Here is a 57,671-nt window from a genome sequence, read left to right on the forward strand (position 1 = left end):
TCCAGCAAGCCACAGGCGGTAATCGCCGCCGCCGAGCTATCACGCACCGCATCGGTTCCCAGCAATGCCAGATCCCAATGACAGACATCATCTTCCGGCAAGCGGTTGATAAAGTAATGTGCCAGGCTGCGGGTGAGATCCACCATGCTGGTGTCACCGGTGTACAGGTAAGTGAGCAAGAAACCATAGATGCCCCAAGCCTGCCCACGCGACCAACACGAAGTGTCACTGAAGCCCTGATGCGTATTACCAAATCGTGGCTCGCCCGTTTCCACATCCATATAGAAAGTATGGAAAGTGGAAGAATCCGGACGCACGATATATTTTGCCGCCTGCTGTGCGTGTGCTGTTGCCGCTTGCGCGTAACGCGCATCACCCGTTTGTTCACTTGCCCAATAAAGCAGCGGAAGGTTCATATTGCAGTCAATAATCATCCGCCCCTGTTGTTCCGGGTCATTCAAATCGCCCCACGCCTGGATGATTTTGGCGACCGGGTTGTAACGTTCCATCAAAATGTCAGCCGCTTGCAGCGCAGTCTGACGAGCCGTTTCATTACCCGTTAACCGCCAGGCATTGATGCATGACAAGGTATAAAGAAAGCCCAGGTCATGAGTGGCGGTTTCAATACGCTGGTCTAAACGTTCCGCGAAAGAGGGCAAGTAGCGCTCGGCGGCTTGACGATATTTGTCATCGCCGGTCAACTCCCACATCAGCCACAACTGGCCAGTCCAAAAACTGGTTGTCCATTCGACGTTGCCTGTTGGTGCCCATTTTCCGCCTTCACAGGCTTCATTTGGGAACTTGTCACCCAGGGCAATGATGTTTTTGTCCAGTTTTTTGGTCACGCTTTTTAACGCGGCATCCAGTTTGCGATTCAGTGCCAGACGGTCAACCTGATGTAATTCAATCGGGCGCAGCGGCTCGGTCACGACTTTTTCAGTGGCAACAGTACGGGTCATAACGTCTCCTAAAATTAATGTTTTACCGGCTCGGCCGGTGCGGTATTTAAAGCGGGTGCGAAATTGCGGGACTCATCGCGCTTTGACTGGCAGCGCGAGAGTGTGAAAGCAGAAACCAGGGTGAACAGCAGCGCACAACTTCCCATGATTAAGTAGGTCTGCCCGAAGCCAATTTTGTCGTACAGATATCCGGCTGGCGGTGCCACAACCACGGAACCGACGTAGATCATGGCCTGATAACCCAGTAGATACATGGTGGCGTTAATTTTTTTGTCGAAGTGCTCCGCGATGTATTTGAATACCGAAATCAGCAGTAGCGAGATCTCAACACCGTAGAACGGTTTGATGATCGAGATGATCAGCGGGTCGCTGGTCAGGCCGGATGCAATCAGACGGGCTCCGACTACGCAGCCACAGAACAGCAACCCTTTTTTGGCACCGTAGTGATTTACCAGCAACGGGATGAACATCATCATCACGAATTCCATGCCGGACTGGACGGTGCTCAGGTAGCCGTACCACGCATTGCCCTGCTCTTTGGTGTCGAAGAACGAAACGAAGTAGCGCGGGAACTGCTGTTCAGCAACAAACATCATCCATGCCACACCGGCGACATAGAGGCTAAACATCCAGAATTTGCGGTTTTTCAGTAACATCAGCACATCGGCAAAGACGATTTTGTTTGCGGAAATCACGTTGTTACTCCGCAGTTGCTCGTCGCCAATTTTCAGGCTGACCAACATCAGGAGCATCAGCACTGACGTGGCGCTGCTGACAAGGAAGTTGGCCAGCGGCGTGTAGTTGAACAGCAAACCGGAAACCGAAGCGGCCATTGCCCAGCCCAGTGAACCCCACATACGAATGCGCCCAAACTCCAGACCATACATGCGGCTAAAGCGGTCAGCATAGGATTCGGAAGCGGCCACACCGGCATACCAGCCCAGGCTCAGGTACAGCGCACCAATCACAATCCCCACCATGGTGTGCGTCAGTAGTAAAGGTTGGTAGATGAAAACAAAGAACGGGGCCATCAGTGCGGAAACGGCGCAGACAAAATAGAGCAGCCATTTACTCATGCCGATCTTATCCATGATGTAGCCATAGACCGGTTTCATCACTACGGCAAAGACTCCGTTGATAGCAAAAACACTACCGATCGTGATGCTGTCTAAACCGACTTTTTGACTCAGCCACAAGGCATATAGCCCGAAGCTTGAGGACCAGGTGAAAAAGTAGAGAAAAATGAAACTGCTCATTTTTATTTGCGCGGTACGCGTTATTGTCGACATGTTCATTGGTGTTTCTCCAGAATCATCACGGCAGTTTATTCAACATGATTTGTGTTTCGAGCTTACCCATTACCAGGCGCACAACACCCTCGCTGACCATGGCTTGCGGGCGAGTGTTCGCATCGAATACCGCTGAATCCCCTGCCCAAACAGCACTGATTAACAGATGCGTGCCTTTACTCAACTCCCCTTTCAACAGCGGAACCGCAGCCCGTTCAGCAAAGAGCAGGTTACTGTTTGGCGGCGTTAACACCTGGTCGCCATTGCGCGGTTGCTGGCTCAAACAGTAAATGGCACTGGTATCCGTGACGGAGGTCAGTTGGCAGCAAGCTTTCGCCATTTGCGCTTCGGGAAGCGGACGGTTTGGCAGGCTGAAACCGCCTTCAGCACAATCCAGTTCACGTTCGGTTTTGAGGGAATGCACACGCACCTGCCAGTCGCCCAGCGGCAGTAACCAGGTGTCGATAGTCACGTCATTCCATGGCAGCCAACGGCTGTAAATCATGCCATCCGCGGTTGTGACGTTCTGGCAATCGCGACGCCCACGCCAGTAATCGTCTTTTTCAGATAACAGCAACATCGAATCTGGAGCCGCGTGATTTAAGCCATAACGCCCACGTTCAATGGTGAAACCGTAGCGTGTGGAATAAGCAAATTTGCAGTATTTAGCTTCGGTATTAACGAAGTTATTCAGCTCAAGCTGGCCGGAAGTTAGCATCCATAAATGATTAGGCTGATGAACCAGAATTTGCGCAGCATGAGGAATGCTATGGTGTGCGTCACCAGGTGGCAGCGGCAACTCTTGCGCCTGCCAGAAGGCATCGTCCTGGCCTAACGCCAGCACCAATACGGTTTTTAGTCCCCAGTACGGAGAGCCCGGTGCGTTGTAATCTTCCGCCATGACAAGATTTGGGTAGCTGTAACCGACGCTCAGCACACCATCGCGGTCGAACAGCGGTTGTTGCAGCCACCAGCGTAAATGGCGCAGAACAATGCCCTTTACCACGCCTGGTTCAAAGACTTCCAGCCCGGCAAACGCCGCAGCACTCCAGAACGCGCCCTGTGCGAAGCGATAAGTCAGGCTGCGGCCAAAGGGAATAGCAGCGCCGTCGTCCGCAAAGAAATGGATAAAGTCGGCAGCGAACAGGGCCGCCCGCTCGCGCAGTTTATTGCAACGTTCAGGATCAACATCCGCCATTAATTTGGCGTAAATCAGCCCGTAGAAATGGAAGCCCATCGAAATATAGTAATCACGCGGGCGTCCTGGGCCGTCTGAATACCAGCCATCGCCGAGATAATATTGTTCCATGGCAGCAAAATGCGTTTCCAGCGCATCAGTATTGTTCGGCATTCCACAACGATGGAAACCTACCTGCACCAGAATTGGGAAGAAATGCCAGTTGTTATCTGGAATATCCTGGTTTTCACTTTGCCTGAGCCACTGCCAAAGATGCTGTTTTTCTTGTTCATTGAAATGCGCCAGCAGCGGCTTATGCGCTATCGCCAGCATTAATCCGTAGGCTGCCATTTCCACAATGCGCTGATCGAAAGGTGCAACCTCCCCCCAATAATCTGCGTGCTCCGGGTTAGTACCGTTTTTTATCGCCTGGATATAAAAAGAGAATTGCTCTGGTTCACTTCCGCCCGCCAGCAATGGAGTCACACCCCACAGCAAACGCGAGAAAGTTTCCATATTGGCAATCTGCTGGCCGTAATGTGCAGTGAAATTAGCAAGGTCGACCCGACTGGCATTTTTTTTAAAGAATGGCGAAACGGCATTCAATAATTCGTTAACCAGTTTTTGTAGATCGTCCCTGCTTTCAAGGCGGTTGTTTATTGTAATGTTTTTAGGTTGCAAGATGTCCTCCCGTTAAACACGAGAATAGAGTAAGTTATTGTTATAGCTATTTTTCAGTGCGCTAATACTTCGCGTTGATGAACAGATTAGTCGCTTTTATTCAAGGCTCAGAGTGAGCCGCATCACAAAAATAAACCGCCATTTCAATTTCGCTGGATTTTTGTATTCGCAAGGTGAATAAATTACAAATGATGGCGTAAAAACTTAAATTTGTTGTCCTGGAGGGGAAATGAGCGAAGCACAATTGATGGAGCGCATCACACTTGATAGCCAGGTTATCTCATTCCACCGTTTACGCGCCTCAAGTGCTCAGTACTATCACTGGCATCAATGTGTTGAATTTCTCTATATTTCAAAAGGCTATGGCATTGTTGTCGTGGATAATCAACATTACACCGCGCGGCCTGGCCGGTTATTTATTTTCCCACCGTTCCGTTTGCACAAAGTGCATGTCGAAGCCAGTGACAAAAACCAGTATCACCGCACCACTATGCACATTGAGCACTCTTCAGTGATCGGCTCTTTGCAGGCATTTGCGCGCCAACAGGCTCAATTTTCAGCCCTGGCCGCCAGCAACGTGCCCGCGCAGGTGTACGATTTGAGTGAACAGGCAGAATTTATGGAAGTGATTCTTGGCGGGTTCGATAAGCTGGATCCGACAGCGCACTCAACGGCCAGTGATGTTGCGTTTATGGTGATGCAGATTATGGCGTTTCTCCCCGCGCAGCCGCAGGCATTTATCCCGCAACAGCCTACGGTTGCCTCGCGCATCATGCAGTGGGTCGAGAATAATTACAGCACCAAGTTTTCACTGGATGAACTTGCACAATCTATTGGATTATCGCGCAGCTACACTTCACGTATTTTTCGCCAGCAGACCGGCGGCAGTATTCATGAGTACTTACTGACGCGGCGCATCAAGAAAAGCTGCGACCTGTTGCGCACTTCGCCGTTAAGCATTGACGCCATCGCTCAGGAAGTGGGGTTTATCGAGGACACTTATTTCATTACTTGTTTTAAGAAGATGATGAATCAAACTCCGTTGCAGTACCGGAAACAGTCACGAGCGCAATTATCCGATGGGCAGAAAATATGATCTAACACAATAAACAAGCACTAGCCTATTCCAGTACTCAGCTGTGAATCACAATTTAGCTCATTATATTTAGAGAATATAAAAACAAAGTCGCGCATTAATAATCATTTCATTTTTAGCCTTTGCTATTTATTAGTACTCCAGGCTGAAAATAGTGATAAAACGACATAATTAATAGTTCTCCGAATACCCCTAAAGAGGTATGGTTTAAACATCCCCATGAATTTTTATTGTTTACCCCATCTTCACCGATGTTCCGATTCAATAAAGGAATGATTATGGCAACTTCCGGCATGGTTCAAAGACTTAACTTACAGATAAACCGCGACTTCTACTCCTCCAACCTTTATTTGCGCTTAAGTCACTGGTGCTCCGAAAAGAGTTTAACGGGCACAGCGATCTTTTTAAGAAATCAGGCACAATGCAGCGTCACGCAAATGATGCGTATTTTTACTTTTATGAAGCAAGCCGGTGGTAATCCTATTGTGGCGACGATTGAAGAACCGCCACGCGAATGCGATTCATTAGAAACGTTGTTCGAGCAAACGGTGGCCGATTATGACCAACGTTGCGCGACATTAACCACACTGACCGCAGAAGCTACCGCATTAAATGATTTCTCGACGCTCACTTTCCTGAAAACCATGGATCGGGAGCAGCAAGACGAAGGTGTGTTGCTCAATACCATTCTCGATGAAGTCCGTAATGCACATAAAGCCGGAATGTGCATGAGCCAGACCGATGAGCATTTGACGAATTTGGTGAATCATCAGCAGCATTGAGGCCTTTTGGTCGGGTCAATGACTAAGGCCCTGCCAGGTCACCCCCTTCCCTAAGCGCACCACATCAGTTGTTCATGCAGACCCAGGGTATCTTCAGGGAAGCTGCCCAACACGGTTTTATAACGCGCAGCCTCTTTGGGATACCCGCGCATCGATTGCAATATGATGCGCAAGGCGCTATCCCAGACAATGCCTTGTAAATCACTGTACGGCCATAAATCCGGGTCGGCGATAAACGGCATCAAATAATCGATACCGAGCTTCACACTTCGGCCATCCTGCACGGCATTCCAGCGGTCAAACTCGACATGCTCAGCGTAACGGTTCAACAACAAATGCGCTTCAAGGTTAAACAAGGAATAGTGGAACGGCACCGGACGCTCCAGTTCCATTGTCTGTTTACCTTCCTGGTCGATTTGCGCCGCCATACGTTGGGTTATCCCCTGCTGAATGATGCGAGCCACTAGCCCTTTATCACCATAGAACAGTGCATTAGCCGCACGCTGTGCGTCATACCAGGTGCCGTGGTTGTTATGCCAGACATATTCAGAGTGACCCACATCGCTGTAAAACATCCAGTGATTAAAGTCCCTGAACCATTGGTGCAAACCGATAATGTCGTCGGTATCCAACACTCCCGCTGGGCTAATCAGGCCAATGGCATCAATCACCATCCATAACAAGCGCGTATCGATAAGCCCGGTACCACGGCCAGAAACAATCCCTGGGATCGCCTGACCGTAGTTCAAATGCGGATTCATCCGCGTTTGTTCGTCAAGGAACCAGCATTTGATTTGTTCCGCCGCCGCCTGCGCGTACTTGCGCTGTCCAGTGAAGTACCACGCCAGCCCAAGCGTCAGGCTGCGTTCACACATACGGATTATACGCGTGGTATCCGTGTCGTTATTCTGACATTGCGGGTTGGTGTGCCCATCGCGACGAATATACGGCAGGCCGTTAGGCCTGCGCGGATTGGGCCACCAGTATGTCCCCAGGCTGTAGTAATCATGTGGATCGCCACTCACCGGACGCAATTTTTTATGCACCACGCTTTCCAGCGGTTGACCACGGAGTTTATCCGCCTCTCTGACCAGCTGACCCAGTGCCAGCTGTAACGGAGAAAAAGGCTGCTGTAAGCCACGGCGAGCATTCTCAAGACACGTCACATCCAGGGTATACAACTTCATTTACTGCTCCTTAATGACAGGCTATTCGCTGCCCACTTTCGGCATCAAAAATGTGGATACCGGTCAGTCGAGGCTGCAACCATACCGTTTCCCCCTCCCGAACATTTAAGCGTTGCTTAAACACCGAAGTAAATGCACCGCCTCCTGTGTTACAGAATAACTGCATATCAGAACCGGTATTTTCGATGGCTGTGATGGTCGCTTTCAGCGCCCCGCTCTGTTCTGCTTCGCTCACTACATTGACCTGTTCCGGGCGAATCGCATACACCACTTTTTGCTGCGGCTTGACTTGTACGCCCGGCGGCAAGCTTAACAAAGAGTCATCATTGAGGCGTAACATCATCTCGCCGTTTTGTAGTGTCACTTCACCTTTTAACTGATTGATTTCAGGCGAACCGATAAATCCGGCAACGAACAAATTAGCCGGACGGTCGTATAACTCCAGCGGGCTACCCACCTGCTCAATACGCCCTTCCCGCAGTACCACGATCATCTGCCCCATGGTCATGGCTTCAATTTGGTCATGCGTCACGTACACCGAGGTGGTTTTCAGGCGGCGATGCAGTTCGCGGATTTCACCACGTACCTGAGTACGCAATTTTGCATCAAGGTTAGAGAGCGGTTCATCGAACAAAAACACCTGAGGATTACGTACAATGGCGCGCCCCATCGCTACGCGCTGACGCTGGCCGCCGGAAAGATCTTTTGGCAAACGATCCAGCAGGACGCCTAGTCCGAGCAGATCAGCGGCCGCTTCCACTTTTTGGCTGATTTCCGCTTTAGGCAGTTTTGCCATTTTGAGCGCAAAACCCATGTTTTCGCGCACTGTCATTTGCGGATACAGTGCGTAACTCTGGAACACCATCGCGATATCACGCAGCTTTGGCTCAACGTCAGTGACATCCTTCTCATTGATCGCAACCTGACCGCCAGTTATCTCCTCTAGCCCGGCGATCATGCGCAACAGCGTTGATTTCCCACAGCCACTTGGGCCAACCAACACACAGAACTCTCCATCTGGAATAGTCAAAGAGACATCTTTGATGACATGCACATCACCATATGATTTACAGACATTTTTCAGTACCACGGAACCCATGTGTCGCTCCTTATCCTTTGACCGCGCCGGACATAATCCCGCGATTGAAATGTTTTTGCAGACCGAGATAAACAATGATGCTTGGCAACATCGCCAGTAAGGTGATGGCAATGAAAATGTTTGGTGTAATACTTTCGTCCGTACGCAGACGGCCAAGAATAACCGGGATGGTATTCAGGCTGTCATGGTTCACCACAATTAGCGGCAGCAGGTACTGGTCCCAAATCATGATGAAGCCAAACGTCACAACGGTGCCGAGTGCCGGTTTCACCAGCGGTAAAATGACGTGGAAGAATATTTGCCACTCATTTGCCCCATCGATACGCGCCGCCTCTTCCAGCTCTTTAGGGATCGCCGCCATAAATTCGCTTAAGACGAAGATCGAAAACGCCCAACCCACAACCGGCATAATCATGCCCAGATAGGTGTTGTAGAGTGACGAATCAATCAGCGGCAGTTGCCAGTTGATAATCATGTACAGCGGAATGGCGATCACTTCCTCCGGCAGCATCATGGTGGAAAGAATGACCAGACTAACCAATGAAACGCCGATGAACTTCTTGCGTGCCAACGCATAGGCGGCAAGCGCACTAACGGCAACCTGCAAAATGGTGCCAAAGAACACCACCACCATTGAGTTCAGCAAATATTGCCAGACGCCAATGTCTTGCCAGGCAAAGATAAAGTTCTCCATGGAAAACTCATTTGGCCATGCCAGCAGTTCACCCGGTTTAACCGGTGCTCCGCTAAAGGCCGTGGCGACAATGCCCCAGAATGGCCCGACAAATACAATTAACAGCAAGCCATAAATCATCCAGCGGCCTACGGTATCCCAACGTTTACCTAACATGGGCGGCTCCTTAATAGCGGGCGATGCGCTTTTTCAAAGTGAGATGACAAATCGTCAACACGACGGTGAAAGCGAATAACAGGAACGACACCGCCGAAGCATAGCCGTAGTCAAATTGCTCAAAACCGAGTTTGTAGATATGAGTCATGATCATTTCAGTGGCGCCGGATGGCCCACCCCCCGTAGTGGCATACACTTCTGCAAACACACGGAAGCCACGAATAAATGACAACATCAGCACCACAGAAATCGCCGGGATCATGCCAGGCAACGTGACGTAACGCAGTCGGTTCCACCAGTTCGCACCATCCACGTTTGAAGCGTCGTACAAGTCACGGCTAATTCCCGCCAACCCAGCAATAAAGATCACCATGTTGTACGGTACTGCTTTCCAGATATGCAGCAGCATGATCACCCAAAGCGACTGATCGGCACTGGCCAGGAACCCCTGGTCGGCAATACCGAACCAGCTCAAGATGTGGTTCACAACACCATTAGGCGTTGGGTTGAACAAGATACGCCACATTTCGGCGACGATTGCTGCACTGGTGACCGCGGGTAAGAAAATCGCCGTACGGATGAAACGCAAATGGCGAGCAGGCCCTTCAAGCAACATGGCAAGGAAGAATGCCAAAACCGCCCCGACCACCATTGTCACCACCACATACAGGAAGGTGTTAAAAACTGCCGAATGCAGTTCTATGTCGGCGAACGCGCGTGCAAAGTTGGCAAATCCAACCCATTCATCTGGTTGATTGAAGTTCACTTTGTAAAAACTCATCACCAGGCCTTGCAGCATCGGGATGAATTTAAACCAGGTGAAAATGACCAGTGCCGGAGCGAGGAAAAGCCATGGCACCAGATTTCGTTTCTGGCGAGGAGTCAACATCGTTATTTTCACTCATTTTTTACGGTTTTCGTTATTACCCCTCACTCTTGCCATCTCCCCTAAGGAGAGCGAAAGTTCTTTCCCCCTCTCCCGATGGAAGAGGGATGGGGTGAGGGTTACGTTATAACTACCCTTACTTCGCCAGTACCTGCTGTTTGGCAAGTTCAGCGTTGACCTTCTCGTTGGTGGTTTTGAGTTCAGCGGCAATATCGCTATTGCAGTCCGCCAGAATGCGGTTAAAGCCATCGGCGGTTATTTGGCGAATTGGCGTCCAGTTTGGAACTTGCGGCACGTAACGGCCTTGTTCAGCGTAAAGTTTGGCGAAAGTTGCCCAGCGTTCATCGTTGTAAACCGCCTGGGTATCGACCAATTTATTGACAGGCAAACGGACCACAGGCATGTGTTTACTGCCTTTACCCATGCCAATTTCTTGCCCCTCCTGGGAAATCATAAATTCAATAAATTTGCGCGCCGCCTCTTTGTTTTTACTGCTTTTCATCATGAAGACCGTGGTGCCTTCCGCAAGCGTCGCACTCCCTTTTGGTCCAGTTAGGGTCACCACTTCGAAGTTGTCCTTACCCGGGTCTTTATCAAATAAAGCGATGTGATAAGGGCCGGTGAAGAACATCCCGGTTTGGCCGGATCGGAAGGACGGAATGATGTCGGCGGTCGTGGCGTTAATAGCTCCAGGTTGCACGACTTTTTCGCACAACATGCCGCGCATAAATTGCAACGTTTCGCGGGCCTCAGGTTCGTCTAGCGAAGCTTTAAACTCCCCCTTCGCACCTTCACGAATAAAATCGCCACCGGCTTGCCACAAGAAGGCACTCATAAACCAGCTAGCGTAGCCGCGTGTGGTTGAGCCCGGGAGCAAAAAGCCGTAGGTGTCGTTTTTGCCGTTGCCGTCAGGGTCCTGGGTGGTAAAGGCCTTGGCTAATTTTTCGACGTCACTCCATGTTTTTGGCGCAGGCATCCCTAATTTTTCACGCCAGTCTTTACGCACGAAGAGCGCGAAGGTTTGGGCCGAAGTGGGGACGCCGTAGAATTTACCGTCGGTATAGCGGGTACTTTCCCAGGCGGTCGGGTAAAGGTTTTCACCACCGGCAATAGTTTTCGGGTCAATTTCTTCCGCGATACCGAGCTGGATGAATTGTCCGATGGCGACCGCATCGTTAAAAATCAGGTCAGGTAGTGCATTACCGGCTGCCGCGCGCGCCAGTCGCTGTTCGAAGTCGGTGGTAGCATTAAAGTACTCGATTTTAATGCCGGTCTTTTGCTCAAAGGTTTCGGCCTCTTGTTTGTAAATATTTTTGGAGTCGTTACTTGCACGAATCCAGACGTTCAAAGTTTCTGCTGCAAAGGTTTGCGATGCACTTAAACCAAGAGCAGAGATCAGTAATGCGGATTTTAATTTTGTAGGGAACATTTATATTCACATCCTTATTTTAAGAGATTTAATTGTTGAAACAAAAATGGAGTGAAGCAGGTTATTTCGCTAATGAAAAGGCTGCCCAGCAATTAAATAGAATGCCCTTATTAAACACAACGCCATAAAACAGAAATACTGTTTCACAATGCAAAAACGTGTTTGAAGTCACACTAAAAAACATATCAAAAATCACATAAACATTTTTAACCTTTAAAATCATAAAGATAAAAAATTAAACAAAACCTGCACAATATAAACAAGTATTTAAAAGCACTCATTTTCGTGATGCAAATCTCATTACAAGGCGTTATTTTACATCTCTGATATTAATTTGAAGTTAATCACACAAATAATTATTCCGCCTCTTACACTGCGCACTCAATCCAAAAAAATTTATTTCTAGCCTCATATTTAACGAAAATTAATAACACCATTAACGGTATCAACACATTGATACTAATAAGGCGAACATTCTTAGCACCCTGAATTCATTCCATCGATGGACGGAGAAAATATGTGCCCGACAAAACCCAGTTTATTATCTTGCCTGTCATTGCTTTCGTTGGCGGTGGCGGGTTCATTACTGGCCTCACCGTTATATGCCGCCGATGCACATCCACTGCAAATTAAGCTCGATGATCTACGCTATAGCCAGCAGCAGATAGAGGCACAAAATCCACAATTTACCGGGGCTTATCAAAAACTGATTGCCAACGCAGACAAGGCGCTGAACAAACCACTGTATTCAGTGATGGATAAAACGCTAATCGCCGCCAGCGGCGATAAACATGATTACTACAGTTTTCCACCGTACTGGTGGCCCGATCCGAACAAAAAAGATGGCCTGCCCTACCTTCGCAAAGATGGCCAAACCAACCCTGATGCCAATAGTGATGCCACGGACAAAAAACGTCTGGTGAACATGAGCAATGACGTTTGGACACTGGCGCTGGCGTGGCAATTTTCCCACAACCCGGCATACGCCGAAAAAGCACGTGACCAATTGCTGAACTGGTTTGTGAAACCAGAAACGCGCATGAATCCTAACCTGCAACATGCGCAGGCTATTCCAGGGATTAACGATGGCCGAGGGATTGGCCTGATTGACAGTCGCGCACTGGTAGAAGTGATTGATGCCGTTGAATTATTACGCCCAGCGAATGTGGTCAGCGATGAAGATTATCAGAAGATAAAACAATGGTATGGCGATTTTTACCATTGGATGAGCACCAGCCAAAACGGATTTGAAGAAGACAATTGGCATAACAATCACGGCACCTATTTTGATTTACAGGCAGCGTCATTTGCCCTGTTTAGTGGCGATATAGCCGCCGCTAAAAAACGACTACAAATCACCCAACTACGACGTATTCCCTCCCATTTTGATAAAGAAGGCCGCCAGATGGCGGAAATTGAGCGCACTCGCCCGTGGCATTACAGCAATTTCCATCTTGAGGCTTACAACAAGTTGGGGCGTTTAGGGGACATTGCTGGGGTTGATGTCTGGAATTTCACTCTTGATGACCATAGCTTGCGCCAGGGCTATCGCTACCTCGCGCACTACATAAATAGCACTGAAACCTGGCCCTGGAAGGATATTGATAAAATGGATGATCAAAAAGCACTGGTGAATATGGTCAGTGCCGCACGAGCCTGGCCTGACGACAAACTGTTTGTTGAAAAAGCCGAATGGCTGATGGCGAAGTATCCAGATGATATCTCGCATCTGATTACCCCATTAAAGCAACAGTGATAGAGAATAAGGATCGAGCGATGAAGCAGTTCACCACGCAACAACTTATTCTTCTTCAGCAACGAGTTTGCGCTCAACCCGCCATTATTGAGCAGTTGATTGCCGACAACAGTGTGGTTCTCAACAATCCAGTCGTTGTGCCAGAAACCGCCCTGGCAACCTGGAATCTCTATTATTTCTGCCCCGACCACGGCGTCAGGTTGGTGTGGGATCGCGCCTCACCAACCTGCCATTGCTGCCCGATAGACGGCCAAAACTTTAGCGGTGAACCCTATGATGGTGCGTGGTGGCGTGAGCTCAACGGCCTGAATGCCAAAGCCTGCCACCAGTTGGGTTTATTGTGGCAACTTACTGGCGAGCAGATCTATCTGGATAAAGTCAGTGAATTGCTGATGCGTTACGCTAAGTTCTATCCGGATTACAAAATTCACGGTGGCATTCCGTACAATGGTCCGGGGAAAATGAATGCCCAGACACTTTGCGAAGCGAACTGCATGCTGGATTTCGCCCTCGGTTTTGATTGCATCGCTGAGGCACTCACTGCCGAACAGCGCGAGTACGTTACAGTTCGTTTATTGCGCGCTGGTGCGCAGTTTTTGATGGCCCATCGCACTGCACAATTACACAACCATGAAGTGAAAATTGGCTGCGCGGTCGGTGTGTTGGGGCTGGTGCTGGAAGATGCCGCGTTAGTCGAATTTGCCGTCAACCAACCTTACGGTCTGCGTTATCAGCTTGAACAGGGCCTGTTCGAGGAAGGGCTGTGGTTCGAGGGATCTATTCATTACCACTTCTACGCCCTGCAAGGTTTTCTGGCTTTTGAAAAACTGGCTATAGGCACCCAGTGGAGTTTGCTGGATGAACCTTACTATAAAAAAATGCTTAGTTTCCCGCTGACTCTGTTAATGCCAGACGGCACTTTTCCGCGTATCAACGATTGTATCTATGGCCAGGAAAAACTCGACCACGGTCATCTTTATCACTTTGCCTGGCATTACTATCGCGATGAGCAGTATGCCGCCGCGCTTAAGGCTATCAATGCGCAACATCCGCGTCCTGGTCTTGATGCCCTGCTTTACACCACACCACTGCCAGAAAAGATACCGGACCTGATTCCTGCGGGTCATACTCATGCCCCGCATAGCGGTCTGACCGTGTGGCGTAACACAGAAAAGAAACGCGCATTACTGGTTAAGCATACGCCCTATGGCGGCGAGCATGACCACTATGACCGCCTGAACATTCTGCTGTTTAATGGTGCAAAAGAGATCCTGCCTGATCTTGGTACGACCGGTTATGGCGCGCCAATGCACTATGCGTATTACAAAAATAGCGCCACGCATAACACCATTACAGTCAACCAAACCAACCAACCCCCTGCCGTTCCTGTGGTCCTCCAGTATCATGAAAGCCAGGCTTTCTGCTGGCTGGATACAGAGGTTGACTGGCGACAAACGCCGCCTGAACTCGACAGCCATACCCGCGTACAATGGGACAGTGAAGCCTGGCGTGACGTGCGTTTTCGCCGCCGTCTGTTATGGCTGGATAACGCCTTAATTGACATTAGCAGCGTGCATAATCCGCATTGCCAGCAAATCGACTGGACGCTACATCTGCATGGGAAAGCACTGGATGTTGAAGGTGAACAGGCGCAGTTTAGTGCTCACGGCCCGTTGTCTATCATGAATGATGCGCATTGCGTATCGTTAACCAATTGCCAGCCGCGCCACTTCGCCACAGCCCACCACGGGCAAGCACTATGGCTGTATGGACATGCCGAGTTGTGGCAAGGACGCGCGCCGGATAATCCAGCCGTTGGTGAGTTGAGTTATCTGGTGTTACGGAGCCATGAAACGCATCCCGTGTTTGTAAGCGTTTGGGATTTCGACCACCAGCGACCTATCACCGATATGCAGATTACCCAGGATAACAATGGCATGCGTATTTTGCTTAAACATGGCGAAGACGTTGTAGTCGTCGACGTAGCAAACGACAGCGCTATCCTTCCACGCCTTCAGTATTCCCATCTCCCGTTATGATTATTCACTCCGCCTGTCTCGGGCGGAGTGTTAATTTATTGTTACTAACAAGCTGTTTTAATTGAAGTTTAATAAACAAGATCTGTGTCCCAGCGGTAATCCTTACATTCTGTAATGCTAATTACATATACAACTTTAAGGGTCTACCATGATAACCATTGAATTTATTGTCATTATTTTATGCCTGTTAGTGGGCACACGTTTTGGTGGGATGGGGCTTGGCCTAATCAGCGGCATTGGGCTGTTTATTCTCACCTTCATCTTTGGGCTTGAGCCAGGTAAACCCCCCGTTGATGTGATGCTGACCATTCTTGCTGTGATTGGTTGTGCCGCCACATTGCAAACTGCGGGTGGCCTGAATGTGATGATGCAGTTTGCAGAGCGTCTGCTGCGCAAACATCCCCAGCACATCACCCTGCTCGCACCGTTCACCACCTGGATGCTGACTTTCCTGTGCGGCACCGGTCATGTGGTGTACACCATGTTCCCGATTATCGCCGATATCGCACTGAAGAAAGGCATTCGTCCGGAACGCCCAATGGCGGTGGCATCAATTGCTTCGCAAATGGCGATTACCGCGTCTCCGGTTTCTGTGGCGGTGGTTTCGCTGATTTCGATTCTGGCGGCTAACCATGGTATTGGTCAGGCGTGGGGCATCCTCGATATCCTCTGCGTTTCCGTTCCTGCTTCATTGTTTGGCGTGCTGATTGCAGCACTGTGGAGCTTACGTCGCGGCAAAGATTTGCAGGACGACGAAGAGTTCCAGGAAAAACTCAAAGACCCGAAACAGCGTGAATTTATCTACGGCAGCAGCGAAACGCTGATGAACCAGGTGTTCCCAAAACAAGCCTACTGGTCAACGTGGATCTTCTTTGCCGGGATTCTGGTGGTGGTGTTATTGGGGGCCATTCCGGCGCTGCGCCCGGCCTTCGAGGTCAAAGGCTCATTCAAGCCGCTATCGATGAATCTGGTTATCCAGATGATGATGTTGATTGCCGGTGCCGTAATGCTGATCGCCTGCAAAGTGAATGCCTCGGCTGTCTCTAACGGCGCGGTATTCAAAGCCGGTATGGTGGCTATTTTCTCGGTATTTGGTGTGGCGTGGATGAGTGATACCTTTTTCCAGGCACATCTTGAAGAACTAAAAATGGCGCTGGAAGGCGTCGTGCAAAGCCACCCGTGGACTTATGCCATCGTGCTGTTTTTGGTTTCTAAACTGGTGAACAGCCAGGCTGCCGCGTTAACTGCCGTGGCACCGATGGGGTTGATGCTGGGTGTTGAACCGAAAATGCTGATTGCCTTCTTCCCGGCGTCTTACGGCTACTTTGTGTTGCCGACTTACCCAAGCGACCTGGCGTGCATCGGCTTTGACCGTTCTGGCACCACAAAAATTGGTAAATTCATCATTAACCACAGTTTCATTTTGCCCGGCTTAATCGGCGTGAGCTGTGCTTGTGCAGCGAGTTACTTATTAGTGATGACGTTCTTCTGATGACAAATCGCCCTTGAATAAGGGCGATTATAATTCGGAATTAATGCGCTTCGTTTTGCGGGGTGAATTTCAGTTCAATCAAAGAAATGGCTTTTTGAATCGCGCGGCGGGTCACCGGATCCGCCGCTGCCGGATGAGTGGCGAAATCAATGGTCTTTAATTGGTTCGCCATTTTTTCACGGACTTCTACCGGCGCAATCACATCAATGACATCCAGAATTTGTTTAATCACTAACTGGCACGCCACCACGTCAGAAACCAGTTCCTGGTCGGCAGATAATTGTTCGGACATTCTTTCTCTCCTGTTTCGCAATGGGCGTCATAGTACTCGCGCCTCTATCCCTGAGGCAATAATCCATTCTGGAATGCATCCCGAAGAACGTACTAAAACTTTGTGAATTCAGTTAACCACCCGAGTTTTGCATGCTATCTAAGTACGCCATTGACTTATGTACACTTCCTGTTAACCTAATCCTGGCTATACGCCAATGGCGGATATTATGCTTTTTATCGAAACGCCCATTTTTACAGAGGATGTCAACGCACTGCTCACGGATGAAGAATACCGATTGTTTCAGGTATTCCTGACGTTTTCCCCGGAAAGCGGCGATGTGATTCCCCATACTGGTGGCCTGCGTAAAGTGCGGTGGCCTGCAAAAAACAAGGGAAAACGCAGTGGCGTTAGAGTCATCTATTTCCATAAAAACGTCGATAGCATCATCAGACTATTGCTGATTTACCCGAAAGGGGTCAAAGACGATCTGGATGAAGCGGAAAAACGTTTTTTGCGGCAAATGAACGAGAGGTGGTAAATGGATAAACAACTGTTCGCGCGTCTGTCTGAAAGCATGACGCAAATGAATGAGATTGTAGAAGGTAAACGCGAGCCATCTCGCGCAACGGAAGTCACCGCGACTCAGGTCAAAACCATTCGTCAGGCGACGGGGTTATCGCAGGCCGGTTTTGCCCGGCTGATCTCCGTGAGCGTCGATACGCTGAAAAACTGGGAGCAAGGCCGCCGTGAACCGACAGGCCCAGCAAAAGCATTACTACGTGCGATCGAGAATGACCCTGAACATGTCATTCTCGCTCTGGCACCACGCTAAATACGCTTACTTTTCTTCAAACAGCCAACATGCCACCCGGTGACCAGGAGAAATCTCCTGCATTACTGGGCTTTGGCTCTGGCATTTATCCATCGCTCGCGGGCAGCGATTGGCGAATTTACAACCCGGCCAGTCGCTTATCGCCCCCGGTAACTCCCCGCTAATACCGCCCCTTTCCAGCATTTGTACATGCGGATCGGCGACCGGAATCGATGCCAATAGCGCCCGTGTGTATGGATGCGCCGGTTCGGTATAGAGCATTTCCGCCGGGGCTTCTTCTACCAGCGAGCCCAGATACATCACGCCAATACGGTCAGAAATATGGCGCACCATCGATAAATCGTGCGCGATAAACAGGTACGTCAGCCCCAATGCCTGCTGCAAATCCTGCAAAATATTCACTACCTGCGCCTGCACCGAAACATCCAGCGCCGAGAGCGGTTCATCGCATAACACAAATTCAGGGTTAACCGACAAAGCGCGAGCAATGCTGATGCGCTGGCGCTGACCGCCGCTGAATTCATGCGGGAAGCGGTTTAAATGCTCCGCCTTCAGGCCAACCTTTTCCAGCAATTCAATAGTGCGTGCTTCGCGTTGAGCTTTGCCATAGCCGTGGATTTTCATCGGCTCGGCAATCAGTTGCGCGACCGTCATGCCTGGGTTGAGTGACGAATACGGGTCCTGGAAGATCGCCTGCATGCGGCGGCGCAACGGTTTGAGTTGCTTGTCGCTCATGTTGGCAATGTTCTGGCCGGCAAACTCAATCTCGCCTTCAGTAATATCAAACAGACGCAGCACGCTGCGCCCTAATGTCGATTTACCGCAGCCTGACTCGCCCACCAGCCCGTAAGTTTCACCGGGATAGATGTCGAAACTCACACCATCCACCGCTTTCACCGGGGGCGTTTTGTTAAACCAACCCTGCTGGCTGTGGAAATATTTGCGTAGCCCGCTGACCCGAACCAATGGCTTAACGTCCTGCATTGTTCACCTCCGAATCCCATAACCAGCACATTGCCTGATGCCCTTCACCTGTCTGATACATTGGTGGCAGGCTGGTGCAATGTGCCATACGCTGCGGACAACGTTCGGCAAACGGGCAACCTGGTGGCGGGTTGAGTAACCCCGGCGGCGAACCGTCAATCGGCGATAAACGCGCGCCGGTTTCACCCTGTCGCGGCAGTGACGCCAGCAAGCCACGAGTGTACGGGTGCGCCGGACGGTAGAAAATATCTTCCACACTGCCCTGCTCCATCACCAGGCCGCCGTACATCACCACCACACGCGAACACACTTGCGCCACCACGCCGAGATCATGGGTGATCAGCATAATGGCGGTGTCGGTTTGCTGTTGCAGCTGTTTTAACAGACGCAGAATTTGCGCCTGAATGGTGACATCCAGCGCGGTGGTTGGCTCATCGGCAATCAGCAATGCTGGATGGCAAGACAGCGCAATGGCAATCATTACACGCTGGCGCATCCCGCCGCTGAATTCATGGGGATACTGGTTATAACGCTGTTCAGCATTCCCAATCCCCACCTGTTGCAGCATGGCGATAGATTTTTCTTTGGCTGCTTTTTTGCTGAGATTTTGATTCCGAATCAGGATCTCACTCATCTGTTTGCCGATGGTCAGCACCGGATTGAGCGCGGTCATCGGATCCTGGAAAATCATCGCAATGTCATTGCCACGAAGTTGGCGCATCTGTTCCGGCGTTTTGCGGGCTAAATCTTCGCCTTTGAAATGGACATGCCCGCCCACCACTTTGCCATTGTTGCCCAGCAGTTTAAGCACCGATTTACAGGTGACACTTTTGCCGCAGCCTGATTCGCCAACAATCCCCACCACTTCACCACGCTGCACCGCAAAGCTTACGCCACGCACCGCTTTCACTTCCCCTTCGCGGGTGAAGAAAGAGGTTTGCAGGTTGTCGAGTTCCAGTAAGTTATTCATCGCGGTTCGCTCCTGGCTCAAAGGCGGTACGCAAAACATCACCCAGCACGTTAAAACTCAGCACCGTCAGCAAAATCAAGACCCCAGGGAACATCGCAAGCCAGGTGGCTTCGCCAATGAAAGATTGTGCGTTATTTAACATGCTGCCCCACGAGGCATTCGGCTGTTGGACACCCAGCCCAAGGAAGCTTAACGTCGACTCCATCAGGATCGCCGAGGCAATGTTGAGTGTTGCCGCGACCATAATGGTTGGCAAAATGTTCGGGATAATATGGCGGGCAATGATGATCAGCGAGTGTTCGCCACAGGCGCGCGCATACACCACATATTCACGCTCTTTGACCGACAAAGTTTCCGCCCGCACCAGGCGCGACATGTTCATCCACGTCAGCGCACTGATAATTAAAATGATGTTGGCGATGCCAGGCTTCAGGTAAGCGTTTAACACCAGCAGTAAAAAGAACGCCGGAATCGACAGCAAAATATCGACCACACGCATCATCAGGTTGTCGATACGCCCGCCAAAGTAGCCGCTAATCGTCCCCACCAGCGTACCAATCAAGGTTGAAAAGAGCATCGACAGGAAACCGACCATCAGGGAAATTTGGCCGCCGTACAAGGCTCGAGTGAAATAGTCGCGCCCGTAGTCATCAGTACCGAACCAGTGCGCGGCATCTGGCGGCAGCAACCTTGCGGTCAGCGACATCTGGTTAGGGTCCCACGGGCTGAGAGCCGCCAGTAATGCGGCAATGCTGAAAATCACCAGAACCAGTAACGAGAATTGAGCTGGACGATTACGTTTCAGGCCATGTTTAACTTGTTGCCAACGTCTACTCATCGTCTTACCTCAATGCCTTAATACGCGGGTCGGCCACGCGATATAACAAGTCTGCCAATAAGTTACCGATAATCAGCATGGTCGATGACAGCATGATCATCGCCATGATCAACGGGTAATCCAGCGAGGTTATCGACTGGATCCCTAACAGGCCCATGCCCGGCCAGGAAAAGACGCTTTCGGTGACATACGCCCCGACCACCAGTTCGCCAAACGAGAGGCCAAACAAAGTAATCACCGGCAGCAGCACGTTTTTGAGGACATGACGGAATAAGATTGTGCGACGAGTGGCACCGTAGGCCAGCTGGGTTTGCACGTAATCTGCCGACAGTTGTGTGATGGTGTTGGAGCGGATGTAACGCACATAGTTCGAGAGGTTATAAAAGCTCAGTGCGATACACGGCAAAATGCCGTGGCGAATCACATCCAGCCAGGAATCTTCAACGCCGATGGTGCGCATCCCCATGCTCGGCAGCCAGTTCAGTTGCACCGAGAACACCGTGATAAGCAGAATACCGAACCAGAAAATCGGCACTGAAATACCGATATAAGCGAACATATTCAGGAAGTGATCGAGCCAGCGATGCTTATAAGCACCAGCCAATAATCCGAGTGGAATAGCCACGACCATCGCCAGAACCAGTGATGCGCCCATCAAACCGAGAGTGGCCGGAATACGCTCAGCAATCATGGTTAATACCGGGCGATGGTAAATCAGTGAATAACCCAAATCCCCTTGCAGCACGTTTTTTAGCCACAACAGGTATTGCATAAACATCGGTTTATCCAGCCCAAGACTATGACGGATACGTTCAATATCCTCAGGGCTCATACGTGGCGTAATGTAAGCCTGCACCGGATCGCCAGGTGCCAGTTTGACCAGCAAAAACGACACCAGCGAAATGAAGAACAGCATCGGCACAAGTTGCGCCAGGCGTCGTACTAACACATTGTTCATACTGCTTTCCAGGTTTTACCCAAAAGAAAACCCCCGGCACGGGGTAAACCGTAATCCGAGGGCAAGTGCTTATTATTGTTGATAGATTTTTGACAGGTCCTGGAACATATAAACCGGCTTAGGTTCAGCCTCTTTGGTCCCGGCAAAACGTTTGTCTACCGCGACTACCGCATTGGTATAAGCAATCGGATACCATGCCATATCATTTGCGACGGTTTGCTGAACTTGCTTATAAATTTCAGCACGTTTGGTTTTGTCTGTTTCAGTCGCGCCCTGGTTCCATAACGCATCGAACGCCGGGTTCTTGTAATGCGCGTAGTTATAAGCTTCATTGCTCATATACAACGACTTATAGCCATCAGGCTCCATACCCATGATGTAACCACCGAGGCTCAGCTCATACATGGTGTTCTTCATATCCAGGCTGCGCTGCGACATAGCGTTAGCGTCCATTGGCATCAGTTCTACCGCGACACCAATGTTCTTCAGCTGCTGCTGAATATACAGGCCCATGCTTTCCTGGGTTTTGTTGGTGTTGATATAAGCAAGACGCAGTTTCAGATTAGCCGGAGCGCCTGATTCTTTGAGCAGCGCTTGCGCTTTTTCAACGTCGTATTTATAGGTTTCGACATCGTTGGTTTGATACAGCGTGTCTGGCGTCAAAATAGACGCGGCAGGTTGCGCGTAATCCAGCGATGAGAATGCCGCCTGCACCAGTTCATCTTTATTGATGGCATAAGCGATAGCCTGACGCAGCGCTTTATTCTTCATGCTGTCGATATTCTGGTTGAACGTCATATAGGCCAGACGCCCTTCAGGATAGATAACGAAGTCGAATTTACCGCTCGATTTCAGACGGGTGACGTCTTGCGGATCAACCATCTTCATGTTGATTTCGCCATTTTGCAGCGCAAGGTTGGCAGAGTTGCTGTCTTTAGCAAAACGGTAAGTCACGGCATCCAGCTTCGGTTTACCGTTCCAGTAGTCATCAAAACGGGTCAGTGCGTAATACTGCCCGGCACGATACTCTTTAAATTTGAACGGGCCAGAACCGACTGGCGCATCGTTTTTGGTGCTCTTTTCCATATCGCCCTTTTCGTCAGCAAAAACATGCTGCGGAATAGGGTAAATCTGAACCAGAGTCCCAACAAATGCCGCACTCACCTGCGGCAACGTGAATTTCACCGTTTGGTCATCAATTTTGCTGACTTGAATGGGTTTATCGCCATAAACGAACATGCTGCGGAAGAAGCTATGTTGTTTTTCATCGAGCAATTTGTTGAACGTAAACACCACGTCATCGGCAGTAATCGCTTTGCCATCCTGCCATTTCAGATTGGGTTTAAGTTTTAAAAGGTATGAGAGGTTGTCTTCGGATGGCGTCAGGCTTTCTGCCAGCCCCCATTCAATCTTGTCGCCATTGAAGCTATACAGTGGGGCGTACAGCGCCTGCATAATCGTCAGCGTGGTGCGGTCGCTGGCATACAGTGGGTTCACCGCTAATGGATCACCGGTAGTAATACCGACAATTAAATTGCCGCCATCCTGGGAAGCTTGTTTTGCTGGAGCAGACGCGGCTGCAGTTTCGGTTTTCGCATCATCACAGCCAGAAAGTGCCAGGGCCAAAGAGGCAAACAGCGCAGATAACAACAGGGGTTTACGCATTTATTCACGGACTCCATCTCAAATAGAGTCCGCATAGTGCACCAGCCATACCCACAATGTAAATAAGTGTAAAACGCATAACGTTATGCGAAAAAGTGCTAAAGCAAAAATTGTCGATATAAAGTGGAATATGCAGCGTTAGAAGCCAAATTTCAGGCATAAAAAAACCTGCCGCGGCAGGTTTTTTTATTCAGGCTGACAGATCAAAACATGCCAGCTGGCGGTACATCTTTGAAGGTTTTGCAGTACTGCTCGAACATACTTTTCAGGATTTTGCGCATTTTCATTGTGTGCTCCAGTTTTTAGTTTTGCAGGTGTTGCTCGTTATGGGGCCTATAATATGACATCCGTCACACAAATCAATGGTTTTGTGATGTGCATCACACATTTTCATTGTGGATTTTACAAGCCATTCACATCAAATGGCTTGCAAATCCAACACTTAACTGGTTAATTGGCTCAATTATTTTTTAAAACATTATTTTAATTTTGAGTTTCATGCATGGAAAACTCCCCTTCTCAGTCTCCAAAACGCGGCATCTCTGGTATGGCGCTACTGGTTGCTGGCGCATTTTTTATGGAATTTCTCGACGGAACCGTGATTGCCACAGCACTCCCGGAAATGGCAAAAACATTTGGCGTTGATGCTGTTGATCTGAATATCGGTATGAGCGCTTATTTGCTGACTCTGGCGGTGTTAATTCCGGCCAGTGGCTGGATTGCCGATCGTTTTGGTGCCCGCAAAGTTTTTACCCTCGCACTGGGGATTTTCACCTTTGCATCCGTGCTATGTGGGATTGCCAATACGCTGGAACAGTTTGTCGCCATGCGCATCTTACAAGGGGTTGGCGGTGCGTTGATGGTACCGGTCGGGCGGCTTGCGGTGTTACGTACCACGCCCAAGCATTTACTGATAACCGCTATCGCCACACTCACCTGGCCGGCTTTGGTTGCGCCAATTATTGGCCCGCCACTGGGGGGATTCATCACCAGTTACGCCTCGTGGCGCTGGATTTTTTATATCAACCTACCGCTTGGGTTGATAGCAATGGCGCTGGCGTGGCGGCTGATTCCTGATATTCATGATGACGATCGCCGCCCGTTTGATGGCATCGGTTTTACCAGTACCGCCGTGGCGATGATTAGCCTGGTCTACGGGCTGGAAATGCTCGGGCAATCGCAGGTGAATGTGTTGCCAACCGTCAGCCTGCTGCTATTGGGAGCCGCCTCGTTATGGTTTTCACTGCGGCATTTTAAACATGCCAAACACCCGATGATTCGTCTTGATGCTTTAAAGGTGCAAACCTTTGGTGTGACAATGTACGGCGGTTCGCTATTCCGCACCTCCATCAGTGCGGTACCGTTTTTATTGCCGCTGCTGTTTCAGGTCGGTTTCGGTATGGACGCGTTTCATTCGGGCTTACTGGTGTTAGCCGTATTTGCCGGGAACCTCGCCATGAAACCCGCCACCACGCCGTTGATTCGTGCGTTAGGCTTCAAAAAACTGCTGATTATTAACGGTCTGCTGAACGTCGCTTCTTTATTGGCGTGTGCATTTCTCACGCCGCACACCGCGGCATGGTTGACGATAGCCATCCTGTTCTTTGGTGGCATGTTCCGCTCAATGCAATTTACCGGCATCAGCACGCTGGCCTTTTCCGATGTGCCACCTGCGCAAATGAGCTACGCCAATACGCTTTTCAGCACCGCGACGCAGTTGTCGGTAGGCCTGGGGATCACGCTTGGCGCAATTGGTATTCGCCTTGGCGAGAAAATCAGCCAATGGTTTGATGTCACATCAATTCCCGGCATGCCGATTAAAATTTCATTTGTGATGATTACGCTGATTTGCTTGCTTGGGCTGGTCGACTTGTTACGGCTACCGCAAAATGCCGGGAGCAGCGTTTCCAAAAAGCAATAATGCAGTAAGTCTGCATAGTGTTTCGGGCCACAATTATACTTAACGCTATAGATTGAGTGCCGTTGAGGCCGTTATGAAACACATGACATTAAGGTTAATACTGTTTATATCGCTGGTCAGTTTTCAGGTCACTGCCGCCGAACCCAGCGTCCATTCCCCCTCTTTAAGCTTCCCTGCGTTGCATAAACCGAGTCTGCATAACGGTGTGCAACAGCGCTGGCCCGAAGAGCCGCAAGCTGATATCAACCTTCAACACTGGGATGCAGAACACCTTGAAGCCGCGCGTCAGACGCAACAACACGCTGATATGCAGTCGCATCAGTTCGATAGCAGGAAGTAATGATAGGAATTGAGAAAGATCGCGCGTAAAGCGCCGGAAATTAGGCGGTATTGAAGCAAAAAAATACGGCCAGCAAAAACTGGCCGTATTTCATATTAATCATTATCAGGCAAGGATTTCGCGAACGAACGCTTCAATCTCTTTGTCCTGGCAATTTTCGAAGAAGCACTTCTGGAAACGCTCGCCGGTTACCGCGGTTTTCACCAGCTCAGGGTCGATAGAACGTAAGGTGTCCAGATAGTTTTCTTTCACTACAGCCGCTTTAACCTGGTTGAGGATGCCCGCGTTACGAACCTGTGGCTCTTTACGCTCGATTGGGTAGCCTTCGCCTTTAAGGCCAGTGAATGCTTTCTCGAACATGTAACGGACGTTCAGCTCTGCACCCCAACCGAAACCTTTAGCGAATGCCAGTGACAGCGCGTTACCGTTGTTGATTTGAGCGAACAGGAAAGCATCGGCTGGATCCAGGCAGTATCCGCAAACCACACCTGGATGGATGTTCAGAGACATCATTGCGCCCTGACCTGTACCGCAGCCGGTCACAACAAAATCAACGGCTTTCGAGTTCAACAGAATGCTGGCCATAATACCGAGGTGGATGTAGGTCAGGTGGTGATCCTGCTCATCGCTCATACCGACGTTGTAAACCGGGTACTCTTTCTCAGCAGCAACCGCTTGCAACTCATTAAGAATGATTGCATTTTTGCCAGCCTGACTGTTTTCCATCATCAGTGCTATTTTCATTTCCGTCTCCTGATTGGGTCACGGGATTTCCCGCGGTGAATAGCTTGGGTATACCTTAACGATACTATCTGGCAAACATACTTTCAAATTTAATGAAATTTTGTTTTAAAAAATTAAGAGGTGCTCACACTTCTGAGTTTTGCCCGGTTACGCACTTCGCTTACCACCAGCGCAAAACCTCTCTCCAGCACACCCATGCTTGCTGTCAGAAATCTTCTGAAAACCGTTGGTGAATACCACAGTAATTACCCTTTGATAAACGCCCGAAATTTAGGTTAAGAGATGGATTATTACTGACCTTAAATGCAATTACACAGCTTTATACTGTTGGTAATATTCTGTTTGGCTGCATGCTAAAATAAGAAGAAATATCTTTTGAGACTCAGCGTGATGAAAACAATATATTTAGTTTTAGTGGCTGCGTTATTAAGCGGTTGCACCATGAATAAAACGCCACAACCCATCAAAGGGAGCGAAGTGGCAGGTGTTGTTCGTCTCGGGTTTGATATTGCGCCATTACAAAGAGCGAAAGTCGACACCTACGTTGCTCAGTCGGCTGCCAGCCACCAGTGTCAACAATGGGGGTATAGTGCGGCATTCCCTTATGGCGATCCGATCAAAACCTGCAGCCTGACCAGTGGCGCATTGTGCCTGAACCAAACCGTCACACTGGAGTACCAATGCAGGGGGAACGGAATGGAGAAATACCTGAGAGATGAAATAGCCGTACAATAATTGAGCTTAACGCCTATATGGGTTGGGCAATAATTGTTGTTCAATCCTATTAATTAAATAACAATCATTCTTATTAGTATTAAGCTATCATTTATAAAAAAGAATAATATTAGCAACCATTCTCATTACAACAATATAATTAACAATTCCTTTGCATTATAGAAATAATAAAATTAAAGTAGCGCCATTGTTAATTATCTGATTCTCCTGGAGCGCATCATGCTTAAAGCTGAAATGATCGAAAAACTTAACGAACAAATGAATCTTGAGCTTTACTCTTCCCTGCTTTATCAACAAATGAGTGCCTGGTGCAGCTACCATAGCTTCGAAGGTGCAGCCGCTTTCCTGCGTCGCCATGCCCAGGAAGAGATGGAACACATGCAACGCCTGTTTGCTTATTTAACAGATACCGGAAGCTTGCCACGCATCAATGCAATTCCTGCACCAGACCAGGATTACGATTCACTGGATAGCCTGTTTAACGCCACCTACGAACACGAACAGTTAATTACCCGTAAAATTAATGAACTGGCGCATGCGGCGATGACCTCTCAGGACTACCCAACCTTTAATTTCCTGCAGTGGTATGTTTCTGAACAGCATGAAGAAGAAAAACTGTTTAAATCTGTGCTGGATAAATTAAGTCTGGTCGGTAAAAGCGGTGAAGGCTTGTATTTCGTTGATAAAGAACTTTCTACACTAGATACTCAAGCTTAATAATAGCTAACCGGTAAGCATGCCTTATGTTTACCGGTTTTCATTAACCAAATCATCTCTTGAACTCCTCAATATTCTCTCGCTGATTTTCTCTCGTCAGGCATCTTATTAAGCGCCTCAGTTATCTGGTAACTATTTGTTCATCAAGATCTTTCCCACAGCAAAGTTTGCCATGATCGCTTGTAACCTCAAATAGGCATTTTTAAGAAAGGCGAATATTGCATGAGCGTCTATACTGCAAAACAGCAGCATTTCGTTGTTTGCTATCGGCGACAGCTAAGCCCAACTCAGCGGGCGGCAGTTAGCCAGAAAGCGGTATTGCGTCTCTTTGGTTACTATTTCTTACCGTAATTATAACCTTAAGCATGACTTATAATTTAAAATAGTACCTGTCATTTTCTTCCTGCATCTGGTGATTACTAACATGGACAAGATGATAAATGTTGAACAAAAACAATAAATTAATTAAAAAGTTATTTTTCCATGAATCATGGGACATCATGATTATTAAAAATGATACACATTCGTTTCCTGATAATACTCTGGATATTCTCAGCAATTCCAAAGCACAACTGCTTAATAAAAAATACACTTTCCAGGCCGACCCTTTTATTATCGAAAAAGACGATAAGCTGTATGTTTTCTATGAAGCATTTAGTTTCCTGAACTCTAAGGGATTCCTGAAGTGTCGTATTCTGAATAACCAACTGGAAGAGCTAGAAGATATCAAACTGGAAGGTTTTGACGATTTGAAATGTCACCTGTCATTTCCTTTTATGTTTAGCTCAGGCGACAAACTGTATATGATTCCGGAGTCATCAGAGAGAAAGGAAGTCATTCTTTTTCAATCTATTGAATTCCCTGATCGTTGGGAAAAAGTAAAAGTATTACTTTCCAACGTCGAATATACCGATAATGTTCTCTTCACTCATGAGGGAACCCACTATCTTATTTCTACGACTCTGGATAACGATATTGTCATTCATACAGCAAGGGACTTATTCGGTGAGTGGAAAAAAATAAAACCCTCATTAACATTATGTAACCGCCACCATCGTGGTGCTGGAACCCCCTATTCCATCGATGACAAACTTTATATTCTAACCCAAGAGTGTCATTTAGGTTTTTATGGTAAGTCCGTTTATATCAAAGAGATAGTTAATTTAAGCCCTTTGATTTTTGAAGAGAAACTTGTTGCTAATATTGTTCCAACAATCAATCAAAGCGCAGGTATTCATACTTTAAATTTCACAAATGATTATATTGCCTATGATACTAAAAATTTGACATTCAGCCTGTTATCGCCGTTAAAAAAGATTTTCTTTAAGTGTTTTGTTAAATACAGGAAGCATTTTTTTGCCTGAAACACCAGATGAATGGCTGGTTGATTGCTGATACTATTGAACGACTTGACTGAGGGTCACATCAATACGCGCATTTTGTAATCTTAATCTGGAGATACTATGGCAATTCTTGTAACTGGTGGTGCTGGTTATATTGGCTCACATACCGTTCTGGCATTACTGGAAAGAGGTGATGATGTCGTCGTTATAGACAATCTCTCTAACTCGTCTAAAACATCTTTGGAGCGGGTGACAGAATTAACCGGGAAAGTACCAACATTATATGTTGCCGATATTTTAGACAAACAAGCGCTAAAAGAGATCTTCTCAAAACACAACATATCCGATGTTATTCATTTTGCTGGTTTAAAATCCGTAGGCGAATCAGTCAGAAAGCCGCTGGAATATTATGAGAACAATGTCGTTGGGACGCTGATTTTGCTCAATGAGATGTTACGCGCTGGTGTCAATAGCCTTATCTTCAGCTCTTCCGCAACGGTATACGGTAACCCCGAAAAAGTACCACTAAGCGAAGAGTGCCAAGTCGGTGGTACGACTAACCCATACGGGACGTCGAAATTAATGGTTGAGCAGATTTTGCGTGATTTTTCGCATGCACAACCTGAGTTCCGCATTACTTGCTTACGCTATTTCAACCCGGTTGGTGCGCATGCTTCAGGGCGTATTGGTGAAGATCCCAACGGTATTCCTAACAACCTGGTTCCATATATTTCTCAGGTGGCAATCGGAAAGCTCGAATGTCTGTCGGTATTCGGCAACGATTACCCAACGCCGGATGGAACCGGGGTTCGTGATTATATTCATGTTCTGGATCTGGCAAGCGGGCACCTGGCGGCGTTAGACCATAAAGCTGAGGGTTCACCATTCAAAGCCATCAACCTGGGGACCGGTGTCGGCTATTCCGTTCTTGACCTGATTAAGGCTTTTGAAAAGGCCGCACAAACGAAAATTAACTATCAAATCGTCGCCAGAAGACCGGGTGATGTGGCGGAATGTTGGTCAGATTCTTCCTTAGCCAAACAAGAACTGGGGTGGATCGCGACCCGTTCACTTGATGAAATGATGCGTGATACCTGGAACTGGCAGAAAAATAACCCGAACGGCTTTGGTTCTTAGCCGTCATAGCTTCAATACCCACAATAATTCAAGTCGCATCGCGGCGGCAAGAGAGCGAGTCCCGATGAGCTTACTAAAGTAAGTGATTCGGGCTCGTGAACGCAGCCAACAAAGATGCAGCTTGAAGAATGAAGGGTATTATTGAGCGCGGACCTTCGACACCCGATACCAACCGTCACTCTGTTTGCCTTCGTTAGCCAGATTAATTCTCGCCTTGCCTTGAGAGTCCAGCATCGCCACCTCGATATAATACTGCCCATTCGCTAAAGCCACAGGCAGTGACAGACGATAACTCAGTGAACGCTCACCTGGCAGCCAGCTGCGAATGTCATCCGATGTTTTCCCCAGGGCGATAACTTTGTTCGTATTATTTACCAGGCGATATACCACATCATATTTCAGGTAACTCGGTGCAATGCCATCATTCGCCCACTGGCTATTCAGCGTCAGGGTACTGCCTCTGGTGACCACAGAATCATGGCTTAACGAGACTAAACGGAAACGATAACCCAGTTTTGTCAGCGCGTTATCGACGATGGCTCGATACATCACCGGCACTTCACTCGACTTCAGATTAATCGTGCTGGCATGTTTCTCTATGGCCCAGTCAAATGTTCGTTGCACTTCTTCACGGGTATAGTGCTGTACTGTTTTCCACTCCGTCATATGACCGCAGATCTCAAAACTTATCGGCGAGCGTTTCCAGGCATCGTTAAAGCCGGAATATGCCGCCTGGGCTGCCTCTAAGCGCGGAGGATAATCATCTTCCATGAGATTCCAGGTTGTGGAAAAGTTCCGCCAGTCCCCAAGACAGTCAGCACGCCAGCCTGCACCTCGCCTCACTGCACTCGCGAGATTTTCGTTACCGGCAATCAGCATAATTTTTGGCGTTTTAGGAAATGCTGTGAAGTGCATTTTAACGTACTTTTCTAGTTGGGCTGGCGTGTAGCGTTCTTCAAGGGGCGGCAAGGAAGGGAAGTTGCTGTTATGCCATTCGCCCCAGGAGCCCACCATGCCGATATCGATGTAAGCAAGATTTTCATTACCGTCGTAGCGTTTACCGAAGGCATTCAGCAGGCGCTGGCTGTATTCAAGAAAAATAGGGTCATCTAAATTCGGCGCGAAGGTTTTTCTATCGGGTGTCCAGACTCCTTTCACCCCTTTTCTGATCAACCAGTCAGGGATTTTGCTCCCGCTCTCGGGGCCATCCAAAACCATAACCCGCAATCCGACATTCATCGCCGGTTGATGCGCCGCCGCAAACCTGAAAGCATCATCGACCAGTGCAAAATTATACTGCCCTTCTACCGGCTCAAGCTCAGACCAGTAAAAACGCTCGTATTCAATCCCGGTATCAGGATATTGCGCGGGCGTCAGTTGTTGCCCAAAACCTTGATGAAAACTGGCGATTCCCGTTCCGGGATTGGTGATGGGGCCAGACAGTGCCTTTGGCGTTACAACTGTCGTCGGTACGGCGATTACCGCCCCCGGAAAAACCATGCACATCAGTGAAACTAACGTTTTCATATTCATAGTCTTTCCTGCTTCTGTTGGGGCGTTAACTTCCCAGGATCAGTTACTTCGCAAGCTGAGCCACCAATCCCAAATCCCGACGTGGAAATTACGAAACAGGTCGATTCCCACAGCGGATTTGATCATGTAGAGAGTTAAGAATAGACACAAAATGGCGAAAACTGCGCCACAAAGAATCAGCAACGTCACAACGATACGCACCAGCGTCGATTCTTTACGTAACCGTTTGCGTAAATCTCTTCCCAGCAAAAAGACCATGTAGTAGCGCGTCCCAAAAAAGGGAAAGCTTTTACGAATATCGATCCGATGGTGCGACGAGAGCGTGATAGAAACGATCGCGTTCTCTATCTCCTGCTTTTGCTCAGCAGTGAGCTGCGCCTGAGTTTGTTCATCAAGCACTTCATAGAATCTGTCGATGACGATTGGGCGTCGAGTAGAATTCGTCAAATTTAACCTATTGATTTATCTATTGAATGGTAGACACTTACCGTGTTCCTGGCAATCTCACGCCAGTCGTAGGTTTGCAGATATTTACTGTAATCCGCACTAGCCAACCCACGTTTTTCGTTAATTTTTTCAGCTAAATCAAGCACGTTACCGACTTTAAAATAGGCATCTGCGGGCAACCCGACTTCCAGATTTGCCGGAATATCACTCACCACAGCAGGCAATGAATAAGACATAGCTTCCAGCAGCGCTATAGGTAATCCTTCGTGATACGACGGCATGATAAATAACTTAGCCTGAGAAAATACCACCTTCAGTGCGTCACCTTTTAAAAAACCGGTCAGAATGACATTCGGGGTTTTTATCGCTAATTCCTTCAGGCGCATGCTGTAATCAGAAGGATGATCCGCATCGCCAACCAAAACTAATGGCTCGGACGCCCCTGATTGCTGGTAGGCAGTAATTAAATCATGAAACCCTTTCTCTTCCACAAAACGCCCCACCGCAACAAGATAATTCTTAGGCTTCAGGGCATAACGGTCGAGTGTTTTATGAATCATCTCCGGGGCCTGCGTTTGCGGAGTATTTACGCCGTTATAAATCAGATGAGCATCCATGCGACCATGTTTTTTCTGAATCAGTTGATTAATCACTTCAGAAATAACGATCACTTCATTGGCATAATTAACCGCAAACTTTTCACCTAATAAGAGAGCCTGTTTTGCAACTCGGCCCCACTTCTGGCGTTCATAATCAGGACCGTGATGGGTAAACACCACTTTCTTACCCAGTAAACGTAGCAGTGGCACTACCAGGCCCGGCCCGATGGCATGCACATGAACAATAGTGGATTTATCAAAACAGGTCTTAAACGCAGCCAAAACGGAATGAACAATGGCTTCCAGTGAGCGTTTTTTAGGTGCCCATAGCGCCACGGTTTCCACATTTTTGTACTGCGACTTACTGTAACCAACATACGGAGCGCGAGCGATAACACAAATATCCACATCAAACTGTTCTTTGATAGCCGGATAAAGATTTTGGCAATGTGTTTCCACTCCGCCTAACACATCGGGTATGCCACGTGTGCCAATGACAGTAATTTTCCTGGTCATATTAGGGTTTGCTCAACAGTTCTTGGTACAAGTTAAGCAACGCTTCCATATGATTACGCATGGCGTATTTATCACAGAGCCGCTGGTGGGCGTTTAACCCCATGTGGTGTGCTTTATCCGGGTTTTCAGCCAGAAAATCAAGGATATTCGCCAACTCCTGAGCATTGCCCGGTTCAAATAATGCACCATCCACACCATCACGTATTTGTTCGGGGATCCCACCAATACGCGAGCCCACAATCGGCCGCGCAAACGACATGGCTTCTAACACCGACATCGAGCAATTTTCATTACATTCAGAAGGCACGACGATCGCGCGCGCATGCTTAATCAATGAGTCTAATCCTTCGCCTTGTTGTACATAACCGAGGAATTCTGCCTGCGGGAATTGCTTCATCAGGTCATGATAGATCGGGCCATGGCCGACTATCTTCAGCGGGATTTTATTACGCATTAGCTCATGAGCCTGCGCTAATGTTTGAATCCCTTTCTCAGGGCTGATACGCCCGACAAACAGCAAATAGCCGTGGTCTTCAATACCTTCGAAGGGTTGGCTGTCATCAATGCCATTAACAATCACCTCGATACGTGAATTTGGCAACGTGTGTCTTATGATGCCGCGCAGAAACTCACTGGGTGAAATAATGACGTCAAGAGCCTGATAATTCTTAGCAATATATTGCCAGGTGGCTTCTAAGGTCAGCAGCAAGCTCTTGGATGCTGAACCTTCATAACAGCGATATTTAAACGCATTAAATACTGAGCCCGTAATACAGGCATCGCAAACTTTGCCGTCGCGTAACATGGCGTAGGAAGGACAGGCAATTTTATAATCGTGGGCGGTTAATACCGTTTTACAGCCAAAATCCCGGGCAATTTTAATTATCGATGGGGTCAACTGATGGTAGATGTTGTGAAAATGAACAATATCCGGGCGCTCTTTCTCAAGCAGAGCCTTCATTTTTTTGCAGGCTTCGTTGTTGTGGATAAATTCAATTGCCGTCTTAATCCCGCCGAGCAGGTTACTTCCTTTATGGTAATCGACATTGCTGACAAAATAATCAGCATAGTCAGAGGGGAAATTTTTCTCGTGCTGCATGGAAAAATCAATCACCTCGACGCCTGCTTGTTTCAGCATTTCGCGTTCCTGGAAATAGACAGTTTCCGCGCCACCTTTAATGTAGAAGAACTTGTTTACCAGTAAAATTTTCATCGTGGCCACCTATTCATGAATGACTTTGCTGTCGGGTGGCGTCATAGGATCGCGCACAGGATGAGTCAATCCCTTGATTAATCCCGCAGAGAGTACGGCTAAATTAAGTACACTTTGCAAGCCATTAATTAATGAACGATTTTTAATCGTTTTCAGTATGATAAATGCAATCAGCGGCAATAAAGCCAGCGCGATAATATCAATATTAAAGGTTAATATCGCCACCAGTAATAGCAGCATATAGGTCGCAAAAATCATCTCGTTTTTGACCATTTTTATGGCAATGGGCCACCAGGGTTTACCCCAGGCACTGCGTAATAATTCACCTGGAGCTTTGTTATACCCACTGCGCCAACGGTACATCAGCAGTTTTAGTGTCGGCATATTGTGCGATGTGTGGCTGAAATAAGGCACATTCAGGCGGTGTAATTTATAACCCGCATCCACTAAACGCATGCCAAGTTCAGCCTCTTCATAGGCATGAAGATTGCGGTTGGTCAGATAGCCAATTTTTTCTATTGCGGTGCGGCGATATAAACCACCGCCCCCTAAATGGTCGCAATCCCCTAGCGGATAAATTTCATGTAGCCGCTGTTTGCGCGATTTAAATTCATAGTTAGAGGCATCATCCATTTCCACCGTTCCCGCAACACCAGCATATTCGGGATGGTTTTGCAGAAAGGTAATAGCGCTATCAATAAATCCTTTTTCCAGCTCCATATCGCCGTCCATCAACAACAAATATTCACCTTCGCTATACAGATAGCCAAGTTGATGGCCAACGCCACAACAGCGATCCGCAGGCTGGGTTAACGACACCACGGTGACCCCTTTATTGCTGGCCAATTGCTGAGTGCTATCGGTTGATAAGCTGTCGGCAACAATAATTTTATGAGGATATTCAGCAATCTGCTGCTGGATACTATCAATCGTTTTTTCAATACACTTGGCTTCGTTAAGTGTTTTAATGCTCACGGAGATAAACGGTTTATGACTCATATTATTGCTCTGCAAAACGATATACGGTTCGACGAATAACCAGACTTGAGCCCAGTGCCAGATAGAACAGGAATTGGAGCATTGGTGTGATAGTGAGTATCTGACTGTAGGGCAAGCTCAGTAAGCAACTGATAGCAAAAACATTAAATGCAGGCGCAAAACTGAGTAATTGCAGATCCTGTGGGTCTAATTGCTCGCGATCTAACAGAGCTTTAGGTTGCACAATTTTCAGGATGTAGAGAATTAAACCGATAAACAAAAGGGTTCCCACCACGCCCACTTCCCAGAGCAACATACTCAAAGAAGTCGAATCGAGAATTAAATTATAGGTGAGATTCAGGAAGCCTGGCGACACCACACTTCCGCTGTTGGTCGCGTTTAATCCGTAACCAAATAGCGTCCCTGAAAGCCCCCAAAGATCGTTATTTTTTATCCAGAATAGCAGTGTTGTAAAACGCCCCACTTCACCTGAAGGCAGAATATAGTTTGGGTCAAAAATGTAACTGAGTGAGTTAATAAAAACAGCAAGCGAGCTTTGTGTAGGGTCAGTACCATAGGCCGTGGAATAACCCGCCGCTAAAATGACAATGGCGAAGGCAATGAGTAATGCCATAGCGGTGAATATCAACAGCAGGGCTTTGATATTCACTTTATTCATGCCTTTTACGAAGCTCGGCATCAACCAAACCCATGCCAGTAATATCGGTGACAACAGAATGACAAATTTCACTTCACCGACAATACACAAGCCAAAACCCAAAATGACATGCAAGGCCATCGATTTAAAACTGGTTAGCCCATGCTTAAATTCGGAGACTTTTAACAACATAATCAGCAGGCAAAACAACCCCATCGCAGCGGTATTCCCGCCTCCCAATGGGTCACCGCCAAAGGTCCCAACCACCGAATCCCATTTATCTTCTTCGCCACGCACCACAACACGCTGGGGTAGAACAAACAGCAATTGATAAAGCACCACCGGAAATTGAGCGTAAAACACCCAATATAAAGAACGTGTGACGCGATAGACCTGCGATTCACGACAAAAGCCTAACAGCAGGCAGAACATCACCAGTGAAAGTGCGATTTCATTTTTAAAACCGACAATCGCGTCAGTCACCCCGGCCTGCAAAATTGTCGATACTCCCGCCATGACCATGAAAATAAGGTACAGCGTCAGCACCACGATTTCTTGTTTATCCAACTGCAATTTTTCATAGCGGGTTTGCATCACCAGCAAAATGAACATCAGCAATGTCAGGAAGAATGGGATCCACAGCACCGCCAACACACCCGTGAAGTACTGAACTAACCCGCAGACCATCAGGGTCATGAAAGAGTATGTCTGTAAATAATTCCCAGTGTTGAGATTCATAATACCACCGGCCTGTCTTTCAAAAGATTGGCGCGTTTATTTACCTTGAGATAAATAAACGCATAACGAACGAAAGTCAGTACTGAGAACAGAATAATCGAAGTGGCATAGTCATTATAAAAATAAGGCACAATGACAAACGCAATCAGTACAATCGCTAATTGTTCAAACTGGATACGCAGGAAATAACGGTGCGAACCAAAAATCAGTTCAATCACGGTCAACGGGCACACCGCTAAAGCCGGGAATAAATATGGCAACATGTAGCGTGAAGTGGGAATCGAGTTTATCCAGTCCTCACTAAAGCCCAGGTGCATAACGATGGGATAAAACAGAAACACCCCCAGTGTACACACAACACCCAATACCAGAAGCAGCAAACGGACCTTTTTGTACTCTTCAAAGTTAAAGGTGTTATGCCTGAAATCTATCGACCATTTCGAGAAAATAGCGTTGCGTACCGCATTCCCGACAATCACCACTGGCGCCAGGCAGAAGCGGCTGACAATAGAAAAATAACCCGCAGTCAATGCTGAGAACCAAAAGTTTATCAACATGATAGGCAAGTTACTGTTCGCCATCGCCAGCACTTCCGCACTACCGACTTTAGTGATGTGATGAACGTGCTTACTAAAGAATGCGAGGTTATTTTTGGGGCTCAAATGTGCCAGTTGCACACTACGAATATCGAAAGCACGAAGAATGCAGCCAATAGTCAACACCATCATCGAGCCTGCCCACGCCCAGTAAAATGCCTGGATATGCGTGGTGAGTAGCACGGAGAGCACCACTACCACGGAGACAGAGATACGCTGGAAGACCAAAAAGCCAAAATTAGCGGTACGTAACGATAAGTTTTCCGAAATCAAAATCCACGTATTTGAAAGCGTGAGCAGATAAAGGAAGAAAATATTCTGATTAAACAGCCATGCAGTAAGCAGCGCGTAAGGCAGAGCGATAATCAGACTTTGCAACAAGCAAAACACCACGTTTTGCGCCAGTTCATCATCTTGCTGCTTAGGAATGAGTAGCTGTGATGCAAAGGTACAAACCTGAGCCCCAATCAACGCAATACTGTAGTTAAGCGCGTACAGCCCCACTTCAGCCAGGTCATATTTGTGTGAAATTAACCAAATAGACAGCGCACCAATCAGTTGTGAAATGACTGATGAACCCGCAATTGTGGACGCGCTTCTCAGTAAACTCATATCCGGCCTGTGCTGCTCATCAATTCACTGGTTTGTAGGTTGAGTGAGCGTAAACCCTCTTTTGTCTCAAGATTTTTATCCACGACCTGATTAAGCACCACACCGACAACAACAGAATGATTAGCTTCGAGTTTATCTAGCGCCTGGATAATATGTTCCGCCGGTGCCGCACCCGCTTTCAGCATGAAAATTTGCCCATCAATGACACGACTAATCAGCTGGCTGTCCTGGCTCTGATTCACCGCAGCAACATCAATAATAATACGCTGGTAATGGCTGCGTAATTCACGCATCAGATGCTCAAGATTTTCCGACGACAACAGCAATAGTGAGGAGATCGTTGCATTGCCACGAGGTAGAAAATCCAGATTTTCATTCACTTTGACACTAAGATTCTCATGCGTGCCTTCGCCGCGCAGCAGCTCAGCAACGCCATGGGCAGACGGTTTCGCCAGCTCACTTGATAAGCCGTCTTTATTGAAGAAATCGAGATCAACCAGCAGCGTTTTCTGATCGAAACTAAATGAATTTGCTAACAGGTTAGCCAACAGCGTTCGGCCTTCCCCGTGGTCAGTCGACGTCACCGAAACCGCCTGCAACTGGCGATTATCGAGCATGATACGGGTACGAATACTGTGAATGATATCGGCATTGAGCGGGTTATTGGAGATTACGTCGCGGATTTGCGCACGGCTCCCCAGACCCGAATAGCGGCGAATCTCACCTAATGGCTCGAGGTTCAACCGTTTCTTCATTTGGCTCAGGTTATTAATGGTGCTGTCCATTGCTGATTTAACGATGAAGTACATGATGCTAAAAGCCAAAACGAATAACACCACCATGACCAGTAACAACGGTTTGTTAGGTTTAGATGGGCGTTCAGCAGGTACCGCCGGGTCGTACAAGACGGCATCCGAATCAGCATAATTACCGGACAGCGTCTGTTCCTGAGTGCGTTGATACAGCGTTTTATATGAATCTTCCGTTTTATCCAGCGCCAGTTTCAGCCCGTTATAACCTTCACGTTTCGAAGCAAGTTTCTGGAAGATCAATTTTTGCTCATTCAGCTGTTTCTGGTAGTTATTTTCATCAGCCAGTGCTGCCTGATATTGCTGACGCAGGCCAGTTTCCAGTTCACCCAGCACGCTGTAGGTTTGATCCTGAACGGCCTGAACTTGCGCCTGAGCTTCCTGAATCTTGATGTGTTTCGGGCCATACGATTTGCGCAGTTCATAGAGCGTCCGTTTCGCCTGAACGAGTGCAATGCGTAAATCCTGAATCTGAGCATGGTCTGAAATCACTGGCAGTGAGATCACATCTTCCAGCGATCGCCCGGCGCTTCTGCGCACTTCGTTATACTGCGATTCTGCCGCAACACGACGCTGAGTCGCATCCGCCAGGCGGTTAGTGACAATACTTAACTGCTCGGTTTCAAAACCATCCACACCGCGGAAGGTCAACAACCCCTCTTGCTTCAGATAATCATCAATGGCCCGCTTTTGCCCGGCAATTTGCTGCTGCAATTCGAGCATACGCTGCTGGTTGCTTTCACGCGCTTTCAGCGTATTGCCGCGCTTTTGCGCCGCACTGTAATCAATGAACGCCTGCGCCACACCATTGGCTACCTGTGCTGCAACCTCAGGCGAAGAGGATTCATAAGAGATTGATGCCAGATGCGTGGTGCGCACACCGTTAATGGTCAGGTTTTTCAGCAACGTCTTCAGTGCCTTATCAACACGCGCTTGCTGATTCTCAGGCGTATTCGCATTTTTGCTGTCCGAATTTGCGCCGATGAAATCAGGATTTTCATCCAGTTTCAAATTGCGCACCGCCTGCTCCAGCACAATACGCGACTGCATCAATGCATATTGAGTTTCGTAATAACCATTACGTGTCGAGTCATAACCGTCTACCTGCGGGAAAGGGGAAATATTATCCGGCTGGGCTTTGATAAGCACCGTCGCCGTTGAGACATACTTAGATGTCATCATGCTGATTAATGGCCAGGCAACCGCCCCCGCAATCACGCCGGCGAGGAGGATTTTCCAACTGTTCTTTTTAATTTCTTTGGCAAACCTGGAGAAATCGATCGCGCTTTCTCGCTTCTTGCCATTTTCTACGATTGATAGTTTCATAGTTAGAAGAAGCCCATGCCAATTATAACGATATCACCGGGGTGAACGGAGTGTCTGACGTCCACGTTCTCAAGCAATTGGTTACTCCCCGACAGACGAATATTGATATTTTTACGATCCGCTCGGTCAGTGAAACCACCGGCCTGTGCAATAGATTTTTCAACCGTGAGTCCAGGTTCGTAGGCGAAACCATTCGGGTTCTTCACTTCGCCTGAAACAAAGAATTTACGGAATTCCGCAATATTCACGGTCACCATTGGGTTTTGCAGATAATCTCCACTTAGGCGATTGGTTAACTCGGCACTCACTTGTTCCGGCGTTTTTCCTTTCAGCACTAATTTACCGATATAAGGGAAGGTAATCGTTCCACTTTTATCGATAATAAATTTCATCGTCATATCAGGTTCGCCGTAGACATTTATACTGACGGTATCACCTGCATCGAGAAGATATCCCATTGATTCAGCATCAGGATTATCCATGAGTGGTGGCTTAGATGCTGTACACCCAGCCAAAAGCACCGTGAATAATAAAAATGCCCAGAGTTTCATTATTTTCATTTTAAATCTGCACCTTAGCTGTAAACATAATCAGCGAATTGTCGTAGCCCAATGTTCTCAGGACTTCACGGTCGTCGTCAGCACCGATATAGAACGAATCGGTCTCTTTATTCGAACGCAAGGTATCTATTTGATATTTCAGTTCAAAATTAACCGAAGGTCTGAAGTCGTAACTCATAGAAAATGTGAATACGCCATCTCTGTCCGTTCTATCCTTATCTTGTTTCTTATAATCTTCCGTGGTGTAGGAGTAATCTAACAAGGTAGAGAAACGATCGTTGAGCCAAAAATGTTGATAAGAAATACCGTATTGCGAAACCAGAATGTAGCCCCCAACTTCTGAAGGGTCTTTAATGCGTTGCGAGGTATGCGCCGTAAAAATAGCCTGTTTGAGTGGTTTCCACTCGCCCTGAATATCCCAGTTTAGTCCATTAAAATCCTGCGAGTCAGGGTTGTTCTGAAACGTTTTATACAACCAGGCTACGTTCATATCGATGTTGGTTTTTCCCGTCACCTGGGACTTTATTCCGTACATCAAATAATATTCGTTACTGTCTTTTTCATTAGCATTATCATAATGCCGTTGGTTAGTAATAAAGCTATAACGGAAACGAGTTTCCCGTGAGTACTGGTCGAAAATTTCGGCTACCAGACTATTTTCATACCATTCTTGCTCTTGAATATAATTGTAAAAGTCGTCGTCGGTATTCTGTGCATCCTGGGTATTACCAAAACGAAGCTTTTTATACAGCAGGGCGACTTCGGCTTTTCCACGCCCTTCAGGTGCTCCGTAGCTGTAACGTAGTTCGCTATTGAGCAAGTTGGTGGTCAGCGGCGATTCGATGCCAAACTCTTGAAATTGCTCAGGTACAAAACCTTCGGTGATACCACGCCCACGGTCTTCATGGCCAATTGAGTCTTCAACATTGAACATTAACCCGTGCTTTAATCCATAACGCCACACGCCGTTAAAACGGAAGAAGTGGTCATTGTAGTTATCCGCAGAGTCATTATTATAATTGCGATAATCACCTGAATATATTACCAGGTATTTATCCTGGTATCTTTCGCCCGCCATGCTTAATACCGGAGTAACGCTCAAGAAGTTTGAGCCAATAGCATCGCTATCATGTGGCTGATAAGTCACATTATCGTCATAACCATAATTCACACCCGCTGTGCCTTGAAAATCAATACCTGCAAAGCCGATATGAGATTTCGGGGTTAAGTCCGCCAGGGCCGGGTGCGTTAAAACTATTCCGGCAACGAGAATATATTTAATATGCATTTTTCCCGATAAATCCTTTGAAAATAGTTTTTATAATAATTTTGATATCTAGCCACAACGACCAGCTTTGGATGTATTCAATATCGTACTGTACGCGCTTTTCCATTTTATAAAGTGCATCAATTTCGCCACGATAGCCGTTAATTTGCGCCAATCCTGTGATCCCAGGTTTAACTTTGTGGCGAATCATGTAGTTTTCCACTTGCTTGCGATATTGCTCGTTATGCGTGACGGCATGCGGCCTTGGGCCAACAATCGACATGCTGCCTTGTAGCACATTAAAAAATTGCGGTAGTTCATCAAGCGATGTGCGACGTAAAAAGGCGCCGAAGCGGGTAACCCGCGGATCGTCTTTGGTCGCTTGAACGACAGTGTCTGAGTTTTCCATAACGCGCATAGTCCGGAATTTCCAGACCTTTATTCTTTGCCCACTCAAGCCGTAACGGTCTTGTTTGAAAAATACCGGCCCACGTGAAGTCAGCTTTATCCCGATACCAATCACCAATAACAGAGAAGAAATCAATACCATGATAATACTCCCCAGTACCAAATCTTCGGCACGTTTGACAAAGGAACCAAAACCTTCAAACGGTGAACTCAGGATGCTGATGGTTTGTAAATTATGGACTGAGCGCAGCTCCGACATGTGAGAACTGTAAGAATTGAAGTCTGGCACGATGTAAGTGTCGACTGTCGTGTCGGACATCACCGCCAGGAAATGGCGAATCCTTTCCAACGCAACTAACGGTAAAGCGATATAGATTTCATCGATCCTACCCGCTTTTGCCTCTTCAACCAAACCACTGACTGAACCTTTAAAAGGGCTATTAATTCGGTCAATCAACTCACTAAATCGTGAAGCATCACGTTCATCGTAAAACGCCATATCTAACTTCACATTTGAATATTCTTTGAGCAATGCAGTTTCTGCGGCCAGCCCGTTAGATGTCACCCCAACAATAGCTACGCGAATGTTCTTTTTCGTTGATTTCTTGAGAATAAATAAATGGATTAAATAAAGTAAAAAAAGAGGAATCGCATACCAAAATAGAGTTACAGGAACAAACTTATTTTCCAGCGCGTTTAAATAACCCACTGATTGCAAACCACCAGATAAAAACCTAATAACTTCAACAAAAACAACAGTAAAGAAGGAACATAAGATCAAACGCAACTGGCCACGCACACTCCAGTTTTTAGGTCGATGTAGATAAAGCTCGGTATATTCACCAAATAGTAAAAATGCGGTAGAGAAGAGAATGCTGAACATTAATACAGTGCTAGTTGATTCCATCGATAATAGCAAGGCGCTCAATATTAAAATCGAGTTAATACAAATGAAATCAACTAACTTAATAAATACTGGATACCCTCCATGGGTAAATTTCAGCGAATTTCTCAGCATTGTTAGACTCGCGCTTAGTCGAATTATGATTATTGATATAGTCCTTTCCCGCGTTGATTATACCATAAGTGTAAAGAATACGATGTAAGATTGTTATGAATTGTAAAAGATAACTTCATTCAACTAAGGTGGCAACATTTAGCTGATGAAGGGCGTTACGGGTAGTCAGGTATTTGTTTTGTATAGATAAGTTAGATCAGTTTTTTAGGCTGCTATTTAACTTAGGTTCGTTGGGAGGAATGGTTTAGCGGAAATTAAAGCAAACAAAGTATTCGCTTAGTGAATACTTTGTTTGTGAAATAAATATTTTAAAAAGTGTGATTAATGAACGGTTTCTGTCGCAGACTGTGCTTGCCAATAACGATGTAATTCCAGTGCTGCTGGCCCAATAGCTGCCTGACTAGTTTCATATTCTTCTTCGGTCATCTGTTCCAGCTTAGCGATATTGGCTTCTTCACCATGTAAGGCTATCGCCTCCAGCGCGCCTTGCAGTGTTTCTGGCAAAGCTGTAATGCCACTTAGCGCGACACCGCGCATGTAGCCAAAACACCACTCTTCAACGATGGTGTAATCATTTCCGTCCACTTCTCGATAACCAAACAGTGGCTCGAACTGGTCAGGTGCATGGCACAGACGTTCTGCAATATCATTCATATGCTGAGAAGCAAGCTCGTTAAAGCGCTGCTGTTCTTGTGCGTTTTCCCAATGCGGAAGTTGCTTTTCACCGCCCCACACTGCTGCTTGCCAGTCGGCAAGCGTAATCATCTTCGGTGCAGAAAGAATCGCGGTTAACATCCCATCCAGTTCAGAGACATCCAGTACGGAATCATCACTCCCGTATTTGGTGAGAGTGTCATCCAGCCATTCCAGTTCTTCTTCGTTTAGCGGCCCATGATTCATACTGTGTTCTCCAAAAAGTGATTGATTTTTAATTCGAATTTAGCAGGCAGACTTTTATGCTCTGTTCGGCCTGTGAATTGCAGCGACTTTAACCTAAAAATGAAGTTTTTATCAGGAAGGATATGATGAATATGTAAATTGCATAAAGAACAACCGTTTAGCCTCCATTACTGGCAACCTGATTAACCTTTATCGCTCCGTAATTCGCACAGAAAATTTCACGACTAATATCACACTAATAAATAAAGTAATTATCAGCATCAACAAGGTTTTTTCCGCTTTGATGAGGCAATAATAGTGATCCATATCTCGAATTTATGTAAAATCCAGATAGTAACTTACCGTTAATGTGACACAGATTCATTATTCAACTATTGAATCAAGCACTTGTCGCATGCCTCTTCTGACGAATAAGTTTCCTTAGCTGTTTATCCCCTGACATCAATGTTTTCGCATTCCTGAGCGCCGCTTTCTATGCAAAAAAGATTACGAATATCCCTGTTACTGGTATGTTTTTCATATCTGTTGTTCGCCCAATCTACGAGTTGGGCGAATGAAAGCGTCGAACCGTCCATCGAGCAAGCATCGGTTAAGGTTGATTCCAGCAGCATATTACCAAAGCTACAACAACGGCTGGACTTGCTTAAACAGCAGGTTTCTACCGCAAAAACCGATAAACAGTTCACCAGTTTGAATAATGATGCCCAGTTACTCGCCAATGATACCGAGCAACTGATGGCAACGCTGGAACCACAACTGGCGCAAGTCGTGGCGCAACTTGAGGTATTAGGCCCCGCTCCCACGAACGGCACGTTAACAGAAACCACCCAGGTGGTGAGCCAACGTAAAAGCTTAAACAGCAGCAAGGCATTGCTCACCACACAAATTGAGCAGGCCAAAGTCATCGCCATTGGTGCGCAAAATCTATCAGCGCAAATTGATGAAATGCGACGCGGTGCACTAAAAACCCAGATAGCACTGAACACAGGAACACTGTTAGGTGAAGCATTCTGGACGCCACTGCTCAACCCAAGCGATCAGGATGTCGCACGGTTCAACAAATTCTCGTCACAACTGCGTGATGCCTGGCAGCAAGCGTGGGACAAAGAGTGGCAGATAGGTTCTGCTGTCTATTTGCTACTGGCACTAACGATAGGTTTATTCGGCCGCAGAGTGCTGGATAAACCTATCAACTGGATCTTGTTGCATGTACTGCCACAGGGCCGTTTTCGCCGTAGTTTCCTGGCCTCAGTCACCGTCCTCGAGTGCCTGTTAACGCTGGGGATCTGCGTTCAACTGCTGTGCCATATTTTTACTCGTTTGCCCGTAACCTCGCTTTGGGTGCATGAGTTTGCCGGACAGTTGGTAGGGTTAACCTATTTTTCATCGTTGGTTGCCGCTTTAGGGATCTCGTTACTCTCTCACCGCCAACCTTCCTGGCGTTTACCTGGTATTGCTGATCCCGTCGTAAAAATCCTGGCTCCGTTTCCAGCCATACTGGCAATCTCTATCTTTATCTTCGGCACATTCGAGCAACTGAATGCCCTGGTGGGGGCAAGCATCGAGTTGACGCTGTTGGGTAATGGCCTGCTGGCCTTGCTGGTCGGGATAATCGGCGTGGTCGCCCCGCTGCGGGTCAACCGCATACGCCGTATGATGCGTGATGAGGGTGAAGAATCTGAAGTACGATCAACCATTGCCGGGCTTATTCATCTGGCAATAAGCCTCACGTCAATGGTGATTCTACTTAGCTTGTTAATTGGCTATATCCCACTAGCACGTTTTATTAGCTTTGAATTGTTATGGATAGGACTGGTTCTGAGTTGCTGGTATCTGCTGGCCAACTTTGTGGTGGATCTTTGTGACATCGTATTTTCGCCGACCACCTATTGCGGGAAAATGCTCAAAAGCTCATTGAGCGTCAACGACCGACATCTGTCACTTGCCGACACACTGTTCACCGGTTTAGGTAAAACCCTGCTGTTGCTGCTGGCCACGGTTGCACTGATAAATGGCACTTTCGGTAGTACCACACCTCTTGAGTTACTCAACAACGTTGCAGAGATATGGGGTGGAAAAGGACTCGAAGGCTCAAATATTATCCCTTCCCGGGTGATGAATGCCTTGCTGTGCCTTGTCGTCGGCTTATATGTATTACGCTCTACGCGTCGCTGGCTGGATAAAGATTTCCTGCCAAAAACCAAGCTTGACCGCGGGATGCGTGCCTCGTTGGTGACACTGTTTGCCAACATTGGCTATGTGTTAATCATCATGCTGACCTTCTCTATGCTTGGCATCGAGTGGAACAAACTGGCATGGATAGTCAGTGCCTTATCGGTCGGTATCGGTTTCGGTCTGCAAGAGATTGTGAAGAACTTCATCTCCGGTCTGATTCTGTTGACTGAGCGCCCGGTGAAAGTGGGTGATTTGATCAGCATCAGTGGGGTTGAAGGAGATATTCGCCGTATTAACGTTCGCGCCACCGAGATCCAGCTCAGTGATAAATCCACGGTGATTGTGCCAAACTCGCAGCTTATCTCGCAAAATGTGCGTAATGCCACAATGGGTAATGCACAGGGTGTGGCGACTATCACCCTCACCTTCCCGCTGAATATCGATCCAGAACAGGTTCGTACCTTATTGCTGGATGCTTATCGTCAGCATGAATCGATTCTTGAAGCCCCTGCACCATCAGTGAGTTTTAAGGAGTTGGGGCCGAATGGCATTGTGCTGAGCGTGACCGGTTATGTCATCAGTCCGCGTATTGTCGGCTCAACGCGCAGTGACCTTCTATACGAAATACTTAAAATGCTGCGTAACGCGGGTGTCGACCTGAGCCAGTCACAAAAATGATCTTCGGTTAGTCACATAAAGAATCTAATCAAGCCGGTCAAGGACGACCAGCTAAAGGCAGGACTCGAAGCAAATCGCATGTGGAAGGTTTACCGGGTGCCAAAGACATCATACTTGCCAAACTGACAAAGCGTATGCATCGGATATTCCCTACTTTTGACTACTTATCCAGAATAAAGGCGAACCTCCTAACTACCAATGACACAACGTAATAGGTTGAAGAAGGAATATGGCGGGAACACCGACGCTAAGTAGCCAGAAACTGGATATCGTCTGAATGAGACGAAGCTACAAACAACAATGGCTCCCTCTGGGAGCCATTAATTCATAAAACGTAAAAAAGGTCTTAGATCAGCTGTTCCTTTTCCATGCGGTTCCCCATCACATGACGCACCAATACCATACCCGAAGCAACCAATAAGCCCAGAAGCGCTGCAAGAACAATAATTAAGGATTTACCCGGGCCATCTTTTTTCACCGGCAAAGAAGGTTGCATCTGATAAGTGTACGGCGTGAAATTAACATCACCGAGATGAATCGCTTTAAGCTGAGTTAACAAATGCTCACTGTTCTGCAGTTGTGCATTCAGTTCAGCGACATCGTTAATGGATTTCTCAATCTTGAGCTTTTCAGTTAAACCATCAGCACCCAGTGCAACAGAATAATCAGGATCGTCTTTGACCGACTGACCATTGCTGTAGACCGGTTTTTTGATCCCTGCAGCGTTGGCTACTTGTAGAGAGTAAACAAGGCGTTGCACCTTGATATGATGCTGATTTTCAAGATACGCGCGTTCTAATGCCAGCTTACTTTTCTCTGTCGAAATTTTTAGATCGATAGAGTTTTTCAGATCTTCCATCACTTTTTTCTTCACTTTGGCGACAATAAATTGAATATAGTTTTCCAGCAGCTGCTGAGCGTCATTGGCATCAGGGGCTGTGAAGCTCAGGGTCCAGGAAGAATAAGGTGCGCTATCTGTATTTTTCGGATCACTGTTGTTCTGGGACTTAAAATTCCCCGACACAATGGTAATCGCCCGGTTCAGCTCACTCTTATTAACTTCTTTATTGTCCAACAGCGCCTTAACATAAGGCGATTGAGCAAGAAATTCTCCACGCAACTCTTGAGAATCAAACATTTTCAAAAACGTATTATAGATGCTGTCCACTTCAACTTTCACGTCTACGCCCAGCGCTGCCATATTTATCACCGAGTGAGTCAGTTCAATTACCTGCTTTTTTTCAGATTTGGTAACAATGGCTTGGCTGGTCCATTTTTGCGGGATCAGGAAACTGGCAGCCAGGCCAGCCAGGGCAAAGAGAAACATGATGACAACTATCTGCTTTCTGGCTGCAAACAAGGTTGCCAATATCTCCAGTAGGTCAATCTCCTCACGATGAGGGGGGCACTGATAAGGGAAAACATTTTCTGACTGGTTGGCTTTTACTTCGATAGACGACATGGTTTTACCGTTAATTCCTTTTTAAAAAATCAGTTGCGTAGATATATAAGATTCTCGCATGGTCAATTAGCATTTTAAATTCAACAGATTAGAACAATAGATCATTGGAGCCATTTGTTGTCTCGTTGAAACATAAATAAAATGTACAGCACACAATATGTAAGCGGTGCAATTCGCTTAAAAATTAAATGCTTTTAGTGTAGTGGCTTATGAAGACATGATTAACATCGAGGTGTGTTAATCAGCAGGTCAGCAGGTCAGCAGGTCAGCAGGTCAGCAGGTCAGCAGGTCAGCAGGTCAGCAGGTCGCAGGTGTCATGGCACATCCCTGTATTACTCAAGGTATTTAAATCGAAATTTTTAGCGCGTTTTTGTTTTACCATAAATTATTTTTATTACAGAGTGTGTAAGCTTCATCAGTAGAAAGTGTTGAAAGTTCAAAATTTTCATTAAATACTCTCAAGTGTGGCGATAATGTGATTACTTCTATTCAAGTGACTGGCCAGACGTAGCGGTGCCGTTTAAAGTATTAGCAAAACATTTGTAGGGCAACCCTAACTAATACCTCTGGAACTTGTTATTAACATATTCAAAAAACAATTCCATAAAAAACACATTTTAAAATAAATGTTTTCCACGATGAATTTTTCAAGAACACCATTCACAATTCGCACCTTCACTTTATAAGTGTGTAAAAAATAAATAACTTAATGCATAGCAGGCATACAAAACATCAGCACAGGGATGCCGCCGCATAAAATCCCAGCTTAAATATCTTACTGGTATTATGTGGCTATTGAGAATATTAAAGTGAGAGTGTGTTTATACCACAACTTAACTTTACAACCCGCAACAACAGGTAACGAGATGTATCAAGAAAATAAAATATTAAAATTTTTTGGTTTAAAAATAAAACAAAACCATTTAGTACAGCTTGCCATGGCTATATATATCACCACCGCGACCCTCATTATTTACCTGCTTATGAATGGATATTTTTTTAACCATATCCCTCATTAATTTAACAAATTCGATTACCTATTAGCTCAACACAAATTACTGAGGTGCATAATTTCATGCTCTGCACTCTATTCACCACCTGCATTATAATATGATGAAGACTGCTAAGGAGGTCAGCACATCATCATCGAAATATGTCAGACCGCATCCGTTGCGATCTAATATTCCGACTCTACATCAAGAAGTAATGTATTTAAAAATAGACACATTACTGCATTTACAACACATCTTCCTTTTCCATTCTGCTTCAAACTTCGCGTATCATTCGTCGGGATACGGACATTGAAGGTATGTATGTTTACGAAAACTAAAACAGAACACTTAATGCCTGTCCGCTCACAAAGGTTTCTCTTTACACGATGATGAATGGCAAAAATACCATTTGCCTTTGATGGCTCTCAGGTTACTGAAAAAAGAATGTTAAAATAAATGATTATACCCAATGCCCGTTTTCTGCGGCAAACTTATGAAAAAAACATGTGTAACGTGACTCAGCAATCCGAAGTGGAAAAAAAGATGATGGCAAGTAAACTTGTCAGAGGGTTAAGGGACCCGAAGCTACATAAGCTGGGTTCTCTGTCTTGTTTTTTCTCCAGGGAACAATACCCAGTCACCGCAAATGGTGGTGCTCAGCGTTATCTTAACGAACTCATTCACTCATTCGTTTCAGCAGGCTACATTGTCACTATCGACAGCGCAGAGAATGGTTTTTCGATTACCCTTGACTGGACGACCGCCTCCACACCGGTAGATTTCCCATAGATACACAATTGAAAGCAATGAACTCTGTACCGATGACTGAACTCGCTCAGGTATCGGTATCCGGGCGCTGTCCGGTGTGCGACTTCATTTTACCCCACGGAAAAGATAAAACCCCGCCGAAGCGAGGATTCATGTGTGTATGGCGGTATTAACAACTTCCCACGCACTAGCGTGCTACACGACAACTTCGGATAAAATCAACCTTTTTAAGGTGAAAAGGCAAAACATTGTGCACATCTCTCAATTTTTAATTATTGCCTCAAAGGCTTTTTCGGCCTGCCCTTCCGCAAGATAGCACTCCTTCACCAGCACATCATAGAAAGGCTTCCCATCTACGAACGGCACTGACAGCGAATTTATGCCGAGCTAGGTATAAGTCATGTAATCGATCTCACCTTCACAAATCACAACCGAACGAGCTTTAGCGTCAAGTGCCTGCCAGCCGAAAAGGCATGGCTCGCAGTCAGCTTCTGCCATAATCAATTTATTGCCGTTTGGCCGTGCAATGCCAATGCGCTTTACCTGGAGCAACTCACCGTTACGGATGTACGGCGGGTAACGGCTGCAATCAGCATGGCAAAAGAGCTACCGCTTAATTCAGGAATGAGCCGCCTCTACATCATCCACCAGCCAGCGGGCAATAAATACACCAGGGATGGATTTAATAGCCGGTGGCGAAAAGCGAAAGAAGACATTTCGGTTCTGAAAGAGAATCTTTACGAGAAACAGGCAATCTCTGGTCATAAAAATGTGGAGCAGACAGCTCGCTATGACAAAAAATTGCGATCGTTCCGGTGGTGAGAGGACAACAGAATATTATGAAGTGAAATTATGAAAAGTGGTTTTTAGAAAGTAAAAAACCACCCGAAGGTGGTTTCCACGACACTGCTTTATCATTGATTTTATAGCTTTTATTCCCATGGTGCCCGGGGCGGGACTTGAACCCGCACAGCGCGAACGCCGAGGGATTTTAAATCCCTTGTGTCTACCGATTTCACCACCCGGGCTCGGGAAGAAAGTGGAGGCGCGTTCCGGAGTCGAACCGGACTAGACGGATTTGCAATCCGCTACATAACCGCTTTGCTAACGCGCCAAAACTTTTTACCTTTGCAGGCTGTAACAGAATTTCTGCTACATAAATTTGGAGCGGGAAACGAGACTCGAACTCGCGACCCCGACCTTGGCAAGGTCGTGCTCTACCAACTGAGCTATTCCCGCAAAATCATTTTAATTAAGCTTAAAGCTAATCATTTGATTTTACTATCTTCTGGCAAGCTGTGCTGCCGTTCGATGCGTTGCATTCTACTTACCTGACGCGGTGAGTCAACGAAATTTTCAGTTACCGCGCTCCGTTTGCTGAATTTTGCACCGCACCGATCACGCTTCACGCAATTACCGCCCCAAAGCGGCTAAAAATTAGCTCATCAAAGAGGAAAGGATCAAATATCTCCTTTTTCCTCCGCGTTGAAATAGCGGCACAACAGTTGCCAGAAATAATGAGCGGCAGGCGTTAAACGATGATCTCCGTTACGCAATAGGTGACATTGGCTCTCGCGCGCTAAACGGTGGTTGATAGGAACAGCCACCAGTTCACCACGCGCCAATGGCTCTTTAATCGACTGTGCGGTCATAAACGCGATACCGAGTCCCGCCTGGCTCAAGGCAATGGCACTGGAAAATAAATTGCAGCAGTATGAGGGCGTATAAATCACCCCTTCACTTTTAAAGATGGCATTCATGTAGCGTTGCAGGCCAAAGTTTTCATTCATCGCGATTAGTCGATGTTGGCCCAGTTCGGCAATTCCAACACTGGGCAAACTCGCAACAGGATGTTCCGGCGGGACAATGGCACAAATCGGGCCACGGTTAAAACTATGGCATGTTAATCCGTGAGCCCCCGTTGGCCCAAAGCTGACTGACATATCCACTTCACCCTTGGTAATCAGCATCACCGTCGTTTGCATATCACCTGACATCAAATTCACAAAGACACTGGGATAGGCCGCGGAAAACTCCTTCACAACATACTTAACCACATCTTCAACCATTCCCTGCCCGACACGGATATTAATTGATCCACCGCGCATATGGCGTAGATCCTGAAGCTGGCGTTCTAATTGTTCCCGCCGCAGGCAAGTCCTTGCATATTCATCTGCCAGCAGCAGCCCTGCCTCCGTCAGTACAACGTTACGCCCGCGCCGTTCGAGCAGCGGCAGTTGCAGGCTCCGTTCAAGAAATGAAAGCTGTCGGCTCACAACTGACGGATTAATGCCCAAGACATCTGCTGCGCGGCGAATGCCACCATGCTCACCAACCAAATACAAATAGCTTATGGGCTTTTCAGGATACGTGGACAACATCATATTTTTCGCCTGTCTGTTGCTCTCAGGTCAACAATATTAGCATTTGCAGTACATTTTTTTAACACCCCTTCCTGCGCATACTGTCCATGATCCTGAAGACAGAAAGGGCACAACATGAAAAATATAAAAGATTATTTGCAGCAACATTTCTCTGAAATTGTTGCTGATATCAAGCTACTGGTGCAGGCCGAGTCCCCTTCCACTAACAAAAATGCGGTAGATCATTGCGGTGAAGTACTACAGCATATTTTCCAGAAACGTCTGGGGATACCGGCAGAAGTGGATGCGCAGCAACACTTTGGCAATAACCTCAAATTCACTTTCGGTGATGACGAGCCACAAACCACCATTCTGGGGCATTTTGATACCGTATGGGATACAGGTGTTCTGGAAATGCGTGAAGATAACGGCAAGCTTCATGGCCCAGGCATATTAGATATGAAAGCCGGTTTGGTGCAGGCCATCTGGGCAGTACGCGCCCTCGCAGCATTGGATCTATTAGTCGGCCAGCGCGTCGTTTTCTTATGTAACAGTGACGAGGAATTGGGCAGCCCTGGCTCAAAAAACTGGCTATCACATCATGCACAAGGCTCGTCTCAGGTTCTGGTGATGGAACCCGCTATAGCAGGCAGCGGCGCGTTAAAAATCGCCCGCAAAGGGACAGGTCGTTATGACGTTTCTATAACGGGGTTAGCCGCTCATGCGGGTAATAACCCGGAAGAAGGTATTAGCGCGGTGCAGGAAATGGCACAGCAAATTCTGTTCCTGCACAGTTTAAATGCTCCTGAACTCGGCACGACAGTCAATGTCGGCATAGCGCATGGCGGGAGCCGCGCGAACGTAGTGGCGGAGCATGCTGAGCTGAGTGTTGATACCCGGGTCACTTGCGAGCAAGAAGCGGTACGTATTCACAATGCTATTAGCCAACTCACGCCATATACCGCGGCGGTTTCATTAACCGTCTCGGGGGGCCAGAACCGCCCGCCAATGCGGCAAACTCCAGCATCCACTGCTCTTCTTGAAAGAGCACAGCGAGTGGCACACGCACTGGAATTTTCTGTTGAAGGGAAAGCTGTTGGCGGTGGCAGTGACGGTAATTTTACCGCTGCTATGGGTTTGCCTACCCTGGACGGCCTTGGAGCCTCAGGCGCAGGAATTCACGCCCGGCACGAACATATTCTTATTGCTGACATTGTCCCCCGTGCGGCCCTGGTCGCCGGAATGATCCTCGGTAACGTGACTATTGAAGGGTAAATACGATGCTTCAATTAAATATTAATAACGACAATGCTGCCATTTCGCCGCCCAAAAACGGGCAAAGTCCCTATTTGCTGCTGTTTATTATTCTGGTGCTGGCAGCACTGGCAACGTGGCTAATTCCCGCCGGAGAATTTGACTTCATCACCCGCGACGGGATTAAGTTTGCCGTGAAAGACAGCCTGCATGCCGTCCCACAATCTGGAATCTACCCGCTTGAGATATTTACAGCGATTGTCAGCGGTATGGTCAAATCCGCGCCAATTATCTTCTTAATACTGTTTACTGGCGGCGTGCTGGCCGTGGTGGAATCAACCGGAGCTATCGCCGCAGTTCTTAATCATCTGTCACGCAGCACTCACCTAAGCGATACGCGTATTATCCTGATCTTCGGCGTGATTTTTGCTTTATTGGGTACCACAGGAGTGGTAGTCAACGCCGTCGTAGCCTTTGTTCCCATTGGTCTGTTGGTTGCACGCTCAATAGGCTTGCCGCCAATTCTGGGTGCCTCGCTGGTGTATTTAACCTGCGCATCCGGATTTAACGTCGCTATTTTAAATCCTGCCACCACTGGGCTAACTCAGCATTTGGCTCAACTCCCACTGTTTTCCGGAATGCTATTACGCGGCCTGACTTGCCTGCTGTTTGTATCCACTGCCGTGGGGTATTTAATCTGGCATGTTCGCCGCGAGCGGCTTCAGGGCCGTGGTCGCCCTCAACTGGACACATCGGCAGAAAGCAGAATGGTGATATCTGGCCGCCACAAACTGATTCTGACAACCACGGCGCTGGCATTACTGATTTTCATCGGCGGAACAATTAAGTTTCACTGGGGAACGGATGAAATGTCCGCCATGTTTGTTTTGTTGGCGGTAGTGGTTGGGTTGCAGGGGAAGATGTCTGGCTCCGAAATCGCCAATACCTTTCTGGCGGGTTGCTCCACTCTGGTTAAAGGGGCTTTTATCGTCGGGATGGCGACGGCAATTTCAATCGTATTGCAACAAGGCAATATTCTTGATCCTATCGTGGGCTACTTGTCGAATTTACTGACCCCCTTCCCTCCCACAGCCGCAGCCATCGGGATGTTCATCAGCGCTGGATTGATTCACTTTGGCATTTCGTCTGGCTCCGGGGAATCTGCCCTGCTGATTCCTATTTTCTCGCCGTTAGGCGATAGCCTGGGTCTAACCCGTCAGGTAATCGTGCAAACCGCACTGTTAGGTGAAGGAATCGTCAACTCCATTAGTCCAACTTCTGGCGTGCTGATGGCCGTGTTGGCTACTGCCAACGTTTCCTTTGGAAAATGGCTGCGATTTATTGCCCCGCTCATTGCCCTATGGTTTGTGATTTGTATTGTCATGTTGCTCATTGGTGTCGCAATTAAATGGGGACCGTTTTAATTCGCTTCTATTCCCCACCTGCTCAGGCTTCTGAGCAGGTTTTTTTATTTTCTGACACACCTCAAATTTGATAATCCAGTACGGTTTCTTCCGGCTCCAGAGCTAATCGCTTAATATCCGCAACGGAGAGTTCCGGATTACATAATTCGATAAAGCGCCAGACGTAATTACGCTGGAGCTGTCCACGTTTGAGCCCAAGCCAAACCGTGTTGGCTTCGAACAGATGACGCGTATCCAGCCTGACTAACTCCCCGCCTTCATCGCCGCTAGCCTGAAACGCGACCAGGCCAATCCCCAACCCTAATTCCACATAGGTTTTCACTACGTCAGAATCTTGCGCACTCAGGACGATATCCGGCGTTAATCCACGTCGGGAAAACGCTTCATCAATACGCGCACGCCCTGTTATGCCTTGTCGATAGGTAATAATCGGCCAACGGCTGATATCGTCGAGCGTAAGCGGATTAGCGTGAATCAGGGGGTGACCGTGTGGCACCAGCAACGTGTGGTACCAGCGGAACCACGGGTATGCGACGACTAAAGGATCGGTACTCAGACGTTCGCTGGCGATACCAATATCCGCCGTACCGTTGTGCAGCAGGGTTTCTATTTCTTGCGGTGTGCCCTGTATTAATTCAAGACGGACTTCAGGAAATAACGTGCGGAAAGATTTAATCACGCTCGGCAAGCTGTAGCGAGCCTGTGTATGGGTGGTCGCAATGGTCAGAACACCACTGGCATCATTAGTAAAAACATCTGCCAGGCGCCGAACATTGCTGGCTTCATTAAGAATGCGTTCAGCTATCACCAGTAAAGCTTTGCCTGGCTCCGTCATGCCTAACAGCCGTTTGCCACGGCGAATGAAAATCTCGATACCGAGTTCTTCTTCCAGTTCACGGATATGACGGCTGACACCAGATTGCGAGGTGAAAAGCATGTTGGCGACTTCGGTCAGGTTGTAGTCCCGCCGAGCCGCCTCGCGAATAATTTTCAGTTGCTGGAAATTCACATTGCCCCCGGGGCATCACCGTTCTTTACACTATTGTTAAAGTGGCAACCCCGAGATAACAAATAATAAAAACCAGCAACTTATTCGATTTAGCAATAAGCCAGATTAACCCACCAATAACAGCTCGCGATTTTCCTGAACCGGACGAACGACTAAAGACATCAAAATGTCTTTTACCGCCTGCGCTTGCGGCGACAAAGCAGTGCGCGCCGACAAGTTAACCGAGAGCGGTAAATTCAGCGATGGACTGGTAATTCGCGCCATCCAGCCATTAGCTGAACTCACCAGCGAGCGCGCCGCAGATTCTGGCAACACCGTCACGCCCATGCCGCTGGCAATCGCCGCCGTGAGTGTAGAGATAGAATCAATTTCGCCAGTAATTTTCGCCGTTAATCGGCGCAGTGAGAAAGCTTCATCTACGCGTTTACGCACAGCGCTGTAGTCACGCGGCAGGAATAGGTTCATTTCGGCCACCGCAGCGAGATCAACTGTCTGACCTGGACAGTCGCGGGTGCCGACCAGAAACAACTCCTCTTTAAGTAACGGTTGGCTAATGATGCCCGCCGTCGGAGAACGGTCATACAAGACCGCCATGTCAAGCTGGCCGCTTAACAGCTTGTCATTCAGGACAGAACCACTGTTCTCATGCAGATAGACCAGCACGTCGGGTAATTCCGCACGTACTGCCTGTAATAAAGGCATGGTGATTGAAGATGCTGCGGTACCTGGTGCCAGGCCAATTGAAACCTGGCCGCCCAAAGTTTGGCCCACATTACAAACGGCTAATTGCGCCTGCTCGCACTGACGCAGGATCGTCCGCGCATGGGTATAAAGGATTTTTCCTGCTTCTGTTGGCGTTACGCCGCGTTTGGTGCGAATTAACAGCTGCTGATCCATTTCACCTTCAAGGGTAGCGACTTGTTGGCTCAGGGCTGGCTGCGCTATATGCAGCACCTCTGCGGCCTGAGTCAGGCTACCAATATCGACGATTTTTACGAAGTACTTCAGTCGTCTTAAATTCATTTTGCCTCCTACACGGAATGCCAACGCCAGTCTCGGCAGTGATGTCCCCTTAGGAATTGCAATATACTTGCCACTTTTTACAAACATCCGACCAGATGCGTTAACCAGCTGGATAATAAGAGAAAATTATTAAAACGGCGGGATTTGAAATTGAAACAGTGGTTC

At 47.5% G+C, this 57,671-nt stretch carries 50 protein-coding genes, 3 tRNA genes and 2 pseudogenes (1 of these 55 cut by a window edge); 19 read left to right on the forward strand and 36 right to left on the reverse strand.

What is annotated here, in order from left to right; all coding sequences use genetic code 11:
- The 3 genes in view from EC843_RS03995 to EC843_RS04005 are tightly spaced (at most 19 nt apart) and all read right to left on the reverse strand, a layout consistent with a single transcriptional unit that may run on beyond the window.
- A protein-coding gene (locus EC843_RS03995; protein ID WP_064545785.1) for a glycoside hydrolase family 88 protein crosses the window boundary here: on the reverse strand, positions 1 to 959 show its 5' portion. 247 nt of this gene lie to the left of the window's left edge; 959 of the gene's 1,206 nt are visible here — the first part of the coding sequence; its start codon is at positions 957 to 959; its stop codon lies beyond the left edge, outside the window.
- A gap of 14 nt (positions 960 to 973) precedes the next feature.
- Positions 974 to 2,254, reverse strand: coding sequence for an oligosaccharide MFS transporter (locus EC843_RS04000; protein ID WP_064545783.1), 1,281 nt, complete (start codon positions 2,252 to 2,254; stop codon positions 974 to 976).
- 19 nt (positions 2,255 to 2,273) lie between these two features.
- Positions 2,274 to 4,106, reverse strand: a complete 1,833-nt coding sequence (locus tag EC843_RS04005) for a DUF2264 domain-containing protein (protein WP_133521674.1) — start codon at positions 4,104 to 4,106, stop codon at positions 2,274 to 2,276.
- Positions 4,107 to 4,335: 229 nt separating this feature from the next.
- Between EC843_RS04005 and EC843_RS04010 the strand changes: the two genes are divergently transcribed.
- Together EC843_RS04010 and EC843_RS04015 are read left to right on the forward strand one after the other, a co-directional pair.
- Entirely contained in the window at positions 4,336 to 5,202 is an 867-nt protein-coding gene (locus tag EC843_RS04010) for an AraC family transcriptional regulator (protein WP_064545778.1), read from the forward strand.
- 278 nt (positions 5,203 to 5,480) lie between these two features.
- Positions 5,481 to 5,984, forward strand: coding sequence for a non-heme ferritin-like protein (locus EC843_RS04015; RefSeq protein WP_064545776.1), 504 nt, complete (start codon positions 5,481 to 5,483; stop codon positions 5,982 to 5,984).
- Between the two features lie 50 nt (positions 5,985 to 6,034).
- Here the strand turns inward: EC843_RS04015 and EC843_RS04020 are convergent, their stop codons facing one another.
- From EC843_RS04020 to EC843_RS04040, 5 genes are all read right to left on the reverse strand, one after another.
- Entirely contained in the window at positions 6,035 to 7,171 is a 1,137-nt protein-coding gene (locus EC843_RS04020; RefSeq protein ID WP_064545774.1) for an alginate lyase family protein, read from the reverse strand.
- Positions 7,172 to 7,181: 10 nt separating this feature from the next.
- A complete protein-coding gene (ugpC, locus tag EC843_RS04025; protein ID WP_133521675.1) occupies positions 7,182 to 8,270 on the reverse strand; it encodes a sn-glycerol-3-phosphate ABC transporter ATP-binding protein UgpC in 1,089 nt (362 codons plus the stop codon).
- A gap of 10 nt (positions 8,271 to 8,280) precedes the next feature.
- Positions 8,281 to 9,120 (reverse strand): carbohydrate ABC transporter permease, encoded by an 840-nt coding sequence (locus EC843_RS04030; protein ID WP_064545771.1) that lies wholly within the window; start codon positions 9,118 to 9,120, stop codon positions 8,281 to 8,283.
- A 10-nt stretch (positions 9,121 to 9,130) separates the two neighbouring features.
- Positions 9,131 to 10,015 (reverse strand): sugar ABC transporter permease, encoded by an 885-nt coding sequence (locus EC843_RS04035; protein ID WP_121815643.1) that lies wholly within the window; start codon positions 10,013 to 10,015, stop codon positions 9,131 to 9,133.
- A gap of 127 nt (positions 10,016 to 10,142) precedes the next feature.
- Positions 10,143 to 11,435, reverse strand: a complete 1,293-nt coding sequence (locus tag EC843_RS04040; RefSeq protein WP_121813730.1) for a sugar ABC transporter substrate-binding protein — start codon at positions 11,433 to 11,435, stop codon at positions 10,143 to 10,145.
- Positions 11,436 to 11,952: 517 nt separating this feature from the next.
- Between EC843_RS04040 and EC843_RS04045 the strand changes: the two genes are divergently transcribed.
- The 3 genes from EC843_RS04045 to EC843_RS04055 all read left to right on the forward strand — a co-directional run bounded on the left by EC843_RS04045 (position 11,953) and on the right by EC843_RS04055 (position 16,722).
- Positions 11,953 to 13,191: an alginate lyase family protein gene (locus tag EC843_RS04045; protein ID WP_133521676.1), complete on the forward strand. Its 1,239-nt coding sequence runs from the start codon at positions 11,953 to 11,955 to the stop codon at positions 13,189 to 13,191.
- Between the two features lie 20 nt (positions 13,192 to 13,211).
- The gene (locus EC843_RS04050; protein ID WP_064545760.1) at positions 13,212 to 15,230 is read left to right on the forward strand and encodes a heparinase II/III family protein; all 2,019 of its coding nucleotides are present in this window, start codon (positions 13,212 to 13,214) and stop codon (positions 15,228 to 15,230) included.
- A 148-nt stretch (positions 15,231 to 15,378) separates the two neighbouring features.
- Entirely contained in the window at positions 15,379 to 16,722 is a 1,344-nt protein-coding gene (locus EC843_RS04055) for an anaerobic C4-dicarboxylate transporter (protein ID WP_064545758.1), read from the forward strand.
- 40 nt (positions 16,723 to 16,762) lie between these two features.
- Here the strand turns inward: EC843_RS04055 and EC843_RS04060 are convergent, their stop codons facing one another.
- Positions 16,763 to 17,014: a DUF2766 family protein gene (locus EC843_RS04060; protein WP_034496127.1), complete on the reverse strand. Its 252-nt coding sequence runs from the start codon at positions 17,012 to 17,014 to the stop codon at positions 16,763 to 16,765.
- 208 nt (positions 17,015 to 17,222) lie between these two features.
- Between EC843_RS04060 and EC843_RS04065 the strand changes: the two genes are divergently transcribed.
- Complete coding sequence (locus EC843_RS04065; RefSeq protein WP_121815644.1) at positions 17,223 to 17,534, forward strand: type II toxin-antitoxin system RelE/ParE family toxin; 312 nt, start codon at positions 17,223 to 17,225, stop codon at positions 17,532 to 17,534.
- The gene (gene nadS / locus EC843_RS04070; RefSeq protein ID WP_064545757.1) at positions 17,535 to 17,828 is read left to right on the forward strand and encodes a NadS family protein; all 294 of its coding nucleotides are present in this window, start codon (positions 17,535 to 17,537) and stop codon (positions 17,826 to 17,828) included.
- Between the two features lie 6 nt (positions 17,829 to 17,834).
- Here nadS and EC843_RS04075 read toward each other — a convergent pair whose 3' ends face one another.
- The 6 genes from EC843_RS04075 to azuC form a co-directional block, all read right to left on the reverse strand.
- Positions 17,835 to 18,812, reverse strand: a complete 978-nt coding sequence (locus tag EC843_RS04075) for an ABC transporter ATP-binding protein (RefSeq protein WP_064545756.1) — start codon at positions 18,810 to 18,812, stop codon at positions 17,835 to 17,837.
- Entirely contained in the window at positions 18,799 to 19,782 is a 984-nt protein-coding gene (locus EC843_RS04080; protein WP_121813735.1) for an ABC transporter ATP-binding protein, read from the reverse strand. The genes EC843_RS04075 and EC843_RS04080 overlap by 14 nt, the downstream gene beginning before the upstream one ends.
- Positions 19,775 to 20,620, reverse strand: coding sequence for an ABC transporter permease (locus EC843_RS04085; protein WP_121813736.1), 846 nt, complete (start codon positions 20,618 to 20,620; stop codon positions 19,775 to 19,777). Before EC843_RS04085 ends, EC843_RS04080 begins: the two co-directional genes overlap by 8 nt.
- A 4-nt stretch (positions 20,621 to 20,624) precedes the next feature.
- Entirely contained in the window at positions 20,625 to 21,578 is a 954-nt protein-coding gene (locus tag EC843_RS04090) for an ABC transporter permease (protein WP_064545752.1), read from the reverse strand.
- Between the two features lie 72 nt (positions 21,579 to 21,650).
- Complete coding sequence (locus EC843_RS04095) at positions 21,651 to 23,243, reverse strand: ABC transporter substrate-binding protein (RefSeq protein WP_133521677.1); 1,593 nt, start codon at positions 23,241 to 23,243, stop codon at positions 21,651 to 21,653.
- A gap of 203 nt (positions 23,244 to 23,446) precedes the next feature.
- Positions 23,447 to 23,530, reverse strand: a complete 84-nt coding sequence (azuC, locus tag EC843_RS04100) for a stress response protein AzuC (RefSeq protein WP_115628089.1) — start codon at positions 23,528 to 23,530, stop codon at positions 23,447 to 23,449.
- 215 nt (positions 23,531 to 23,745) lie between these two features.
- On the opposite strand from azuC, the gene EC843_RS04105 reads away from it, so the two are divergent.
- Positions 23,746 to 25,164 carry an MFS transporter gene (locus EC843_RS04105; RefSeq protein ID WP_133521678.1) on the forward strand — a complete coding sequence of 473 codons (1,419 nt, stop codon included), beginning with the start codon at positions 23,746 to 23,748 and terminating at the stop codon, positions 25,162 to 25,164.
- Positions 25,165 to 25,237: 73 nt separating this feature from the next.
- Entirely contained in the window at positions 25,238 to 25,504 is a 267-nt protein-coding gene (locus tag EC843_RS04110) for a hypothetical protein (RefSeq protein WP_133521679.1), read from the forward strand.
- Between the two features lie 105 nt (positions 25,505 to 25,609).
- Here the strand turns inward: EC843_RS04110 and EC843_RS04115 are convergent, their stop codons facing one another.
- On the reverse strand, positions 25,610 to 26,248 hold the full coding sequence (locus EC843_RS04115) for an RpiB/LacA/LacB family sugar-phosphate isomerase (RefSeq protein WP_133521680.1): 639 nt from the start codon (positions 26,246 to 26,248) through the stop codon (positions 25,610 to 25,612).
- Between the two features lie 390 nt (positions 26,249 to 26,638).
- Between EC843_RS04115 and yecR the strand changes: the two genes are divergently transcribed.
- The 5 genes from yecR (at position 26,639) to galE (ending at position 30,180) form a co-directional block, all read left to right on the forward strand.
- Complete coding sequence (gene yecR / locus EC843_RS04120; RefSeq protein WP_064545744.1) at positions 26,639 to 26,983, forward strand: YecR family lipoprotein; 345 nt, start codon at positions 26,639 to 26,641, stop codon at positions 26,981 to 26,983.
- Positions 26,984 to 27,202: 219 nt separating this feature from the next.
- Entirely contained in the window at positions 27,203 to 27,700 is a 498-nt protein-coding gene (gene ftnA / locus EC843_RS04125) for a non-heme ferritin (protein WP_064545742.1), read from the forward strand.
- Between the two features lie 222 nt (positions 27,701 to 27,922).
- Positions 27,923 to 28,051: a hypothetical protein gene (locus EC843_RS24955; protein ID WP_269811637.1), complete on the forward strand. Its 129-nt coding sequence runs from the start codon at positions 27,923 to 27,925 to the stop codon at positions 28,049 to 28,051.
- 89 nt (positions 28,052 to 28,140) lie between these two features.
- Positions 28,141 to 29,064, forward strand: a complete 924-nt coding sequence (locus tag EC843_RS04130; RefSeq protein WP_133521681.1) for a hypothetical protein — start codon at positions 28,141 to 28,143, stop codon at positions 29,062 to 29,064.
- A gap of 99 nt (positions 29,065 to 29,163) precedes the next feature.
- Positions 29,164 to 30,180: a UDP-glucose 4-epimerase GalE gene (gene galE, locus EC843_RS04135; RefSeq protein ID WP_064545738.1), complete on the forward strand. Its 1,017-nt coding sequence runs from the start codon at positions 29,164 to 29,166 to the stop codon at positions 30,178 to 30,180.
- 138 nt (positions 30,181 to 30,318) lie between these two features.
- On the opposite strand, the gene EC843_RS04140 is transcribed toward galE, so the two are convergent.
- The 12 genes and pseudogenes from EC843_RS04140 to EC843_RS04195 form a co-directional block, all read right to left on the reverse strand.
- Positions 30,319 to 31,713, reverse strand: coding sequence for a DUF4832 domain-containing protein (locus EC843_RS04140; protein WP_133521682.1), 1,395 nt, complete (start codon positions 31,711 to 31,713; stop codon positions 30,319 to 30,321).
- 39 nt (positions 31,714 to 31,752) lie between these two features.
- Positions 31,753 to 32,160, reverse strand: coding sequence for a hypothetical protein (locus EC843_RS04145; RefSeq protein WP_064545734.1), 408 nt, complete (start codon positions 32,158 to 32,160; stop codon positions 31,753 to 31,755).
- Positions 32,161 to 32,162: 2 nt separating this feature from the next.
- The gene (locus EC843_RS04150) at positions 32,163 to 33,275 is read right to left on the reverse strand and encodes a glycosyltransferase family 4 protein (RefSeq protein ID WP_133521683.1); all 1,113 of its coding nucleotides are present in this window, start codon (positions 33,273 to 33,275) and stop codon (positions 32,163 to 32,165) included.
- Between the two features lies 1 nt (position 33,276).
- Entirely contained in the window at positions 33,277 to 34,488 is a 1,212-nt protein-coding gene (locus EC843_RS04155) for a glycosyltransferase family 4 protein (RefSeq protein ID WP_064545730.1), read from the reverse strand.
- Between the two features lie 9 nt (positions 34,489 to 34,497).
- Positions 34,498 to 35,487, reverse strand: coding sequence for a glycosyltransferase (locus EC843_RS04160; RefSeq protein ID WP_133521684.1), 990 nt, complete (start codon positions 35,485 to 35,487; stop codon positions 34,498 to 34,500).
- Position 35,488: 1 nt separating this feature from the next.
- Positions 35,489 to 36,862, reverse strand: a complete 1,374-nt coding sequence (locus tag EC843_RS04165; protein WP_064545725.1) for a hypothetical protein — start codon at positions 36,860 to 36,862, stop codon at positions 35,489 to 35,491.
- Entirely contained in the window at positions 36,859 to 38,070 is a 1,212-nt protein-coding gene (locus EC843_RS04170) for a hypothetical protein (protein ID WP_064545722.1), read from the reverse strand. The genes EC843_RS04165 and EC843_RS04170 overlap by 4 nt, the downstream gene beginning before the upstream one ends.
- The gene (locus tag EC843_RS04175) at positions 38,067 to 40,205 is read right to left on the reverse strand and encodes a polysaccharide biosynthesis tyrosine autokinase (protein ID WP_064545720.1); all 2,139 of its coding nucleotides are present in this window, start codon (positions 40,203 to 40,205) and stop codon (positions 38,067 to 38,069) included. Before EC843_RS04175 ends, EC843_RS04170 begins: the two co-directional genes overlap by 4 nt.
- A 2-nt stretch (positions 40,206 to 40,207) precedes the next feature.
- Positions 40,208 to 40,765 (reverse strand): polysaccharide biosynthesis/export family protein, encoded by a 558-nt coding sequence (locus EC843_RS04180; protein WP_121813747.1) that lies wholly within the window; start codon positions 40,763 to 40,765, stop codon positions 40,208 to 40,210.
- A 1-nt stretch (position 40,766) separates the two neighbouring features.
- Positions 40,767 to 42,053, reverse strand: coding sequence for an outer membrane beta-barrel protein (locus EC843_RS04185; protein WP_064545716.1), 1,287 nt, complete (start codon positions 42,051 to 42,053; stop codon positions 40,767 to 40,769).
- A complete protein-coding gene (locus EC843_RS04190; RefSeq protein ID WP_133521685.1) occupies positions 42,043 to 43,458 on the reverse strand; it encodes an undecaprenyl-phosphate glucose phosphotransferase in 1,416 nt (471 codons plus the stop codon). Before EC843_RS04190 ends, EC843_RS04185 begins: the two co-directional genes overlap by 11 nt.
- Before the next feature lie 342 nt (positions 43,459 to 43,800).
- A pseudogene (locus tag EC843_RS04195) lies at positions 43,801 to 44,358 on the reverse strand (UPF0149 family protein); the annotation flags it as partial.
- A gap of 474 nt (positions 44,359 to 44,832) precedes the next feature.
- Between EC843_RS04195 and EC843_RS04200 the strand changes: the two are divergent.
- Entirely contained in the window at positions 44,833 to 47,211 is a 2,379-nt protein-coding gene (locus EC843_RS04200; RefSeq protein WP_133521687.1) for a DUF3772 domain-containing protein, read from the forward strand.
- Between the two features lie 346 nt (positions 47,212 to 47,557).
- On the opposite strand, the gene wzz(fepE) is transcribed toward EC843_RS04200, so the two are convergent.
- Complete coding sequence (gene wzz(fepE), locus EC843_RS04210; protein WP_133521688.1) at positions 47,558 to 48,673, reverse strand: LPS O-antigen length regulator Wzz(fepE); 1,116 nt, start codon at positions 48,671 to 48,673, stop codon at positions 47,558 to 47,560.
- Between the two features lie 1,538 nt (positions 48,674 to 50,211).
- On the opposite strand from wzz(fepE), the gene EC843_RS04215 reads away from it, so the two are divergent.
- Positions 50,212 to 50,454 (forward strand): hypothetical protein, encoded by a 243-nt coding sequence (locus tag EC843_RS04215; RefSeq protein WP_166642032.1) that lies wholly within the window; start codon positions 50,212 to 50,214, stop codon positions 50,452 to 50,454.
- Between the two features lie 369 nt (positions 50,455 to 50,823).
- Here the strand turns inward: EC843_RS04215 and EC843_RS24745 are convergent.
- A pseudogene (locus tag EC843_RS24745) lies at positions 50,824 to 51,006 on the reverse strand (hypothetical protein); the annotation flags it as partial.
- Between the two features lie 21 nt (positions 51,007 to 51,027).
- Here EC843_RS24745 and EC843_RS04225 point away from each other — a divergent pair.
- A complete protein-coding gene (locus EC843_RS04225) occupies positions 51,028 to 51,255 on the forward strand; it encodes a hypothetical protein (RefSeq protein ID WP_347813633.1) in 228 nt (75 codons plus the stop codon).
- 119 nt (positions 51,256 to 51,374) lie between these two features.
- On the opposite strand, the gene EC843_RS04230 is transcribed toward EC843_RS04225, so the two are convergent.
- The 4 genes from EC843_RS04230 to EC843_RS04245 form a co-directional block, all read right to left on the reverse strand.
- A tRNA-Leu gene (locus EC843_RS04230) sits at positions 51,375 to 51,461 on the reverse strand.
- A gap of 12 nt (positions 51,462 to 51,473) precedes the next feature.
- Positions 51,474 to 51,547: transfer RNA gene (locus EC843_RS04235), tRNA-Cys, on the reverse strand.
- A gap of 49 nt (positions 51,548 to 51,596) precedes the next feature.
- Positions 51,597 to 51,672: transfer RNA gene (locus EC843_RS04240), tRNA-Gly, on the reverse strand.
- A 221-nt stretch (positions 51,673 to 51,893) separates the two neighbouring features.
- Positions 51,894 to 52,817 (reverse strand): LysR family transcriptional regulator, encoded by a 924-nt coding sequence (locus EC843_RS04245; protein WP_208111304.1) that lies wholly within the window; start codon positions 52,815 to 52,817, stop codon positions 51,894 to 51,896.
- A gap of 114 nt (positions 52,818 to 52,931) precedes the next feature.
- On the opposite strand from EC843_RS04245, the gene EC843_RS04250 reads away from it, so the two are divergent.
- Together EC843_RS04250 and EC843_RS04255 are read left to right on the forward strand one after the other, a co-directional pair.
- Positions 52,932 to 54,071 carry a M20 family metallopeptidase gene (locus EC843_RS04250; protein ID WP_133521690.1) on the forward strand — a complete coding sequence of 380 codons (1,140 nt, stop codon included), beginning with the start codon at positions 52,932 to 52,934 and terminating at the stop codon, positions 54,069 to 54,071.
- 5 nt (positions 54,072 to 54,076) lie between these two features.
- Positions 54,077 to 55,474 carry a Na+/H+ antiporter NhaC family protein gene (locus tag EC843_RS04255; RefSeq protein ID WP_133521691.1) on the forward strand — a complete coding sequence of 466 codons (1,398 nt, stop codon included), beginning with the start codon at positions 54,077 to 54,079 and terminating at the stop codon, positions 55,472 to 55,474.
- A gap of 61 nt (positions 55,475 to 55,535) precedes the next feature.
- On the opposite strand, the gene cbl is transcribed toward EC843_RS04255, so the two are convergent.
- Together cbl and nac are read right to left on the reverse strand one after the other, a co-directional pair.
- Positions 55,536 to 56,483 carry an HTH-type transcriptional regulator Cbl gene (cbl, locus tag EC843_RS04260; RefSeq protein WP_133521692.1) on the reverse strand — a complete coding sequence of 316 codons (948 nt, stop codon included), beginning with the start codon at positions 56,481 to 56,483 and terminating at the stop codon, positions 55,536 to 55,538.
- Between the two features lie 105 nt (positions 56,484 to 56,588).
- Positions 56,589 to 57,506, reverse strand: a complete 918-nt coding sequence (gene nac, locus EC843_RS04265; protein WP_121813802.1) for a nitrogen assimilation transcriptional regulator NAC — start codon at positions 57,504 to 57,506, stop codon at positions 56,589 to 56,591.
- Between the last annotated feature and the right edge of the window lie 165 nt (positions 57,507 to 57,671).

It is taken from the genome of Buttiauxella sp. JUb87 (assembly GCF_004361975.1).
GTDB lineage: Bacteria > Pseudomonadota > Gammaproteobacteria > Enterobacterales > Enterobacteriaceae > Buttiauxella > Buttiauxella ferragutiae.

Bases quoted from the DNA above. Each gene is read 5' to 3' on its own strand.
- EC843_RS04000 (WP_064545783.1), bottom strand. From the start codon at position 2,254: ATGAACATGTCGACAATAACGCGTACCGCGCAAATAAAAATGAGCAGT.
- EC843_RS04200 (WP_133521687.1), top strand. From the start codon at position 44,833: ATGCAAAAAAGATTACGAATATCCCTGTTACTGGTATGTTTTTCATAT.
- EC843_RS04010 (WP_064545778.1), top strand. From the start codon at position 4,336: ATGAGCGAAGCACAATTGATGGAGCGCATCACACTTGATAGCCAGGTT.
- azuC (WP_115628089.1), bottom strand. From the start codon at position 23,530: ATGAAAATGCGCAAAATCCTGAAAAGTATGTTCGAGCAGTACTGCAAA.
- EC843_RS04050 (WP_064545760.1), top strand. From the start codon at position 13,212: ATGAAGCAGTTCACCACGCAACAACTTATTCTTCTTCAGCAACGAGTT.
- EC843_RS04130 (WP_133521681.1), top strand. From the start codon at position 28,141: ATGTTGAACAAAAACAATAAATTAATTAAAAAGTTATTTTTCCATGAA.
- EC843_RS04080 (WP_121813735.1), bottom strand. From the start codon at position 19,782: ATGAATAACTTACTGGAACTCGACAACCTGCAAACCTCTTTCTTCACC.
- EC843_RS04250 (WP_133521690.1), top strand. From the start codon at position 52,932: ATGAAAAATATAAAAGATTATTTGCAGCAACATTTCTCTGAAATTGTT.
- EC843_RS04150 (WP_133521683.1), bottom strand. From the start codon at position 33,275: ATGACCAGGAAAATTACTGTCATTGGCACACGTGGCATACCCGATGTG.
- EC843_RS04030 (WP_064545771.1), bottom strand. From the start codon at position 9,120: ATGTTAGGTAAACGTTGGGATACCGTAGGCCGCTGGATGATTTATGGC.
- ftnA (WP_064545742.1), top strand. From the start codon at position 27,203: ATGCTTAAAGCTGAAATGATCGAAAAACTTAACGAACAAATGAATCTT.
- EC843_RS04045 (WP_133521676.1), top strand. From the start codon at position 11,953: ATGTGCCCGACAAAACCCAGTTTATTATCTTGCCTGTCATTGCTTTCG.
- EC843_RS24955 (WP_269811637.1), top strand. From the start codon at position 27,923: ATGAGCGTCTATACTGCAAAACAGCAGCATTTCGTTGTTTGCTATCGG.
- EC843_RS04055 (WP_064545758.1), top strand. From the start codon at position 15,379: ATGATAACCATTGAATTTATTGTCATTATTTTATGCCTGTTAGTGGGC.
- EC843_RS04245 (WP_208111304.1), bottom strand. From the start codon at position 52,817: ATGATGTTGTCCACGTATCCTGAAAAGCCCATAAGCTATTTGTATTTG.
- EC843_RS04160 (WP_133521684.1), bottom strand. From the start codon at position 35,487: ATGAGTCATAAACCGTTTATCTCCGTGAGCATTAAAACACTTAACGAA.
- nadS (WP_064545757.1), top strand. From the start codon at position 17,535: ATGGATAAACAACTGTTCGCGCGTCTGTCTGAAAGCATGACGCAAATG.
- EC843_RS04040 (WP_121813730.1), bottom strand. From the start codon at position 11,435: ATGTTCCCTACAAAATTAAAATCCGCATTACTGATCTCTGCTCTTGGT.
- EC843_RS04065 (WP_121815644.1), top strand. From the start codon at position 17,223: ATGCTTTTTATCGAAACGCCCATTTTTACAGAGGATGTCAACGCACTG.
- EC843_RS04105 (WP_133521678.1), top strand. From the start codon at position 23,746: ATGGAAAACTCCCCTTCTCAGTCTCCAAAACGCGGCATCTCTGGTATG.
- EC843_RS04015 (WP_064545776.1), top strand. From the start codon at position 5,481: ATGGCAACTTCCGGCATGGTTCAAAGACTTAACTTACAGATAAACCGC.
- galE (WP_064545738.1), top strand. From the start codon at position 29,164: ATGGCAATTCTTGTAACTGGTGGTGCTGGTTATATTGGCTCACATACC.
- EC843_RS04075 (WP_064545756.1), bottom strand. From the start codon at position 18,812: ATGCAGGACGTTAAGCCATTGGTTCGGGTCAGCGGGCTACGCAAATAT.
- EC843_RS04255 (WP_133521691.1), top strand. From the start codon at position 54,077: ATGCTTCAATTAAATATTAATAACGACAATGCTGCCATTTCGCCGCCC.
- EC843_RS04085 (WP_121813736.1), bottom strand. From the start codon at position 20,620: ATGAGTAGACGTTGGCAACAAGTTAAACATGGCCTGAAACGTAATCGT.
- EC843_RS04165 (WP_064545725.1), bottom strand. From the start codon at position 36,862: ATGAATCTCAACACTGGGAATTATTTACAGACATACTCTTTCATGACC.
- EC843_RS04110 (WP_133521679.1), top strand. From the start codon at position 25,238: ATGAAACACATGACATTAAGGTTAATACTGTTTATATCGCTGGTCAGT.
- EC843_RS04020 (WP_064545774.1), bottom strand. From the start codon at position 7,171: ATGAAGTTGTATACCCTGGATGTGACGTGTCTTGAGAATGCTCGCCGT.
- EC843_RS04180 (WP_121813747.1), bottom strand. From the start codon at position 40,765: ATGAAAATAATGAAACTCTGGGCATTTTTATTATTCACGGTGCTTTTG.
- EC843_RS04060 (WP_034496127.1), bottom strand. From the start codon at position 17,014: ATGTCCGAACAATTATCTGCCGACCAGGAACTGGTTTCTGACGTGGTG.
- EC843_RS04090 (WP_064545752.1), bottom strand. From the start codon at position 21,578: ATGAACAATGTGTTAGTACGACGCCTGGCGCAACTTGTGCCGATGCTG.
- nac (WP_121813802.1), bottom strand. From the start codon at position 57,506: ATGAATTTAAGACGACTGAAGTACTTCGTAAAAATCGTCGATATTGGT.
- EC843_RS04215 (WP_166642032.1), top strand. From the start codon at position 50,212: ATGGCAAGTAAACTTGTCAGAGGGTTAAGGGACCCGAAGCTACATAAG.
- EC843_RS04190 (WP_133521685.1), bottom strand. From the start codon at position 43,458: ATGCTGAGAAATTCGCTGAAATTTACCCATGGAGGGTATCCAGTATTT.
- EC843_RS04095 (WP_133521677.1), bottom strand. From the start codon at position 23,243: ATGCGTAAACCCCTGTTGTTATCTGCGCTGTTTGCCTCTTTGGCCCTG.
- EC843_RS04175 (WP_064545720.1), bottom strand. From the start codon at position 40,205: ATGAAACTATCAATCGTAGAAAATGGCAAGAAGCGAGAAAGCGCGATC.
- ugpC (WP_133521675.1), bottom strand. From the start codon at position 8,270: ATGGGTTCCGTGGTACTGAAAAATGTCTGTAAATCATATGGTGATGTG.
- EC843_RS04155 (WP_064545730.1), bottom strand. From the start codon at position 34,488: ATGAAAATTTTACTGGTAAACAAGTTCTTCTACATTAAAGGTGGCGCG.
- EC843_RS04225 (WP_347813633.1), top strand. From the start codon at position 51,028: ATGGCAAAAGAGCTACCGCTTAATTCAGGAATGAGCCGCCTCTACATC.
- EC843_RS04170 (WP_064545722.1), bottom strand. From the start codon at position 38,070: ATGAGTTTACTGAGAAGCGCGTCCACAATTGCGGGTTCATCAGTCATT.
- EC843_RS04185 (WP_064545716.1), bottom strand. From the start codon at position 42,053: ATGCATATTAAATATATTCTCGTTGCCGGAATAGTTTTAACGCACCCG.
- EC843_RS04115 (WP_133521680.1), bottom strand. From the start codon at position 26,248: ATGAAAATAGCACTGATGATGGAAAACAGTCAGGCTGGCAAAAATGCA.
- EC843_RS04140 (WP_133521682.1), bottom strand. From the start codon at position 31,713: ATGAATATGAAAACGTTAGTTTCACTGATGTGCATGGTTTTTCCGGGG.
- yecR (WP_064545744.1), top strand. From the start codon at position 26,639: ATGAAAACAATATATTTAGTTTTAGTGGCTGCGTTATTAAGCGGTTGC.